Genomic DNA, 57,671 nt, shown 5'->3' on the forward strand with positions numbered 1-57,671 from the left:
AAATGATCACGCTCGGCATCGAGAAAGGAGGCCGCCGTCCATGAGCTACGAGCTGCTCGGCATTACCGTCCTGTGGACGTTTCTGTACGGCTATCTCATCGTTGCTTCCATCGATTTCGGCGCAGGATTTTTCAGCTACTACAGCGTCATCACCGGGCAACAAAATAAAATTCATAAGATTATTCAACGCTACCTGTCCCCGGTGTGGGAAGTCACGAACGTTTTCCTGATCTTCTTCGTCGTCGGAATTGTCGGCTTCTTCCCGCACACGGCGTATTACTACGGCACGGCGCTGCTGATCCCGGGCAGCGTGGCGGTCATTCTGCTCGCCCTGCGCGGCTCGTACTATGCGTTCAGCACCTACGGCAGCAAAGAAAACCGCGGTTACATGCTGCTGTACGGAGCGACGGGGCTGCTGATCCCCGCTTCGCTCTCGACGGTGCTGACCATCTCGGAAGGCGGCTTCATTGAAGAGCGCGGCGGCGAAGTGCTGTTTCTATGGCCTAAGCTGCTCGCAAGTCCCTATTCGTGGAGCGTCGTGCTGCTGGCCATCGTCAGCGTGCTGTACATCTCCGCGATGTTCCTGACATACTACGCGGCGAAAGCAAGAGACGGGAATGCGCTGGAAGTCGTGCGCGGCTACGCCCTGCTCTGGAGTAGTCCGACCATCCTGTCGAGCTTTCTGGTGTTCCTAGGCATCCGAACCCAGAATCCGCGGCATTTTGAGAACATGCTCGACCTGTACTGGATGTTTGTCGCCTCATTCCTATGTTTCCTGATCGCCGTCTATTTCATCTGGAAGCGCCGAAATTACGGATGGGCGTTCGTCCTGGTCATGCTGCAATTTGCTTTCGCTTTCTACGGGTATGGAGCGGCGCATCTGCCTTATGTGTTATACCCGTACATTAACATCTACGGCGGCTTCACGAACGAAACGATGGCTCTTACGCTCGTCATCGCTTTTATCGCCGGCTTGCTCGTGCTGATCCCGTCCATGTGGCTGCTGCTGCGGCTGTTCCTGTTCGATGTCGGCTACGTTCAAGGTCAGAAGAAAGGATGAAGATTTCATGGAGCATTTCATGATCATGTACCTCCCGCCCCTTATTGTGGCGGCCTCGCTTGCGTTCATGTTCATCTGGAGCGGCAAAGCTCAAGACAAAGGGTTTAAATAACTCCCGGAAGCAAAAAATCCCGTCCTGCAGCGGATAACCGCACAGAACGGGATTTTTCACATGGACCGGCATCTTCTGCGTACGTCTTAAAAGAAACCTCCGCCAAACCCAAACGGGCTGAAGCCGCCAAACCCGAACGGGCTAAATCCGCCGAAGGCGAATGGAGACGTTCCGATGGCGAGAAGATCGAACAGAACGAGCGGAAGAACCGCAGACGTTTTCACCTGCTTGCCATTGCGGGTGGAAACCATCAATTGATTACCTTTAATACGCACCAGCTTACCTTCTACGACCGTTCCGTCTTTCTTAAACGCATAAATCTGTTTGCCTACCAGTTTGGCGACATCCTGCTTGCTGACTGCATTTGGCATATGCGCACACCTCCGAATAATAGCGTCGGGCCGTGGCCCTAATGGATTGAGTAGAACGCTATATACTACGGGATGGAAACCGGGGCTGCTTGTATAAATGCCCCGCCGTCCAAGCAAGATGTGCCATCGTCCTGTCCCGACATTTGCAGATGCCAGATGCCGCCGCTCCGGTCAGCCTCGGCGCAGACGGCCAAGTTCCGTTGTAATCGCTTCGATTTCGCTGATGCTGAATTGATTCTTCCCAGCGACCATCTCATAAATGTCGCGCAGCTCTTCGTACTGCTCGTCATTGAGCTGGGAAGCCTTCAGCGCGGCGCCGGAAGCCATCCGCAGCTTTTTCTTAATTTCTTCAATCATAAATTCCGTGTTTTCAAACGTGTTCGTCGTTAAATTCACCGGGGTCACCCTTTCGTGCGCCTTTCGTTCTCCCTTCCATTGTACCATGTTTTGTAGGGGCATGCCCGGTGTAATATAATGGTGACGGACCTGCATGCCGAACAACAACCGAAGGAGGTTTTGTCATGATTCACACGCTCCATCTGCATACGAAGCAGCGCGACGAAATGATCGAAATTACCCGTCTGATACACGATCTGCTGAAGCAGGAACAACTGGAAGAGGGACTTGCCGTCATTTATTGTCCCCATACGACGGCCGGCATCACCATTCAAGAAAATGCGGACCCCGATGTCCGTCACGACGTGCTGATGCGACTCGATGAAGTATACCCTTGGACGCATCCGAAGTACCGTCATGCCGAGGGGAACACCGCCTCGCATTTGAAGGCGATAACGACGGGCTCCTCCCAAACCGTGCTTGTAGCCGGCTCACGATTGGTGCTGGGCCGCTGGCAGGGCATTTATTTCTGCGAATTTGACGGGCCCCGCGAGCGCTCTTGCCTTGTAAAATTCATACGGGGGTAAAGAATAAAGCGAGGAAGCGATAACGCATTAGTGTAATGAAGCATAAGGGTGAAAAAAATTTACCTATTCGGTAACGTGTTACCCCTGCAGTCCTTCGCACAAATATTTGACGTGCTGCTCTGCCAGCTTTCGAACATCCTGATACGCTTGGTTGTAATGAATGTTATACGAGATGAAGCCGTGCATAGACATAAACAAGCTCCAGGGCAAGCTGTACATTTTCTTCTCGTTCCCCGGCAGACGGGAGACAACAGACCGGACGACCGCGGCAAACAGATCGAGGCATTGCGATTGCTCTTCCCGGGAGTACCGCAGCAGTTCCGGATCTTTGATCATGAACATAATCTCGTAATGATGCGGATTGTCCAGCCCGAAGCGGATGAACTCATGCATCAGCTTCTCCAGCTGTCCGATATCCCCTAGACGGGACCGGTTCAGCATGTCTTTTTGGCGCTCCAGCAGCATTTTGAAATCCTCGTTGACCAGCGCATAGAACAGCTCTGCTTTTTCGCTGAAGTGGTAATACAATGCTCCGTGGCTGTAACCCATCGACTTTGCGATGCTTCGCATGGTTAAAGCATGATAACCGTGTTCGATAAAAAGCTGCCGCGCTTCTTCCAAAATGCGCATCCGGCTTAGTTCTTGTGCAACTGCTTTTCTTGCCAAGTGCCTCCCTCATTTCTATGCGTGATTTATACTAAAAGCCGCCGGCTTCCGCTTCACGGAAGCTCGGCATGCTCTACGTAACGTTCTTCTCCGTGGATGATCGTTCCTTGACCCTGGGTCAAATCCGTCATCCATGCGGCAAATGTATCCGCTTCCTCAACTAAAGGCAAGCAGCTCAGCGTCACCTTATCGGTGAAAACGGTCTCGCCCATCATCATACCGCGGTTCCGCAGCTCGTTCTCTACCTTGCCGAGCCACGTATAATCGACCTCCACCAACACTTCCCGGTGGAGCACCTTATACACCTGCTCCGCTGCGGCAAGCCCGGTGACCGCCCCGTCGGTATAGGCGCGAATCAAGCCGCCCGCCCCTAGCATAATGCCGCCGAAATAACGGGTCACGACGACGACGACGTTTTTCAGACCTTGATTTTTAATCACTTCGAGGATCGGCTTCCCCGCCGTCCCGCTCGGCTCCCCGTCGTCGGACGCTTTCTGAATCTCATCGCGTTCTCCGATCATGTAAGCCGAGCAGTTGTGCGTGGCGGACCAATGCTCCTTCTTGATGCTCTCAATGAATGCAACGGCTTCTTCCTCGGTCTCGACCGGCTTCGCAAACCCGATAAACCGGGATTTCTTAATAACGATTTCCGCCGAGCCGAATCGCTTAACCGTTCTGTACCGCGTTAACATGGACGTTTCCTGACGCCTCCTTATCAGGCCGTAGCCTCTGGAACATCCGGCGTCCGGGATGCCTGCAAAAAAAGCAGCCATCCCGGGGGATGAACCGCTTTTTCCGCGCGCTGCGAGTTACTTCGACAATCTGGCCTCGAGCGCAGCCTTTTCTTTCTCGTAGCCCGGTTTGCCGAGCAGTGCGAACATGTTTTTCTTATATGCCTCCACGCCCGGTTGGTCGAACGGGTTGACGCCCAGCAGGTAACCGCTGATGCCGCAGGCTTTTTCAAAGAAATAAACCATGTAACCGAATGTATATGGCGACAGATCGGGCAGCGTGACGATCAGGTTCGGCACTCCGCCGTCCGTATGAGCAAGCATGGTGCCCTCGAACGCCTTTTTATTGACGAAATCCATCGTTTGTCCGCTCAGGAAGTTCAAGCCGTCCAGATCTTGCGGATCGGTGCCGATGGTGATTTGCTCCGACACCTGCTCGACTTGAATGACGGTCTCAAACAAGTTGCGCGAGCCTTCCTGAATGAATTGACCCATGGAATGTAAATCCGTGGAAAAATCGACCGAAGACGGGTAAATGCCTTTGTTATCCTTGCCTTCGCTCTCGCCGTACAGTTGCTTCCACCATTCGGAGACGTAGTGCAGCGACGGCTCGTAGTTCACGAGAATTTCCGTCGTTTTGCCCTTACGGTACAGCGCATTGCGAACCGCAGCGTATTGGTACGCTTCGTTCTCCTTCAGGTTCGGATTGGAGTATATCTCACGCGCGTCCGCGGCGCCTTGCATCATCGCTTCGATATCCACGCCGGCGGTGGCGATCGGCAGCAGGCCGACGGCGGTTAGCACGGAATAGCGGCCGCCCACATCGTCCGGGATGACGAACGTTTCGTAGCCTTCCTCGGTCGCCAGCTTTTTCAGCGCGCCTTTCGCTTGGTCCGTCGTCGCATAGATGCGCTCGCGCGCCCCTTCTTTGCCGTATTTGCGCTCAAGCAGCTCGCGGAAAATCCGGAAAGCGATGGCAGGCTCCGTCGTCGTGCCGGATTTGGAGATGACGTTGACGGAAATGTCCTTGCCTTCGAGCAGTTGCAGCAAATGCGTCACGTAGGTGGAGCTGATGTTCTGGCCGACGAAGTAAATTTCCGGCGTCTTGCGCTTATCCTTCGGCAGCAGATTGTAGAAGCTGTGGGACAGCATCTCGATCGCCGCTCTGGCTCCCAGATAGGAACCCCCGATGCCGATGACGACTAGCGCGTCGGAATTCGATTGAATGCGCTTGGCCGCCTGCTGGATGCGGGCGAACTCTTCTTTATCGTAATTGACCGGGAGATCGATCCAACCGAGATAATCGTTCCCGGCGCCGGTTTTGTCGTGCAATTGGTTATGCGCGGCGGCTACGGCACCCGCCAAGTAATCCACCTCGTGCTGCTGAATGAAACCAACGGCCTTGCTGTAATCAAAACGAAGTTTAGCTCCCATTCCAAATACATCCTCCCGTCCGATTCGTTTTTTTCTCTGTGACATGCGGGTAAGACTTGTCCTTGCTTCGAATCGAAGCCTTGGTCGTACGGTAACACATTAAATCCCTATAGTGTATAGAATACTTTACTTTCTAGCCGAAACGCAAGAGAACAATTCACAGCCTACTGGCAAAATGTTAAAATACAATCAAGAGGTGATGGAAAAACATGAAAACTGTCGGGTTTATCGGACTTGGCACCATGGGCAAACCTATGGCTGCCAATTTGATCCAAAAAGGTTTTCGCGTGAACGTTTACAACCGGACGGCGGACAAAGCGCAGGAGCTTGTCGCCCTCGGTGCCGCACAGGCAGCAAGCCCCGCTGAAGCCGCTAAAGAAGCGGACGTCATCGTCACGATGCTGAGCAACGATCAAGTCGTTCTGGACAGCTTGTTCGGCGAGAACGGACTGGCTCACAGCCTGCGTCCCGGACAAACCGTGATCGATTGCAGCACGGTCTCCCCCGCGACGAGCCGCAAAATTTACGACGAGCTGGCATCGCATCTGGTCGATTTCCTGGATGCGCCGGTCACCGGCAGCAAGCCTGCGGCCGAGAACGGCACGCTCGTCTTCATGGTCGGCGGGCAGGAAGAGACGCTGGACGCGCAGCGCGACGTCTTCGAAGCGATGGGCAGCAAAATCGTCTACATGGGGCCAAGCGGCTCCGGCTCCTATGCGAAGCTTGCGCATAATACGATGGTCGGCATCAATGCGCTCGGGCTGATGGAAGGCTTGTCCATGGTAACCAAAGCCGGCCTCGACCCGGAAAGCTTCTTGAGCATCGTCCTTGCCGGCGGCGCGAACAGCAGACAAGCCGAGCTGAAAGGCTCCAAGATCGTAAGCCGCGATTTCAGCAACCAGTTCTCGACCAAGCTGATGCTGAAAGACTTGCAACTCGCCGGAGACGTGGCCGACGGGTTCCAGATGCCTTCGCCGATGCTTCGCACGGCTACAGGGCTGTTCCAGATGGGCCTTGCCAAAGGCCTCGGAGAAGACGATCTGTGCTCGGTCATCCAATGCTATGAGGATTGGATGCACATGCAGGTCAGGAGCCGGGACAAGTCTGCCGAAGCTACGACCGAACGCCGCCGCAACGCGCGCATTCAGCTCGACATCAAGCTGCATTTATCCGTTTACCAATGGGAGCAGGAAGGCTCCTTCTCCGGGCAGCTGATCGAAGGTACGCTGATCGACCTGTCGGAGAGCGGCATCCGCCTCGTCTCGTCGTTCCCGCTCGCCCGCGATATGTTCATCGTGCTTCACTTTCCGAAGGAAGCGGACCTGCCGCCGATCACGGCGCGCATCATCCGCATCGATCCGGACAACGGGCTGTTCCGCTACGGCTGCATGCTGTCGGGACTGCCGCCGTACGTGCGGCTCAAGCTGGAGGAATACATCCGCGTCCGCTCGGAAGAGCAAGAACAAGCTTCGCAATCCTGATTCCGTTTTTGCAAAAACCCCGCATCGGCCTATCTGGTTCGTTATACCGGATCGGGTGTGCGGGGTTTTCTTTCCGTTATTCGCTAATGTAAGAGCAGCAGTAGTCTGTAACCGTGCGGACGTCCAGCTTGAACTTGGCGCCTGCGGGCACCGTAAATTCGCCTGTTCCGTTAATTTCCAGCCACTCGCTGGCGCCGGGCAGCAGTACCTTCAGCTCCCCCGCTTGAATCTCCATAATTTCCTTCGAATCCGTACCAAACTCATACTCACCGGGCAGCATGATGCCGAGCGTTTTTTTCGTTCCGTCCGCAAAAATCACCGTGCGGCTGGTCACTTTGCCGTCGAAATAGATGTTCGCTTTCTTCACCGCGGTTACGTTCTCAAATTGCGACATGGACCGGTTTCCCTCTTTCTTATCTGAACCAACCGCGGACGGTGCGTTCATCCGCCACCGCCCGCTGCCGTTCGTCAACTATTGTTCAACGCCCAATTCTTATTTCAGCAAAGCCTTTACGCGGGCAACCACATTGTCCACCGTGAAACCGTACTCGCGGATCACAATCGGACCCGGGGCGGATGCGCCGAACTTGTTGATGCCGAGCACGTCGCCCTGCTCGCCGACGTAGCGCTCCCAGCCGAACGAATGACCCATTTCGACCGCCAGACGCGCCTTCACTTCCGGCAAAATGACGGAATCCTTGTACTCCTGCGACTGCTTGTCGAACAGCTCCCAGCTCGGCATGCTGATCACGCGAACCGCGATGCCTTCCTCCGCCAGCTGCTTTTGCGCGGCCATCGCAAGCTGCACTTCCGTCCCCGTTGCGATAATTTGCGCCTGCGGCTTGCCACCTGCTGCGTCGGACAAGACGTACGCGCCGCGGTCGACCGCGCCGTTCGCCGTGCCATCCAGCGTCGGAGCCGCCTGCCGGGAGAAGATCAAGGCGACCGGGCCTTTCTTGTTCTCAACGGCATAGCGCCAAGCGGCTGCCGTTTCCGGACCGTCCGCCGGACGAAGAACCGTCACGCCCGGAATGACGCGCAGCGCGGCAAGCTGCTCGATCGGCTCGTGGGTCGGGCCGTCTTCGCCGACGCCGATGCTGTCGTGCGTGAATACGTAGATCGCCGGCACGTTCATGATCGACGCCAGACGGATCGCCGGACGCAAGTAGTCGGAGAAGACGAAGAACGTTCCGCAGAACACTCTCACGCCGCCGTGCAGCAGCATGCCGTTCGTAGCCGCGCCCATGCCGAACTCGCGCACGCCAAAATAGATGTTGCGGCCGCTGTAATCTTTAGTCGTCAGCACGCCAAGATCCTTCATGTGTGTCATGGTCGAAGACTCCAGGTCGGCAGAGCCGCCGACGAGCCACGGTACGTTTTTGGCAATCGCATTCAGCACCGTGCCGGAAGCCGTACGAGTACCCTTGTCCGCCGAAACGTCGGACGGGATGTCCTTGTCCCAGCCTGCCGGCAGTTCGTCGCTTGAGGCCGCCTCGAACTGCTTCGCCAGCTCCGGATGCGCCTTGGCGTAGTCGGCAACCAATTGCTTCCAAGCCTCGTACGCTTGAACTCCCTTGCTTTTCACGTCGGCGAAATGCTGGCTCACTTCGTCCGGCACGTGGAAGTGCTGCGCTTCATCCCAGCCATACGCTTTCTTGGTGAGCACGACTTCGTCCACGCCGAGCGGGGAACCGTGCGGGCCCGCATGGCCGCCTTTGCCCGCTTTGTTCGGGCTGCCGTAGCCGATAACCGTCTTCACTTCGATCAGCGTCGGACGATAATCCGCCTGCGCTTCCAGCACCGCTTTGTGGATCGCCTCCAGATCGTTGCCGTCCTCGACGCGCAGCACCTGCCAGCCGTAGCCTTCAAAGCGCTGGGCGACATTTTCGGAGAACGACAGATTCAGCTCGCCGTCCAGCGAAATATCGTTCGAATCGTACAGCACGATCAGCTTGCCGAGCTTCAAATGGCCCGCCAGCGAAGCGGACTCCGACGAGATGCCTTCCATCAGGTCGCCGTCGCCGCAAATGGCATATGTATAGTGATCGATGACACGGTATTGTTCACGATTGTAAACGGCTGCGAGATGCGCTTCCGCCATCGCCATCCCCACCGCCATGCCAAGACCTTGACCGAGCGGCCCCGTCGTCGCATCGACGCCCGGCGTGTGGCCCACTTCCGGATGTCCCGGCGTCAGGCTGCCCCATTGGCGGAACTGCTTCAATTCTTCCATCGGCAGGTCGTAGCCGGAGAGGTGGAGCAGGCTGTACAGCAGCATCGAACCGTGTCCCGCAGACAGCACGAAACGGTCGCGGTTGATCCACGTCGGCTGATCCGGGTTATGCTTCATCAGCTTCGCGAAGAGCTCATAGCCCATTGGCGCGGCTCCCATCGGCATCCCGGGGTGTCCGGACTTGGCTTTTTCAATCGCGTCGATGGAAAGCGTGCGGATCGTGTCCACGGAAAGTTGTTCGATCGTTTTGTTAGATACCGTCATTGTGATCCTCCTATTGTCGATCTTCTTTTGATCAGCAGTATGGTAAAGCACTGGTCCGCCTTCGCGCGAAAGCGCCGGGCTTCACGTGAACCCAGTAAACAAAAGGGTTGTTCACGTGTGCATCATTACCTGTTCGCTTGGAGTGCTTGCCTTATTGTACCACTCTCCGTTTCAGTTTGCCATATCCAACCGGTGAACATGCTTTGAAATCTCATTTCGCACAAAAAAATTAGTTCTGCCGAAGGATTTACAAAAGTTACGTCGAAACAGTATCGTATCACACATTTTTTGGAGCGTTTCACTCTTGTTGGATGAACTAAGGTAAGCGTGGATGTATTATGTGACACGGGAGCAGATGTATGAACCATCTTTTGCTGGAACTGGCCAATACCCGACAAACGTACAGAAAAATGCTCAATCTGTACTGGATCACCATCGTGCTGACAGGCATTCTCGAATACGCCATATCTCTTTTGGAAGCGGATACTTCGCCCTCCGCCTTCTTTCAAGCCCTGCTCATTCAGGCGATCTGTTTAACCGCCGTCACCGGAGCCGTAGAAATCCTCTACCGCTACCGCAAAATACAGAGCGATTGGCTGCTCATCTTAACCGGCATTTTCTACGCAACCTCCATTATTCTGATGAACCCGTCAATCGGCATCGTACCCGCCATTTACATTTTTCCGATCCTAACGTCCGTTCTGTCCTTTAACAAAAAACGCATTGTCGCCGCCTTCGCCCTCGTGCTGCTGTCCTTCGCCGCCCTGTACCTCATCAGCCCCGAGATTCGGCTCACCATGCAGCCCGTGCATACGATCGGCATCCTGTTCCTGTACACCGGTACGACCGTTATCGCGCTTTCCATCACCAGCAGCGGAATCGAACTGCTCAATAACCTGAAGCATGCAACCGAAGCCAAGCAAGAGCTGCTGGTCAAAAACATTATTATGGACAAGCTGTCCAAGCTGGATGCGCTTACGAGCCTGTACAACCATAAGACGTTCCACGAATATCTTGAAAAGCTGATCGACCAACACGAGCGCAACGAGCTGCCGCTGCAGTTGGCGATCGTCGATATCGATAACTTCAAGAAGATCAACGATACGTTCGGCCACTGGGTCGGCGATATTATTTTGATGCGCGTGGCAAGTACGATTAAAGAAACGGTATCTCCCAACGATTTTGTGGCCCGCTACGGCGGCGAAGAGTTTGCCGTCATCTTTACCGACAAAACGCCGGAGGAAGCCTACGATTTGGCCGAGCAGATCCGCCACAAGCTGTCGGTCACCCTTCATCCCGAATTGGATTCGACGGCAGCGACCATCAGCATCGGACTGCAGACCTATACGAAAGGCCACGGCAAGGAAGGGCTGTTCAAAGGCGCAGACGCTTCCCTCTATGCCGCCAAGCGGACGGGCAAAAACAAAACAGTCGTGCAGTCAGCGGTCGCCGACCCGGTGGTCGTGTGATAGCTATCATAGACGGAACCGAGTTTAACCATAACCGGCACCCGTCTTTTTTTATTTCCCAAATACAAAAATGTAAAAAGTATTTGACATATTCATCGAGGACTGGTACATTGGTTTTGTAAAACATGTTTTACATTTTGGCGCTAAAGGGTGTGGCCATGGAAAACCGTATCCGAGAAATGAGGAAAGCCAGAGGGCTGTCTCAGGAAGACCTGGCCTCCGGCTGCGACGTCTCCAGACAGACGGTCAACGCGATTGAAAACAATAAGTACGATCCGAGCTTGCTCTTGGCTTTCCGTCTGGCGGAGCAGCTTCATTGCAGAGTGGATGAACTGTTTATATACCGGGACAACTCAGAAGAACAACAAGACTAACTATCGGAGGAATATCACAATGAAAGTACGTTTAGGAATGTCTATCTTTTTAGCGGCGCTGCTTGTATTACTTGCAGCAATGGCCATTAAGGATTATAAGAACGGAACGATCGGCACGTCGAGCGTAACGTCGGTTGTCATAGTTCTGGCCGTCTGCCTTCAATTTTTGACCTGGGGTACGGACCGTAAGGCGCAGCAGGACGAGATGGGGAAAATTGTCGCAGCGAAAAGCGCCAAAATCAGCTATCATATTTTAACGCTGGCTTTGTTTGTGTTTTGGATCGCCGACAGGATCGTATTTGTCCGCAAGGACGATTTCGGAAACCTTTCGCTGTTCCTCGCTCTATGCTTTTGCCTGGTGCTGTATCCGGTCGTTCAGCTGTTTTACGTGCGCCGGTTCAAATAACTTGGGTAAACCCGCCGCGGGCGGATCTACACACAAAAAACCGGAAATGCGCTATCGGCATTCCGGTTTTTTCTTTGCTTTCACAGACACCGTCGAACGTCTTGCCGCCTCAATGCAGTACGGCCCGTTTCATTGGAGACTTCGATCAAATTGCCGTCAGGGTCCCGAAAATAGACCGACAGGATCGGTCCTTCGGCGCCGGTTCGAGCGACCGGTCCCTCCGTGACCACAACACCGCACGCTTCCAGATGGCTCAGCACCTCGGTCATCGGCACCTTCGTCAGAAAACAAAGATCCGCAGAGCCCGGCACCGGCTTGTCCGCCTTCGGCTCCCACTCCTGGCCGTGGGGGTGAAGATTGATCTTCTGACCGCCGAACCGCAGCGCCTTCCGCCCCTCGCCAAAAGTTACGATCTCCATCCCCAGCACGCGAGAATAGAAAGCGCACGTCGCCTCCACATCCGCTACCGTCAATACCAAATGATCCAATCGTTCGACGTTCATCCTCATCGCTCCTCTGTACCGTACTATGCTCCCAGTTCCAATCCTACTCCTTTTCGGCGTGGAAATCGACTTTTCGCACAATCCCGCCATCGGGCCATATAAAAAAGCGAAGGCCTTCGCCCTCCCCTATTCCGGAAGGCATGGCACTTCGCTCCGTATACATGATGAAATTAACTGAACACAACCGTTTTGTTCTGATGCACGATGACCCGGTCCTCGACGTGCCAGTTCACGGCGCGCGCCAGTACCGTGCGTTCGATATGGCGGCCGATCCGCTTCAAATCCTCTACATTGTCGCGGTGGCTTACCCGCTGGACGTCCTGCTCGATAATCGGTCCGCCGTCCAGCTCCTCCGTGACGTAATGCGCGGTGGCGCCGATAATTTTCACGCCGCGGTTGTACGCCTGCGCATACGGCTTGCCGCCCACGAAGGCCGGAAGGAACGAATGATGAATATTGATGATTTTGTTCGGAAAGTGCTCGATAAATTTCGGCGAAATAATCTGCATATAGCGGGCCAAAATAACGACGTCCACTTGACCGCTGACCAGTTCAAGCTGCCGCTTCTCCGCCTCTGCCTTCGTATCGGGCGTGACCGGAATATGATGGTATGGAATGCCTAGCGGCTCTACCAGCCCGCGCATGTCGTCGTGGTTGCTGATGACCATCGCGATATCGGCGTCCAGGTCGCCCGACTGCCAGTGCCACAACAGCTCCAGCAGACAATGGTCTTCCTTCGAGACGAAGATCGCGAGCCTCTTTTTGCGGCTTGCCCGGGTAATGCTCCACTTCATGTTGAATTCCGAGGCAACTACGGCAAAATCGGCCTTCAACTGCTCGCGGCGCGCATCCAGATTGTCCAAATCGAACTCGATTCGAATGAAGAATAACCCGCCCTCCGGGTCCATCGTATATTGATCGGACTGCACGATGTTGGCACCGTGCTCGTACAGGAAGCGTGATACCGCAGCCACGATACCAGGGCGGTCCGGGCACGACACAAGCATCCGCGCGCGATTCGTCAAATTCGTGCTTTTCGATTTGGAAGTAACGTTCGAAACCATGCGTTGTTGATCTCCTTCGTAGTCAAAACATAGTATGTCTTTTCTTATACCGTAGCGAACAAATGCTCGCCCGCAAACCACGCGGTCAGACGGTGGTTGATTTGTTCCTCGTTCAGCTCAGGGAACAGGTTATCTGCGACGATCAGGTCATACAAGCGCTCCATCGGCTCGCGGCCGTCCGCCTTTTTCGCCTTGGCGTCCGTCTTGAGCACTTCCCAGGTTTGCAGCACGAACGCTCTTGGATCGATATCCTGCTTCGTGAAAAAATGGGCCAGACGCTCGACATCCGACAGGAAGCCGTCACCGAAACGCGTTTTGACCGTACCGCCGAGCAGCGCGATTTCCGCTTCGTACATCGGCCGCTGCGAGCTGTCTTCTTTGCCGATCCACGGCGTCTCCAGAATGAACGGCAGATGCTTCAGCTTCTCATGGTGAACGACGTTATGCATCGTTTGGAAGCCGATCCAACCGGCGCCGACAGGGGCATGGCGGTCTTTGGACGCGCCTCTCGGGTTTTTGCTGTCGTTCAGATGCACGACGGCAAGACGGTCCAACCCGACCGTGCGGTCAAACTGCTCCAGCACGCCGTCCAGATCGTTCACGATATCGTAGCCCGCATCGCTCACGTGGCACGTATCGAGGCAGACGGTCAGCTTGCCGTTGTCTTCCACTTTTTCGATGATGGTGGCCAGCTCCTCGAAGCTGCGGCCCATCTCCGTGCCTTTGCCTGCCATCGTCTCCAGCGCGATGTTGACGTTCGTGTCCTTCACGCCGCTCAGCACTTCGTTCAATCCCTGCGAGATGCGCGCCAGCCCATACTCGGCATCCTTATCCGTATAAGCCCCGGGATGAAGCACGATCTGCTTCACGCCAAGATAATCCGTACGGCGGATTTCTTCCTGCAGGAAGCGGACCGCCAGCTCGTATGTGTCATCCTTATACGAACCCAGATTGATAATATACGGAGCATGGACGATAATCTCTCCGATGCCATGCTGCTCCATCACGGCTTTGCCTTCTTCGATATATTGATTTTCGATCGGTTTGCGGCGCGTATTCTGCGGCGCCCCTGTATAAATCATAAACGTTCCGGAGCCGTAAGTGACGGCTTCGTTAGCCGCATTCAGCAGCCCTTTATCCGAAAACGAAACGTGCGATCCGATTCTGACCATGACCGGGAATCACTCCTTTGTTCATCTCACTTTCATCTATTTTACTAGGATCGGGACAAGAAATCTAGAATAGGAAATATTCTCTTGTAGGTTCCGTTTTCCTCCAGCGGAAAGTGAGGTATAATGGAAGGGAGGTGAACGTTTTCATGTGGTATGCGATGAACGATGCCCCGCACGAGGGGTTTATGTGGTTTATCATTTTTTGGGTATTCGTGCTGCTGTTCATGATGTCGGTGGGCGGCTACTTTATGTTCCGCAAGTTTTTCAAGGTACTCCCCCGGGAGGACGGCAAATCGAAGCTGGACTGGCAAAATCATTACGTCGAATCGTCCCGCCACCTGTGGACAGAAGACTCCAAATCGTTCCTCGACATGCTTGTCGAGCCCGTGCCTACTCCGTTCCGCGACATCGCGAAGCATTCCATCGCCGCCCGGATTGGTCAAGTGGCGCTGGAAGCGAAGGCCGACGCGGTCACGCGGGAGCATTGCGTCGAGGGGTATATCTTGGCAACGCCCAAGCGCGATTACCGCAGTCTGACCTCGTATTTGGACAAAAAGCAGATCGACTACAGCCCGTTCAAGCATCTGCTTCAATAAATTGCTTTTTCAAGCAAACAAAGCAAAGCCCGGACCTGTTCGTCCGGGCTTCGTTGTCGTACATCAGGATCAGGGCTCGTCGAGAACCTTTTCCTCCTCGTTCTGATCTTGGCGCGCAGCTTCGAGTACGTCTAGATCCGTCTCGCTCTGCCCTTGGATGGCGGCCGCCGCGTCCGCCTGGTTGGCGAGCTGCTCCTCCGCTTGTCCTATGCCGTGCGCGCCTTGATGTCCTCTGCTGGATGCCATGGAAAACCTCCGGTTGTCCGTTTTGTCGGGAAGACACCGTTTAGTATGATCCTTGCGGTGATGCTTTATCCCAGCTAAGGAAGCATCCGGCTTACCCTAAGGCTTCGTAGAAGTCGATTTGGTCTTCTCCTTCTTCTTGCTCGGCTCCACGTCCGACAATTGCACGGACAGCGTCGTCAGATCGTCGGTCCGCTTGTTTTTGTCCGGATTGCGCAGCTGTGAGCGGAGGCCGACCGTCGTCACGCCGCTGACTTGCAGCGTTAGCGGAAACTCCTCCTGCTTGACGAAGCCGACGCGGCCGTCAACGATCACGTACATATCGACCTTCTCGTCGGATTTCAACGTAATGGTCAAATATTTGGCTCCTTTTGGCTGCACGGCAGCTTCGATTTCGCCCTTCTGCTGCAAATTTTTCACGATAACGCCCTTGTCATCAAAATAGTCGGTGACTCTGACGATCGATTTATCCGACCAATTGATCGAGCCGTCCTGCGAGTAGCCGCCGTTCGGAGGCGTGATCGTATTGCTGTTCGGGTTGTTATTGAAGCTGCTGCTGCCGGAAGATCCGTTCGAACCGCTGCTACCGCCCGAATCCGTCCCTGTCCCGGCTGGATTAAAAGGAAGCGCTAAATCCACCGTCGTATAATCCCAGAGCCAGCCGTTCTTTTTCAGATATGTGTACGCGCGGTCCAGAATCGTTACCGCTTCGGCGCGGGTCACAAAGTCTTTCGGACGGAAATACCCCATATCGTTCGGCGTCATAATGCCGCTTGCTTTGAGGCTGGCCAGCGCTCTGGCCTGTACGTTGGACAGCTCGTCCCCTCCCAGCCTGCAATCCCCGGTGTTTTTGCCGAGAATGAGCGTGACAAACACATCGTTGCTTTCCACGTCCATCAAGCCGTCCTCGACATACCGTCCGTCCGCCTGAGCAACTTGGTACTCCGCTTCCGTTTTGAACATTTTGACCGGAACGTCTTTCAATTCCGAAACGACCGAGCATACGTCATTGTCGCTAAAACGCTTTTCCATCAAGCGATTGTCGAAATACGCATACAACAGCTGGGCAAGCTGCAGACGAGTCAGCTGCATATCGGGGCGAAAGGCCAAATTTCCATCCCGGCTCAGCCCGTACCCTCCGCTCTTGAACGAGGCGTCGTAAATCTCCGATATGGGCTTATGCGCCCAATGCAGTTCAGGTACGTCGGTAAAATAAGTAATTTTTTGCATCCCGGTAGCCAGTGCGTTCGGACGATACTTATCGAACAGCCGATACACCATAGCCGTCCATTCCGCCTTGCTGATCGTCTTGTTCGGACGGAAGTTGCCGTCGGGATACCCAGTCAGCACCTGCTTATTCGCCATGAGTCGAATCGACTCGACAGCCCAAGCATACTGCTTCGCATCGACATCCGGAAACACATTAACTTCCGCCGATGCGGGTCTGGGCCACAACGACAATAGCACGGACAACGACAGCAGAATTGCAAGCTTGCGGTACCATGAAGAATACATCTTGTTCATTGCGAAACCTCCCATCTCTTTCCTTATTATCGGACGAACGGGCGCAGAATGTTACCTTTTGACAAAATCGCCCACGAAAAAAAAGCGCACAAGCCACTACCGAACTCTTATCGTCCGTCGTGTGCCTATGCGCTCCTTATTCAAATCTTCTTATGCCTTTCCTTCGTTCAACAGGTTTCTGAGTCGCCCCGGAAAGTCCGTAATGATCCCCGAAACGCCGGCATCGATAATCCGCCGAAGGTCTTGCGGTTCGTTGACCGTCCAAGGATAGACCCGCAGGCCGTATCCTGTCGCTTCGGCCGCGTCCCCGGCATCGATCGTATGATGCTGCGGATGAATCGAATAGACGTTCAGTCCCTCGGCAGCCGCAGCCATCTGACGGTGCGATACGAAATTGGCCACGTAGAGCAGCCCCGCCCGCAGATTCGGGATCGCCTCTTGCAGTTGCTTCAACACCTTATGGTTAAAAGACGAGACAACTACGCTGTCCAGCCGATTGTACTGTGCAAGCAGCTCCGCCAGTCGTTCCACCAGCCGCGGAGTATAGGAGCATTTGACCTCGACGTTGATCATGATTTCCAAAGGAACGAGCTGGAATACTTCTTCCAGCAAAGGCAGCCGCTCCCCGGCGAAACGTTCGTCGAACCAGCGTCCGGCATCCAGCCGCTTCAGCTCCGCCACCGTCAGCTCCGCGATAGCGCCGGTGCCGTCCGTCGTGCGTCCGACCGTATGGTCGTGGCAGACGATTACTTCCCCGTCAGCCGACAGGTGCACGTCCAGCTCAATCGCGTCCGCACCTTGCCGAAGGGCAAGCTCGAACGAGGCTAACGTATTTTCCGGCGCCTCACCGGCAGCGCCGCGGTGGCCGATTACTATAGGTTGTTGTATGGTCATTTCCGTTTCCTCCCCTGGTTCAACCGCTTGGGTCTATTATCCGACGGAAGGAACGGAGAGGCAAGCCCTATTAGGTAAATCCGATGTAAAGAAACTGTAAAATCCGGTAAATGGAACCGCGTCCTAGTTAGGATCGCACGGATTCCTTCTGCAGCTGGTGAATGATTGTTTTCCGCTTGACGAGGTAGAGCACGACAAGCGCACCGACGCCGTATGCCGCCAATATCAGCGCATCGTTCGCGATCGTTGCGGCGTCGCCGATCGAAATGAGGTGCCTGAACCCTTCTACCGCGTAAGTCATCGGCAGCGCCGGATGGATGAAATTGAAAAACCTCGCTTCCAGCTCGACCGGATACGAGCCGCTGCTGGACGTCAGTTGGAGCATGAGAATGACGATGGCGACGAAACGTCCCACATCGCTGCCAAGAATCGAGATCAGCATGAACAGAATCGCCGCGAACGTCAATCCAAGCAGCAGCGCGAACCCGTATAAGTTAATGGCCGGCAGCACCGTCGGAATCCCAAGCCCCGTATGAAGAATGAAGACCGACAGCACCGATTGAAACACGCTGACGGAAGCCAGAGCAAGATATTTGTTGATGAGGTACGAGATCGGCCGCTTCGGCATCGAGACGACCTTGTTCAGATCGATAACGAAAAAGAGCACCAGCGACCCTACCCACAAGGACAGCGCAATAAAATAAGGCGCAAATCCCGTGCCGTTGTTCGGCACCGGATGCAGGTTGTTCTCCGTCACCTTCACCGGGGAGACGATCGTATTGATCCGCTGCTCCGCCTGCCCGTCCATCGCCGCCATGCCCGCCGCCTCGCCAAGCTTCGCGGCAAGCTCCTGCTGGCCGGCGTTAATGTCCTTCAGGCCGGCGGAGAGCTGCGCACTGCCGTCGTACAGCCTGGTCACGCCGTCCTGCAGTTGATGGAATCCACTGCCGAAGGCATTGAGGCCTTCAACCAACGCCGTGCTGCCCTTCTGCATCTGATTGACGCCATTAGCAAGTTGGCCAAGCCGTCCGGACAAATCGTCCACCAGTTGCTTATTCCTGTTCAGTTGGTCCAAGCTGTTGCGCACGGTGGTCTGCATCGCCTGCAGTCCGGCCTGCAGCTCGTTCATATGCGCCGAGAGCTGGTCACGGGCAACATTGATCTGTTCGATCGATTTGGAGGTAGAGCTGCTCATCTGATCAAGCGCTGCCTTCATATCACGCAAGGCCTGATCTAATTCAAGCCGCTGCGCATTTGCCGTCTTCAGTTTGTCGACCGCCCCTTTGAAGCGCTCGCTGCCTGTGATTTCACTGAACTGCTCTCCAAGCGCCAGCAGATCTGTGATGGCGCCGTCAAGCTGATCCTTTTGCTTCTGCAATCGGCCGCCTATACCTGAGTCCCAAACGCGCTGCAGCTCGTCGATCCGGCGATTCGTATCTTGCAACGAGGCTCCGATCACATCCAGTGCGTTAAGCCCGAACTTCAGTGATTGATTGGAAGCGTCGATCACCTTGCTGAGCCGCTCCGCCTCAGCCGTCAGCTGATTGATCGGCTCCAGTATTTTCGATAGCTGCGCATTCAGCTTGTCGATGCCTCCTGCGCCTAATCCGACGGCCGTATCCAGCCGGATGATGCCGTTCTCCAGCTGGTTCGCGCCGTCCAGCAGCTTCGTCAGCCCTTCCGACAGCGGCTTCATGCCGTCCTGGGCTTGCTTCAGACCATCCTGCAAGGAAGTCGCGCCGTCCTGCGCCTTCTTCGTTCCTTCCGCCAGCTTGGTCGCCCCGTCGGCTGCCTTCTTGAGCCCCTCCCCGCCGTTGAGAATTTGGTCGAAGATGATGCGCACATATTTCTCCGTCATTTGCTTTTCCAGCTCGCGCCCAACCTTATCCATCACGCTGCGCACCACTTTAACACCGAGCATGTTGGCCCCTTCGTTGACGGCGTACGAAAGCTGACTCGCTCTGGGCTTCGGCGTGCCCGGGCTATAGGCCGTTTCGGTGAAATCCGGCGGGATCGTCAGCACCATAAAATAGCGCAGCTTCTCGATTCCCTCCGCACCTTGCTCCGGGCAGACTTCCGTCCAGGAAGTCTGCTTGTCGGCAAGCAGCTTGTCCGTAAGCTCCCGGCCCAGATTAACCGGGTTGCCGTTCTGCGACATCCCGTGATCCAGATTAACAACCGCCAGCGGTAAATGGGGCAAAAAGTCGGTCGGATTCCAAAACGCCCATAAATAAATGAAACTATACATAAGCGGCAGGACCATCAAGCCGAGCACCGAGCGGCGCGCCATATTGGAGCTCCACATTTGCCGGATATCGTGCCATGCCATTTGAAAACCGTTCATTGATCGATCCACTCGCTTTTGTCCATAGATTCTCCAACTTGCATACGATTTCCTTATGCTGCGCTTTTAGTATTCTTCGATCCGCAAAACCTATCCTAATCGGAAACGTAAAAAACCTGCCCAGGCTTCGGATTTACCGAAAGCGAAGGCAGGTTCATGCGTATTTCATTTTTTTGAATTATGTAAGGCTGGGGGAGATCAGATGCGAATATCCAAATTTTTGCCCAAGTTCGGATGCTGTGCCGCCGCAAAATCTTGAAGCAGCGTTGCCGCTTGGGAAGCCTGAGAGTCCTTCATTTGACTTAGCAGAGCAATGCCGACCGCCTGCTTCAATGCGTCTCCGCCGCTAACGGCGTTCAATGCTGCGTTAATTTGCACAAGCTCGCCTCATTTCTTCGATAGATAGAGCAAACGCACTGAAGTTCGTTCGCTAAGGCCAGTATAATCGAAATATTTTAGCCCTTCAATACAAATAAAGGAAATTGTCGTTTTGTGCCGAACCCTATTCGTATTGACATATTTCTTAGTAACGCGAGGTGTTTCCCCTGCCTATTCAGCCCTACGTCATCGTAATCGCCGGTATCCTGCTTGTGATCTGTCTGGCTGTCTTCCTTCCGAAGTTTTTCAGACGAAACCGATTCGGCCGGCCCGGCTCCAAGTCCCGACCTACCGGTAAAACCCAGACCAAGCAAAGCTGCTCCTTGTGCCGACGAAAGGTTCCTTCGAAGGAGCTGGCCTTTTACGCCACAGCCGGCAAAGTCGTCGGTGTCTGCCGAGTCTGCCGGCCGAAAGCGGAGCGAGCGAACTTCATGCGCTTGTGACTGACCGTTCGCCACCCTCGGACTTCTGCCGGAAAAAGTAAAAAGCCCTGAAGACTCAGGGCTTTGCACGATCAAATAGCTATTTAGTATGCGGTTGAGAGGACTCGAACCTCCACGGGCGTACGCCCACTACCCCCTCAAGATAGCGTGTCTGCCATTCCACCACAACCGCGGATGTATTATTTATTGTATAGGTTTCACAGGAAAAAGTAAAGTGGCATCCTTTAGCAGAGCATTTCCCACGGAAACGCTGGTAATGGACACAAGAAGCGATCTGTTCCGAGGAAAATGAAAACAATTGAAGGGCGAAGCGCAAAAGCAATGGGGCAAATTAACCGATGACGACCTCGATGTCATTAATGGGGAAAAGGAAAAGCTCCTCGGGAAGCTTCAGGAGAAGTACGGGCATAGGAAAGAAGCCGCTCAGGAGGAATACGACCGCTGGGAAAGCGGCTGGCGTGACCACCATTAACTCTTGCCGCATAATTAACCGCATGAAAAGTTAGCATCGCAGATGGTTTATGGCACAAAGAGAAAGAGCCTGCATCCGTTTGGATGCAAGCTCTTTCTCTTTGTGATGCGGTTGAGAGGACTCGAACCTCCACGAGCGTACGCCCACTACCCCCTCAAGATAGCGTGTCTGCCATTCCACCACAACCGCAGGTTACCGTAGGGGGAACCCGAAGGGTTCTCTCCCCACTATCTATGACCCGTAGGGGATTCGAACCCCTGTTACCTCCGTGAAAGGGAGGTGTCTTAACCCCTTGACCAACGGGCCATGCTGTGTATTAACGCCGCCTTTTTGAGCGACAAGTGTTATTATAGCGGAATGCGTTGAGGTTGACAAGCCCCTTTTGCAAAAAAAGTTTTCGTCTTTTTTGGAGGTAATCCTTCCCTATGTTACAATCAACTGCAAAAGGACCCCATTCCCCTACAGAGGTGTATTCGATGCTGGTATATAACCATGCTACCGGTCAAGTTACGGAACAGGAAACTCGTTTTCCTGACGACAACGAGAATGTTTGGCTTCATATGACAGCTCCCGAAGCAAGGCAGGTTGAACATGTGCTTAAACAACAATTTCACTGCCATCCGCTTGTGGTCGAGGATTGCATCAAGCTGAATCAGCGTCCCAAAGTGGACCGATACAAAGACCATGTCTTTATGACGTTCTTTGCCGTTGTGGACAAGCAGCTTACTACGGTCGAAATCGCTATTGTGATCGGTAAAAATTTTGTCATTACCATTTGTAAAGAGCCCCTTCCTTTTTTCGAAGAGTTGAAAACGCATTTGTTGCAGGTCGAAGGCAGCATGGAGCACAGCGGACGCATCTTATACTTAATACTGGACCGCTGCGTGGACGACTATACCGACATCATCAATCAGATCGAGGACCGCGTCGACCGTTTGGAGCAAATGATTTACCGTAATCCTTACGTTCGTGTATCGCGTGAGATTTTTAAATCGAAACGAAAAATGCACCATCTCCGCCGTATCATTGCCGAAGAGAAAACGATGCTCGGCACGTTAACGCATCAGAACTTCCCTTACATCCGTCAGGAAGCGGATGTCTATTTCATCGACATCTATGATCATATTTCCCGTGTTGTCGATTCCTTGGACGTATTTCGTGAATCGCTAACCGGTCTGCTTGAGCTGCAGATGAGTATTAAATCCGACCGCATGAACGAGATCATGAAGACGCTGACCATTATCAGCTCGATTTTTCTTCCGCTGACCTTTATCGTTGGTTTGTACGGTATGAATTTCAAAGATATTCCCGAGCTCAACTGGAACTTCGGGTACGTATACGTTTGGATCGTTATGATCGTTGTTACGATCTTCATGTGGGCTATTTTTAAGTGGAAAAAATGGATTTAACCCGGCGAGACTTCGTGGCGTATAGCTGCCGCTCCGACGCCCCCTCTACTCGGGTTCGAACCCCTCTTCGTCTCTCCGTAGACAATAAAAAAACCGCCTTTCGGCGGTTTCGTTTATTGTCTACGGAGAGAGAGGGATTCGAACCCTCGCACCACTTACGCAGTCTAACCCCTTAGCAGAGGGTCCCCTTGAGCCACTTGGGTATCTCTCCAAAAAAAGAATGGCTCCCCGAACAGGACTCGAACCTGTGACAACTCGATTAACAGTCGAGTGCTCTACCAACTGAGCTATCAGGGAAAGACAATTTTTAATTTATCATGAATGCGGCTGTAAGTCAAGGGCAAGCAGTTTTAGTTTGCCTTTGCAAAAACCGCAGACGTACTTCTTCGGGTCTGTCTTCCGTTTACGCATATACTCCGCGCTACAGCTTATACAAACGAGCTTGTACCGGAAAGGCTCGGTACGCTTCAGCTCCTGCGGGAGCGACCGGCAATAGCGCGTCCCTCCGACTTTGTCCAGCAGCCGTTTAAAATCGTCATCCCGGTGCCGGTACCCTCCCCCAAGTAAATGCAGGTGGTAATGGCACAATTCATGCTTAATAATTTTCTCCACGTCGGCGGCTCCGAACTGTTCATACTGCAGCCAGCTGATTTCGATATCGTGCGTTCGGGTGAAATAACGCCCTCCCGTCGACCTTAATCTCCGGTTGAACCTCGCCCGATGCAAAAAAGGACACCCAAACGACGACAGCGATATTTGCTCTACCCACAGCTGCAGCTGTCGGTCATCCATCGTTTTCCCACCCTTACTCTCTGGTTTCTCTTCGTTTCTCTCTTGAATTGTAACCGCAGGTTAGGCTAAACTGTCAAGTAGGAATCTGGAATTGATTCGGACGAATTGTCGATTTGACCCATAGAGAGGAGTTTAACCCGATGTTCAAAAAGAAATGCGCTCTGCTTAAGCTGGAGGACCAGATCGAATTCGTGGAAATGCCCGCTACCCATATGTACCAACTGGCTGCGCTTAATCAGCGGCTGCATAAGGAGCTGGATAAGCTGACGGCACCCAATGCTCCCAAACTGCCGGTGTTCATCGCGGAATTTGACGGACTTGAGCTTGTTCATCCGAGCTATACGCTCCAGCACGGTCTGGACTACATCAATCGCCTGGAACAGACATTCAGCGCAATCCAAGAGCAGGAAAAAGAGTATCCGCTCATCTCCCTCTTGACCGAGATTCGCGCGCTTCAGGCACAGCTCGAGCAGTGGTACGAAGAGGAAGAAGATTTCGCCTAAAGAAGGACCTGCACCCGAAACGGCTCCCGCCCATATGCTGTATTGTGTACGGCAGCTAGACGGGAAGGGACTGATGGTGTTGCCACAATGGCTTTGCAACCAGCTGATGCGGGCATTTTACAACAAAAACCGCCGGCAAATCCGTTTGCTGAACGATTGCTGGTTTTTTTACCGCACCCGCAAAAGCGAGACGGACCCCACAACATCCCAGCTTCAATAAAGATGAGCTCACGCTCAAAAACAAATAGAGCATACGCCAGAGCGAAGGACGCGGCTTCCGCTACATCCCTTTTCTCCGGCTTATGCTCTATTTTATGCTTAAGAAGGCTTTTTCATCGTCAGCCCGACGCGGCCCTTCTTCAGGTCGACGTTGAGCACCCATACCGTTACGACATCCCCTACGGACACAACGTCCATCGGATGCTTCACGTAGGAATTGCTTAACTGCGAAATATGAACGAGCCCGTCGTTTTTGATGCCGATATCGACAAAAGCGCCGAAGTCGATCACGTTGCGCACAGTTCCCTGCAGCTCCATGCCCGGCTTCAAATCTTCGATCTGCAGCACGTCTGTGCGGAAAATCGGCGCCGGCAGTTCCTCCCGCGGGTCGCGTCCCGGCCGCTGCAGCGAATCGAGAATATCGCGCAGCGTCGGCACCCCGACACCAAGCTTCGGAGCGAGCTCTCCCGGCTCCAAGCTTTGCAGCATCGCTTTCAGCTCGGCACTGCCAAGCTGTGACAGCTCCAGCTTCAGCTCGCGGAACAGCTTGTCCACCACGTCATACGACTCCGGATGGATCGGCGTGTTATCCAGCGGATTGCTGCCTTCAGCGATCCGCAAAAAGCCGACGCACTGCTCGAACGCCTTCGCTCCGAGCCGCGGAACCTTTTGCAGCTGCGCCCGGCTCGTGAATTTCCCGTTATCGTCGCGGTATTTTACGATATTTTTAGCAAGCGTGCTGTTGACGCCCGACACATAGGATAGCAGCGACGGAGAGGCTGTGTTCACGTCCACGCCCACGTGGTTCACCGCCGATTCAACGACGAACTTCAGGCTCTCTTCTAGCCTTTTTTGCGTGACGTCATGCTGGTATTGGCCGACGCCGATCGCTTTCGGCTCGATTTTGACCAGCTCCGCGAGCGGGTCCTGCAGCCGCCGCGCGATGGAGATCGCGCTCCGCTCCGCCACGTCCAAGTCCGGGAATTCCGTCTGCGCCAGCTTGGAAGCCGAATAGACGCTCGCCCCCGCTTCGTTGACGATCAAATACTGAAGCTTCCGTGCCTTTATCTCACCGATCAGCTCGGCTACGAACTGCTCCGTCTCGCGGGACGCCGTCCCGTTGCCGATGACGATCAATTCGACGCGGTAAGCGTCGATCAGACGCTTGAACGTCGCTTTCGCTTCCGCTACTTTATTGTTCGGCGGCGTCGGGTAGGTGACGGCGATCTCCAGCATTTTGCCCGTATCGTCGACGACGGCCAGCTTGCAGCCTGTCCGGTACGCGGGATCGACGCCAAGCACCACATTGCCCTTGACCGGCGGCTGAAGCAGCAGATTGCGCAAATTTTCGGCGAATACCTCGATCGCTTTTTCCTCGGCCTTCTCCGTCATTTCATTGCGCACTTCGCGCTCAATGGACGAGGCGATCAGTCGCTTGTACGCATCTTCAATCACAGCCGTCAACGTGTCGTGAACGATAGAAGGCCCCTTGATCACTTGCTTCGCGATATACTCGTGAATCCGCTCGACCGGAACGTCCAGCGCCACCTTCAATACTTCTTCCCGTTCTCCGCGGTTGATCGCCAGAATCCGGTGCGGCGGCAGCTTGCGGACCGGCTCCTGGTAGCTGTAATACATCTCGTAAACGGATTCCTGCTCGGCATCCTTGGCTTCGGTCCGCAGGATCCCCTGCTCGAACGTGTGACGACGCACCCACGCCCGGATTTTCGCATCGTCGGCGATTTGCTCCGCAATGATATCCATCGCGCCTTGTACGGCTTCCTCGGCCGTCTGGACGCCTTTCTCCTCGCTTATATACTTACCCGCTTCGGCAAGCAGATCGCCCTGCTTGGGCTGCGTCTGGATCCAGAGCGCCAAAGGCTCAAGACCCTTCTCCTTCGCCACGCTAGCGCGCGTCTTGCGCTTTTGCCGGTACGGGCGGTACAAGTCCTCGACTTCCTGCAGCTTAACCGACTGCTCGATTGCCGTACGCAGCTCGGCCGTCAGCTTGCCCTGCTCGTCGATCAGGCGGATGACCTCACGCTTCCGGTCCTCCAGATTGCGCAGATACGCCAGCCGCTCTTCAATGTCCCGCAGCTGATTTTCGTCAAGCTCCCCGGTCATTTCTTTCCGGTACCGGGCTATAAAAGGAATCGTATTCCCCTCATCCAGCAGGCCGACCGTCGTCTTTACCCGCCCCGCCGCAATCTGCAGCTCGGACGCGATCTGCTTCAGAATGCGTTCCTGAATCGCCGCTTTCATCTCTTCCGTCAGTTCCACAACCGCCCGAACTTCTTCAGTCAGTCCCGTTTGCTCTTTTGCCATCCGACTTTTCTCCTCCCAGACATAAAAAAGCGAGGGTACCTGCACCCCCGCCTCGTCAGCATGTTAAAACTCAATCAGACCTACGCTTATTTGCAAAGCTTCATCGACCTTGCGCATGGTTTCCTCATCCAAGTGCGTGATTTTGTCCGTCAGGCGCTGCTTATCGATGGTCCGAATCTGCTCCAGCAGGATGACCGAATCCCTGTCAAAACCGTGCGCTTCCGCGTCAATCTCCACATGCGTCGGCAGCTTGGCTTTTTGAATCTGTGCCGTAATCGCCGCTACGATCACCGTAGGACTGAAGCGATTGCCGATATCATTCTGAATAATCAGTACGGGCCGAATGCCGCCCTGCTCCGAACCGACGACCGGTGAAAGATCCGCGAAAAAAACATCGCCACGTTTGACAATCAAGCGTCACACCCCGCTTACCAGGCGGTCCAGCGTGTTGTCCGCTTCTTCCTCCGCCTGAAACGCTTCCGAGGCCATGTTCAGGTTGATCTTAGCCATTTCCATATAGCCGCGCTGCATCGATTCGCGCAAATGCCGTTTCTTACGCTCCAACAAGTAAAGCTTCATCGCCTGACGGATAAACTCGCTGCGGTTGGAATTTTCCTTCTCCACCAGATGATCGACCTCCTGCAGCAAATAATCCGGCAAGCTGATCATGATTCGCTTCGTGTTATGCGCACCCGCCACCTATACATGCACCCCCAAAAACATACAAGAACCTATTTCCATTATGGCAAACATCCAGATAAAATATACAAAATCAATATATGCCGAAGGTATAGCATATATGTTATACCTTGACGCGCTCCGCAGCATTTTGCCTCTATACTTATTCGCGGCAAACCAAGAAAATCCTCTCATGTTAGGAGAAAAAATTCAATGGAAAATACGCCCAGTTCTTTTTTTGGACAAAAAGTATGGCTTCCTGCAATGTGCTTGTAGAGGCAGCATTTAACCCTTGTTACGCCTCCGGCTCCCATACGTGCCGCAGAAGAGGATTCACTGACCGGGCCGCGCAGCCTTCCTTCATATACACACGAGGCACCCGATGCGAAATCATGCAGACGACCTCGTAGTTGATTGTTCCGAGCCATGCCGCGTACTCTTCCGCCGTAATCCGGTCTTCGCCCTGACTGCCTAGAATTACCACTTCTTCGCCCATTTGAATATCAGGCATTTCGGATACATTCAGCATGCATTGATCCATACAAATTCTTCCGACTACTGGGACGCGCCGCCCCCGAATCAATACTTCCGCCTTACCAGTCAGCATCCGGGAAAAGCCGTCCGCGTACCCGATCGGCAGCGTCGCAATCGTCTCCTCGCTCTGCGTTCGGTATACGATGCCGTAACTAATGCCTGAACCCTCGGGCACCTGCTTCGCCATAACGACGCTGGATTTGATGCTCAAGACCGGCTGCAAATCAACCTGCTGCTTATTCACCTCTTCGGACGGATACAGTCCGTACATCGCGATCCCGAGCCGTACCATATTAAAGGTTAAATTCGGCGTATCGATCCCCGCAGCGCTGTTCCCGGCGTGAACGTACGGAAATTGAATTCCTTTTTGCGTAAAATAATCGACAACCCGTTGGAATCGATCGTACTGCTCCAGCGTATAGCTCTTGTCGGTTTCATCCGCGCAAGCAAAATGGGTAAACAACCCTTCCACTCGTATCCCCGGCGTCCGCATCGCCCGTTCAATCAGCGCGATCGCCTCTTCCGCATCCGTTAACCCGAGCCGGTTCATTCCGGAGTCGATCTTAATATGAATATTCAACGGGCGCTCTTTAGCCCCTAATCGCTCCCATGCGTCCAGCAGCTCATGGGTATATATATTGAGCGTAATCCCATTAGCCCATGCGGTTTCCAACCCTTCCGGAGGCGTGTAGCCCAATACGAGGATCGGGGCTGTAATGCCTGCTTGCCGAAGCTCCAAACCCTCATCCAAAAAAGCGACCGCAATATATTCCACGCCGCATTGAAGCGCCTCCCGGCATACCTCCACCGCTCCGAGTCCATAGGCGTCCGCCTTGACGACTGCCATCATACGTACATGCTCCGGAAGCACCCGCCGAAACTCGCCCAAATTATGGCGCAGCGCATCCAATGAAATCTCCACCCGGGTCGGCCGATAAAACGAATCCACCTGATCCACCTTCTTTGGTCTCATAAAATCAAGGGAAGCCGCTTACGAGGCCACAGCTTGCACCTGTAAAGAAGCTTCCCGCTTAAAAATTCATATGATCATGGTAATGCGTACCGCAGGGCCCTGTCAACGAACAAAATAGTAACATCGCGTCCGTCAGTTTTTGATTATTAGCGGTTCGGTGCGTGTATTACGGAGCCGAATCGCAATTATAAGATGGCCGCTTCAACTATTTACCGATTTCCCCTTGCACCGCTTGCGCCACCTTAATCATCTCCGTCGCCGGCAAGTCCCCTGTAGATAGGCGGAATTCGATGCCGTCGTAGGTCCAGGTCAATGTTTTCTTCGCATCCCCGGTTACAACGCCGAGCGTAAAGCCCAGATCCAAAATATCCCCCGGCAAGACCGACACCGTCTGTACCTGCGGACGCGACTCCATCAACGTATAGTTGTATTTTCCGGAGTAGCGGAGCATGACCGCTTGTTCCTCACCCAGCTTAAGCTCCGTCACGTCTTGCTTCTTCACGCCGCTAGGCATGTAACGCGGTTCAATGATACCAAACGATTGCTGCTTGGAGGTGTCTTTTTTGGCGCCTGCAGCTGCCGCTTGCGCCCCGTTGGTCGCAGTGCCTTGGCTACTGTTAGTGCTTCCGGTTTTCGTGCCATCGGCTGCACTGGAATTAGAAGCACCGTTACCAACTGCCGCCCCCGCCGAAGTCTCCTTACTCGTTCCGGCCGCGCTGCCTTTTGCATCGGTCCCCGATCCTTGTCCTGCTGTCGTTCCTTTATCGCCTTTTTCCTGAGTGGTTCCCTTCGCACCTTGATTACCACTAACTGCCCCTGTACCGGCCTTGGAATCGGTCGCTCCCGATTTCTCGCCGGCTTTCGAATCCCCTTGCATCATCGTCGGAAGTGTCTTCAGGTTCCAGCCCGTCATATTGCGCTGCATGTCAAACTGATCCTTCTCAAACTTCGTACCAAACTCAAATTGATCGAATTTTACAATGACCATGACATTAGAGTTGGCATCCGACACTTCCACATGCTGTGGAGCGTAGTTTCTCTTGTCCAGCCACACCTTCTGCCGCGCCAAAGAGCCGTTCTGGTAATTCGCCACTACATCGAATACATACGCCTTCTCGTCCGACGTAAAATGCCGTTCATTGTCCATCAGAATGCTTTGGACGAGCGACTGGTATAAGTAAACTTGGCCTTGATTCTCCGGCCAATCGCTTTGGAAGCGGAAGCTTTTGTTCAAATGCGGCGTCAACACGAATACTCCGTCATCGTTGCGCAGCACAATTTGCGTAATATCCTTCTTCGCATTCGTCAGCGAGATCCGGTAAAACGAAGGGGCCTGGAAGCTAACCTCCACGTCGTATTCCTGAGGATCCTGCCCTGTGCGCAGCGTCATCTGCCCTTTCCCGTGATAGCTCTGCAGCTTGCTCATCACACCGTCCAATTCCTTAACTACCGATCCTGCATCCTTTTTGCCGCACCCGGACACTACCAGGCTTAAACAAACCATCACAAGGGCCACCACCCACGTGAACCGCCGCATCGTCTCATCCCCTCCACTACATAATCAATCCAGATTGATATCATGTCTATGTGGGGACTTGGCCAATTATGCAGACAAGGTTTGGCGAGGAAATAAAAACTCCTATTACCGGTTGGTTATAGGAGTTCTAACAATAATTTATAATAAACACTTTTGTTTCAAATAACTAACAATTAGATCGACACATTCATGTACAGAGTACTTATCTGTTTCAATCACCAATTCAGGATTCAAAGGCACCTCATAAGGGGCTGATATCCCCGTAAAATCACGAATTTCACCTGCCCTGGCCCTTTTATATAATCCTTTCGGATCACGCTCCTCGCATTGCTCTAAAGAACAGCTCACAAATATTTCTATGAACTCGTTGGCTGCGAACATGTTTCGTACCATGCCTCGATCTTCATGATATGGGGAGATAAAGGCTGCTATAGATATGAGTCCCGCTTCAACAAACAGCTTGGCCACTTCACCGACTCTTCTTAAGTTTTCTTTACGGTCCTCTGGACTAAATCCTAAATTATTATTAAGACCGTGCCTTATATTGTCACCATCCAAAATATAAGTCCGAATTCCTTCATGATATAGTCTGTTTTCTAACTCCACAGCAATTGAGGATTTTCCCGAGCCTGATAATCCCGTTAACCACAAAGCAAAGCTTCCGTGTCCGTTTATTCTCTGCCTCTCGCGACGATCAATAGCACCATGATGCCATACAATGTTTTTAGAACTAGTACCCATATAATCCACCTTTGAAATTTATTATTTCTTAATAATATCGTCTTTTTATTAAAAAATTTACAAACAAAAAAACCCAACTCAGTTGGGTTTTTCAATTAGTATGCATTCTTATTTACGAAACCGTTTATTATTGTTTTCCAAATGATCTTTATGTCGAATAAAAAGCTCCAGTTTTCAATATAAAAAATATCATATTTGATACGGTCTTCTATGGAAGTATCTCCGCGTAAACCGTTGGATTGAGCCCACCCGGTAATCCCAGGCCGAATATGATGCTTTACCATATACTTAGGAATTTCCTCTTTAAATTGTTCTACGAAATAAGGTCGTTCCGGCCTAGGTCCTACCACACTCATGTGACCGAATAATACATTAAAAAACTGAGGCAACTCATCCAAACTTGTTTTTCGCAGGAACGTACCGAACTTTGTTTTACGCGGATCGTTCTCCGTTGTCCATTGGGTGTCGGAAGATTTTTCAGTTTGGACTTTCATCGATCGGAATTTGTACATCATAAAATTTCGTCTGTTTAAGCCGACACGCTCTTGTTTGAAAATGATGGGACCCGGAGAGGTAATTTTTATGCCGATCGCAATGATGATCAACAATGGTAATGTCATAATAATGGCAGCTAAAGAAAACACGATATCAAAAGCACGTTTGAAAAAGCGATTCCTGAATTCATCCAGTGGAATATCCCTAACATTAATTAGTGGAATGCCCGCAAAATTATCGAAATACGGTTTGGAAGGAAGATAGTCAAAATAGTCCGGTATAATTAACGTTTTGACTCCAGCTTTTTCACATGTATTGATAATTTTTCCGAATTTATGGTGAGCGTCCAATGGTAAAGCAATGATCACTTCGTCAACCAAAGTCTTTTCCAGAATGGTCTCTAGCTCGTCAACCCTCCCAATAATGGGCTTATAAGCTTCGAATCCCGCCTCATGACAGTCTTGAAAATCATCCAGAAAGCCAACCACTTCGTAGCCTAATTCCGGATACTGTAATAAATTGCGGTAGAACCTTTTCCCAATCGAACCTGCACCGAGAATTAATACAAATTGTTTATTGTAACCCTTCTGTCTCAATCGCTTCAAAGATGTCTTAAGAATATACCGATAGAAGCTGATAGCCAGTATATTATTAACCAAAAATAACAGCAGGAAAGAACGTGAAATATCGAGCGCTTTAAAAATAAATAGGAAGCTTAATAAAATTAACAAGCTTATTGTATAAACCTGAATGATCGTAAACAGCTCGTAAGAGAACTTTTTCCTGCGCTTTGGCGTGTAAAAGTTGAAAGAATAGCTTAAAAAAATGGCTATCCCACCGTAAATCAAACTCCACAAGACATAATTATGAAAAGGAAGAGGAGAATCAAACGGGATCCACCCGCTTTTAAACTTAAGCCACCATGAAAACAAGAAAATGATCTGGACGCAAATAAAGTCAGTCAACGAATATATTTGGGATAAAAACCCTTGACTCTGGCGTACCATTTTCTCACCTCACTGATCCAAAACGATTTAATAATAATGAAGCCAGAAATTTCACTGTGATCCCTGAATATACTAGAAAATTCACAAAAAAAGAATAATTCATCCGGTAGTGTTTCTGATGAAACAAGTACATGGCACGATGAAATTCGTAAATAATCTTAAAGGGCTTGCGACGGCTGCTAGCACCTTTATAATGAATGATTTGAGTATATGGGTAATAATAAATATTCCATCCACCTTGTTTTATTCTATAACACCAGTCTATATCTTCGCCATACATAAAAAATTGCTCATCCAGCATCCCAACTTGATCAATGGCTTCTTTACGTACCATCATAAAAGCTCCGACCAAGCAATCGACCGGATAATCTTTATCTTGGTCCAGATGGGTTAACTGGTATTGATTAAACTTGGGGTTATCAGGAAATATCTTCGATAATCCGAAGGCATAATAGAAAGAGGCTGAAGGTGTAGGGAACCCCCGTCGACATGCTTTGTCTAAAGTTCCGTCAGGTAATACCACTTTACAGCCAGCAGCCCCGATGTTCTCATGCTGATCCATGAATTGAATCATGGTATGCAAGGTATCCGGTTGGATTACCGTATCGGAATTTAGCAAAAGAACGTATCGCCCTCTAGCCACTCTCATACCTTGATTGTTGGCTTTCGAATACCCCACATTTACATCGTTGCAAATTAAATGAACGCTCGGAAAGGCCTCTTGGATCGCCTCTACGGAGTTATCCCTAGAGTTATTGTCGATCAGGATAACCTCATACGTATAGGTGGTTTCCGAAAAATAAATTGACTTTAAACAATTCAAGGTTAGTTCTCGCGTATTATAATTTAGAATAATTATACTTAAGTCCATAAATAGCTCCATAAAGAAAGACATGTAACCTTATTATAGCATGAAAAACTTTTCAAAAATATGTCCTCCACAAAGTAAATTCATGAAAAATTTGGTACCAAACCGAAATCTTGTTTTATGATAATAATTTAAAACCACTAATTAAAATAATTAAGGTTATAACGATCTTTAAAGCTTTTGTTGGGATTAAAGTTGAAACTTTACTTCCAACTATTACTCCGGGTACGGAACCTATTATTAAATTTAAAACAAGAAGAAAGTCAACTTTTCCAATGCCGGCATGAAGCAAAGCGGAAATCGTTACAAGAAAAAATGCGTGCATAATATCGGTACCTACCAATTGTGATGGAAGCATTCGATACATAAAAAGCATTGCTATGGCAAATAATGATCCGGAACCTACTGATGTCAATCCCACAATAAGTCCAAGAACGAATCCAAGTATTATGGTAACACTCACTTTTGTTTTAACATCAATCTTATCTTCCAAAACTCTAACTTTCCGGTGAAAAAGTGCTTGATACAAGGTTAAGCATGCAGTAAATATCAAAACATAACCCAAGGAAACCTTCATAAATTTTTCTTGGTCATAAAATATAGGCTGGCAAAACCGTAGAATAATCACAGCAGTAATAGCCCCTGGAATACTTCCCAGAGCAAGCTGTCTTACAATGTCCCATCTGACCGTTTTTTGTCGGCTATGTTGAACAGCTCCAAAAAATTTTGTAATAGAATTATACATTAAATCTGAACCAACTGCTAATGAGGGGGAAATTCCTAAAAACATTAGTATTGGCGTTAGAAGAGCCGCACCACCTACACCCGTAATTCCAACAAGGCCTCCAACAAGCAGCCCCATTATGGCAATTCCAATACTCATATGAATCCCTCGTATATTATTTGATTATTAATCTAAGTAAAACAAAAAGGACATCTTCGCTTTGTATGAAGGAATTGGTTAGTTTCTCACCGACCAATATCACCCAAAAGAAGATATCCTCGTTCTTTATTTAGAACAAAAATATTTGAGACACCCTCAAAATAACTATTTATGATAATGCTAATGAATTTCAACTACAAGAATATTTGATGTTCGTCCAGTTTTTTGATCTAGCAAATTAAGCTTTAAAATTCCTTTGTTTTTTGTTATCTCATTTGGAACCTTTACAGTTATCAAATGTTGATCATGAAAACTACTTAGCAGCGGTATATCATTTATACATACAACGCAACTTGAGGTAATATTATTTCCTTCCACCCAAATCGCATTCATACCGTCAGGCTGAATGTTATAGGATTCACCTGCTTGAATATTTTCGGGACCATATTTTTTAATAATAACAGGTAGTTCCCTTAATAATAATTTTGATTCTAATTCAGCAATTTTACTATCCTTTTGTTCGATAATTTTATCGATTTCCGAAGGTCTTTGACTTCGGCAATAATTTTCAAATTTATCCTTCAATAACTCTAAAATGTGCAAGTCTGGTTCCCGTTCAATTTGGTACTGCTCTAAAATCTCTTTGTAGAACTTGAAGCAATCCCGCTCAAAACTTTTCGCGCTGTTGATATTAAATTCTATCGATGAATCAAAGTTTTTTTGATACGTTGAACTATTAATTTTGGCGTTTAGTGGCAGAAGACAATCTTCATGAAATTCTTCCCCTAGAAAATGCATACACTGTTCTATGGTCCCCCTGGGGTCTACCTCTAAATCCTCCTGATAAACTCTAAGCACCTTTTGACTGCCAAAAGCTTTTTCTGCCAATACGCAATCGCTAACAAGTCTTTTCCATGTAAAATAAGCCTGTTCCTCAAGATAATCATGCTGCCCCATCGTAGAAAAGTTCATCAATGATCTTGCTACTTTTTTCGGGTTTCTTAAAATATGAATGAACTTTGCATTCGGGAAAAGTAACGATAATCCGTATACGTAGTGTGAATTTTCGGGTGTTCCGTCTACCCAACGACGTTTGAGATCGTCTGCTCTTCGCATGATGGAAAAATTCGAAGGAGCCAACGTATGATAAAGATTTAATTTATCTTGATGTTGGCCCAATAGTTGCTTTTCATTCTCAGACAACTTTTTTAGAGCCAATTCAATACTTTGATCAATGATATTTTCCTTAGAAGACAGCATCATGTCATGAATGGATACTCCAAAAAATTGCATAAACCGGTCCCTCGACCATCCAGTGGAGCCCAGATGACTAAATTCTCCATTATTCGATCCCAAGTCATATAAATTATAAAAATCAACACTGCTCCTATATATCCAATTCGTTTCCTCTAAAGGCAAGATATTTGGATGCTGGCCTAGAGCCCAAGTTAAAACGCTGGTCCCCGAACGGTATGATCCAATAACAAATACAGGACTTATGATTTCCATCTTGTACCTCTTCTGGTTGTATTTAAATCTTATTTTTGCCCAATAAATTTCACCATCATACTGAGTTCTCGTGAATCGGAACCTAATCCCGCTTGGGAAGGTATAAATTCATTGTTAACATGAATTTCTAATAAACATTGATTATCTTTCACCAAGTTTTGAAATGTTTGAAATGGAATTTCTTCTTCAAATGACTGATCTTCATGTATTTCCAGTCGTTTTATATGCTGCCCATTTATTAGAAATTCAATTACAACTTCTCTTACTCCACTGGCTTTCTGATGTGAACTAAAAGGAACGTATCCGTTTACAATAATGGATTTATCTCTAATGTTTTTAAGTTCAATTTTGGAATCCTTCTTTACCCAAGCATAACGATTACCAGTCTCGCCTTCTACTGGATGGGAACCTTGAAGTACATCCGTACTACGATACGTTACATTACTCCAATTAATGTTTGGATCAAATGAATCAACTGAGATTAGTTTATCCGCAGGCTTGCTAAGCTCAATCGCTTGTTTTTCAGAATTGGTATTATTTTTTTCATACGAGTACCATGACGAATAAAAATAACCTAGCACTACGATAGCCAGAATTGCAGTGGTAAAGGCAACTATTCTTTTCATTACTTACCTCCTTGCCTTATAAGAGAGAAAAGCTCCTTAAGGAGCTTTTCATCTTTTACCTATCTCCATTAAGAACCCCGAAAGTGCTTCCTTCCAATGACGCAAATCTTTAAGACCATTTATTCGGATGGCCATATGATCCATAACAGAATAAGCCGGCCGAGGAGCTGGCCGCGGGAACTCTAATGTTGTTACAGGATTAACCTCCATATGCTGCAATCCAGCTTGTTTAAAGATCTCTTTGCTAAATTCATACCATGAACATATGCCCGTATTCGATACATGGTAAGTCCCATATACTTCTTTGTCTAACAGCTGTAGAATGAATTCAGCCAGATCTACCGTATACGTAGGTGATCCGAACTGGTCGTGCACCACATTAAGTTGAGTACGATCTTCCGCTAGCTTTAACATTGTACTTACAAAATTGGATCCATGCTTTCCAAATACCCAAGATGTTCTTAAAATATAATGTTGTGGAACCCACTCGCGAACAAATTGTTCTCCAGCAAATTTAGACTTTCCATACACACTTTGTGGCGAAACGGATGCAAATTCGTTATAAGGTACTTTTGAGGTTCCGTCAAATACGTAGTCCGTACTAATGTAAATCAATTTTGCACCACATGCACGTGCGGCCATAGCGACATTTCTAGTCCCATAAGCATTGACAGCATACGCTTCGTCCGAATCCTGCTCAGCTTGATCAACTTTCGTATAAGCAGCTGAATGAATAATTATATTCGGTTGTTTATCTTCAGAAATCAGAGATTTTACAGCGTGAGTATCTGTAATGTCCAACTCTTTACTGGAAGCCCCGAAAACCTCATACCCTTTTGTTTTTAAGAGGCTAACGAGATCTGTCCCCAACTGCCCTGAAGCACCTGTAACAAAAATTTTCATTTTGTTCTCCCGCTTATCTCTTGGAGTACTGTTTCTCATAGTATTTTTGATACTCGCCATTAATAATGCGTTCCCACCAAGCCTGATTTTGCAAATACCATTGAACCGTTTCTTTGATACCTGTTTCAAAATTATATTTAGGAGTCCATCCTAAGTCAGTTGTTATTTTGGTAGCATCAATGGCATAACGACGGTCATGCCCAGGACGATCCTTAACATATTGAATCAAATCGTCGCTTTTACCCAATTCAGACAAAATTGTTTTGATAATTTGAATATTTGTTCTCTCATTATTTCCGCCTACATTGTAAACTTCCCCGTTGATTCCTCGATGAAGCACAAGGTCTATAGCCCGGCAGTGATCTTCTACATGCAGCCAATCTCTTACATTCAAACCGTCCCCGTATACCGGGAGAGACTTATTATTGAGTGCGTTGATAATCATCAATGGAATAAGTTTTTCAGGAAATTGGTATGGACCGTAGTTATTGGAACAGCGAGTAATATTAACCGGTAATCCAAACGTTTCATGATAAGCCCTGACAAGTAAATCAGCACCTGCCTTGCTAGAAGAATAAGGGCTATTCGGAGCTAAAGGGGTTGTTTCTGTAAACAAACCTGTCTCTCCGAGTGTTCCGTATACTTCGTCAGTGGATACCTGAAGGAATTTTTTAATATTATATTTCTTTGCTGCATCTAGTAAAACTTGTGTTCCAAGAACATTTGTTTTCACAAAAATATCAGGTTCCGTGATGCTTCGGTCCACATGAGATTCCGCGGCGAAATTGATAATTACTTCAACTCCGTCAGATACAATAGACTCTACCAGATCACGATCCGTTATATCGCCTTTTATAAAACGATAGTTCGGAAAAGAATGTACTGATTTCAGATTTTCCAAATTACCTGCATAAGTGAGAGCATCCAAATTAATAAATTCATAATTGGGATATTGGTTCAACATATAAATAACAAAATTGCTGCCTATAAATCCGGCTCCACCGGTAATCAGTATTTTCATAATGCCTCCATCTTAATTAAAGTTAATCTCCGCATCCTGGAGTAGCGGATGCTTTTCATCTTTGACAGAAAGTTGTGGATTGCTCACAGGCCATTCAATTCCTATTTTAGGATCATTCCACATAATGCCACGGTCATATTCAGGCGAATAATATTCATCTACTTTATAGATGACTTGAGTATTGGAAATCAGTGTACAAAAACCATGCGCAAAACCTTTAGGAACTAACAGCTGCCTCTTATTAGACTCGCTTAAAACAACACCGTACCATTCTCCAAAGGTAGGAGAAGATTTTCTGATATCAACCACAACATCAAAAATAGCTCCGGAAATAACCCTTACTAATTTCGTTTGGGCCTTCGGTTCCAATTGATAATGAAGTCCTCTCAATACACCGGCATCACAAGATAAAGAGTGATTATCTTGTATAAAACCGTACTTGATACCACATTTTTCAAAAATCTGTTCATTGAAGCTTTCCATAAAAAAGCCACGCGAATCCTCAAATACACGAGGTTCAATCAACTTGACTTCTTCAAATTTTGTAGGATATATCTTCAAAGAGAACAACTCCATTGTTAGTGAGATTTTAATTTTTTCGACCAAAATGATCTCCAAAATCGAGGTTCTTTGCTAGTTCACTTGCTCTCGCTAAGGAAGAATGAGTACCTGCATCGGTCCACCAACCTTGAAGGACATCATATGTTAACTGATTTTTTTGAATATAAGTATTATTTACGTCAGTAATCTCAAGTTCTCCGCGGCCAGAAGGCTTTAGTGTTTCAACAACTTCAAACACCGTATTATCATACATATATATCCCGGTAACTGCCAATGTGCTTTTCGGAGCTTTTGGTTTTTCCTCAATAGAAACTATATTGTCACCTGATAACTCCGCAACCCCATAACGTTCAGGGTCATGAACTTCTTTCAAAAGAATTTTTGCCCCTTGACCTTGCTGATTGAAATTTTGCACATAAGGACCTATATTATCTTCAAACACATTATCCCCTAAAATGACCACCATGGAATCAAGTCCCACGAAACTTTTTGCCAATCCTAGAGCTTGTGCAATTCCTCCTGCTTGGTCCTGTACTTTATAAGTAAAGGTTACGCCAAATTCATGCCCACTGCCTAAAAGATTAACAACATCGCCCATATGATCGCGGCCAGTTACGATTAGGATTTCATGAATACCTGCTTGAATTAACTTATAAATGGAGTGATAAATCATAGGATATTTACCTACAGGCAAAAGATGCTTATTGGTTACTTTCGTTAATGGGTAAAGTCTGGACCCCGTACCGCCTGCCAATATAATTCCTTTCATAACGCTTTAGCTCCCTACCTTTTGTTTTTTAGCCTTTCAAGTGCCGCAGAAAACGACTTGTTTTTTTTCTCAACTTCGACAGGTTCAAACTTTACAGCCTTCTCGTAGTACAACAATGCTTCTTGAAATTTATTTTCCGACTCCTTAATATTGCCCATATAATAATATGAATATGAGTTATAAACATTATTAGCTTCGTTTATTTCAATAGCTTTCATTAGAAATTGCTCGGCTTTTTCCTTCATATTATAACTTAAAAAAGTACTTCCTGTACTAATTAATAAATTAGTATCCTTGAAATTTTTATCTCGGACCATTTTCTGCATATTATCCCTCAAATTCGGAAACAATATAATATCTATCTCACTGATTTCTAGCTTATCACTCACTGTATTTAAAATATTTTTTAAACTTTCGCCTTCTATCAAATTAAGCAATTGACCTTCGTTATTAAAAACAATTACTTTATTATATTCTTTTATATTTATATTTTTTATTGGTATTTTTTTTATATTCTTTTCTACCTGAATGTCACTGCTATCAATAATTGCTATATCCCAACTTACACTTATATTTTGACCAAAATAATCTTCAATATATTTATTTATTTTGAATGGGTTAAACGGAGTGTATAATCCAGAAACTAGAATTTTGTCCCCTGGTTCAATCTTGTTTTTAATAACTTTTAAATTCTTCAGAATATTTCTGTTACTTGATTCTTGTGATAATGTCCATTTTGTGCCTTCACTTCGATAATCAATTTTATTATAACTGTACCAACTTAGCATCATAAAAATAACAAATAAAGTAATAGCAAAGTATACTATTTTACTTTTTAGTAACTCAACTCTAAAGAATAAAACAATACTAAAGCATAACGGAATCGCAACCCATGAATAAAATGAGTATAAATGATTTGGCAACACAGAATATGGAATATACGCTGAAATTCCCAATAAATAAACAGCCATTATATGAAACAGTTTGTTTCTATTATATAATGCTGTTACTATTACAGCTAATATAAAAATTAAATACGTATATATGCTTCCTGAATTTTTAAGATAAAACCAGAAAGTTTTTAGTAATGATGTAATATTATAGTCAATATAATAAGTTGACGCATGGTCAGCACTTACATCCACAAAAGGACTTTTGCTAATATATCTGCTATGGTAAACAGAAAAAGCTATGACAATTATTGAATATAAAGATAGTAATATTTTTTCTTTACGATTATCTTTGCTAAAGTATAATTGAATTATAAAAAATAAAATTATTGTGATATAATATGTTTCTTTTGAAAAACAACATAAAAATATCGTCAAGAAACAACTTATAAAATAGATTGTTTTTTTAGATTCACTATATTTATGCCATAAGGCAATGCTTAACATTAAGAAAAAAAATGATATTGTATTATAAATATCATAAGAGTAGTTAAAATAAAATGAAGGATGGGAAAATAACAACAAAAGATATAATATTATAGAAAGCCATCCAATATCCATCTTTGTGAATTTTATGAAATTATAGATTAACAGAAATATACTGATAAGAAAAATAGTTATTATGCCTGCTGTAAATCCTTCTAATCCAAACTCGCTCAAAAATGCACTTATAAATAAAACTATAAAACGAGGTCTTCCAAAAAAATCTGACCAATAAATTGATCCACTCACTGTTGAAACATTTGTAAAAATATCAGCATGAAAAGGCACAAGTGGGCTAAAATAGCCTGGGAAAACGAATCTAAGCACTACATAATATATTGAAATAATAAGCACTGCCAAATAAACCATATTTTTCTTTTTCCAAGCTATTGCCATTCAATCAATTCCTTCATTTAAATTTAATAGTATCTCTCAATTGAGAGATACTATTTTTAAAATTGATTCAAGTTAAAATTCTATTTTTCAAAACTTTGGAAAATTTATTCTTTCTTTTTCTATAACTAATGGTCTTTTTAAGATCTGAGTGTGAATAGATCCAATATATTCTCCTAGAATGCCAACAAAAAATAATTGTACTGAGGAGAAGAAAAATAAACCAATGATAACCGGAGCCATACCGATTGAGAAGCTATACCAAAATAATAATTTTGCTAATAAGTAAAACAAAGCTATCAATAGGCTAATCGCAGACATTGCAAAACCAAGCATTGCCGCTATTCTAAGCGGGACTTTAGAATGATTTGTTATTCCCAACATAGCAATATCATAGAGTGTATAAAAATTGTTACTTGTTATCCCCCTTTTTCTTGTAGGTTGATAATATTCAATTTTGTATGATTCAAAACCAATATCCGAAATAAGCCCTCTAAAGTATGGATAAGGATCATCAATTTTTTTAAGAATTTCAATTATTTTTTTATCATAAAGTCCAAAACCTGTATTATTTTTAGTTAATTCGATTTCCGAAACCTTGTTAATAAAATTATAAAATGCTTTCCGTATAGTAAACATCAACGGAGATTCTTCACTTTTTGTTTTAACACCTAATACGACTTTATATCCTTCTTCCCATTTTACTAGAAATTCTTTAATCATATAAGCAGGATCCTGAAGATCCCCAGCAAAAAGTATCACTGCTTCTCCTGTTGATTGTAATAAGGCATAATAAGGTGATCTTATATGTCCAAAATTTCGAGCATTAACAATAATTTTTACATTCTTATCTTCCTTAGCAATTCCTTTTAATATACTTAATGTATTATCTTTAGAAGCATTGTCAATAAAAATATGTTCATATTGATAAATTTTTAATTCCTCAAATATTTGCCTTACTTGCCGATATACTTCTTCAACATTGCCTTCTTCATTATAGCATGGGGTTACAATTGAGATAAGTTTCATAATTTCACCTTAAAAAACAAATTTTTTATTCAATACATAAGATAATATTGCAAGAGGCAGTAAAATAATAGCACCTGAAATGTATACATTTGCAATATATAAAGACAACAATTTTAAAAGAGAAACGTTAACTAAATAAATAACTCCATAAACAATAATAAATTTAACAAATAAAGAATTCTTCTTATTATTGAAAACAAGAGTTCCAGTAGTTTTAAAATTAAATAATATGCCTAGTATTGTTGAAAATAAAGAAGCAAATGTATAATGAACTCCTGCAAATATAAAAAGTGCGAATAGAGAATATCCAAATAAAGTATTCAAACCGCCTACAAATAAAAACTTAACAAATTTGTTATGGAAAATTTTAGTAATCATAAGATCATATTCTAAAATAATTTTCAAATGTCATACCTAATTTTTCTCTTATAAACTGTTGACTTCCAACATAATGCGAATACTTATCAGGGAGTGCTATTCGTTTGAATTTAACTCCTTTCCCACTTTCCGCGATAATTTCAGAGACTGCACTGCCTAGACCACCAATAACACTATGTTCTTCTAATGTAAATATTGGAATGTTTAAGTCTATAACACTATTTAGCATCTCAAGATCTAGAGGTTTTACAGTCGGAAAACTAATAAGCATACAATGCCTTCCTTGCTGACGAAGCAATTCAACCCACTTTACAGCTAGTTCAAGTGTATTGCTTGTTGTTAAAATAACTAAATCTTTCCCTTCAGTTACTTTAACTGCTTGGCCAATGGCTATTTTTCGATCTTCTGAATGGATAACAGGTTCTCCATTCCTTGCCAACCTTATATACATAGGACCTTGATGCTTGAAACTTTCTTCCACAATATTTTTAACCTCTACCGGATCTCCAGGACAGCATACTGTCATATTAGGCAATGATCTCATGATAGCAATATCTTCAATCGAATGATGCGTTGCCCATTGTGGGCCATATGACAAACCAGCACCTACACCGACTAAACGAACATTTGTATTAATATAAGCCGTATCAACCCGAACTTGTTCAAAACAACGCATCGTGACAAATGGAATAATACTGTACACGTATACTATTTTTCCAGATAAGGCTAATCCCGCGGCAACCCCCACTGCATTTTGTTCAGCAATGCCAACATTCAAAAACTGATTTGGACACTCTTCTTTAAATTTTTCTAATACGGAAAAACCTAAATCAGGTGTTATAACAAAAATACGCTTATCTTCTTTGGCCCTTTTCATTAAGGTATTAATAAAAGTTTGTCTCATAATTTACCTTCCAATTCTTTTATAGCTGCTACTAGCTGATCTTCATTAGGTGAACGATAATGCCAATCTAATTGATCTGCCATAAATGAGATTCCGTTTCCTTTTATCGTATGTGCAATTATTGCCTTCGGTCTTTCAGCTTTAGAGTTAAATGCCTTCTCTAATTGCTGTAAATTATGCCCATCAATTTCTATGACATCCCATCCAAATGCTTTCCATCTCTCCGCCATATTTTCTTGATTTATTATTTCATTAGTTCTACCGAATCCTTGTAACTTGTTGTAGTCAATGATTACTGTAATATTTTGAAGCCTCAATGTTGCAGCTAGCATTACAGCTTCCCAAACAGAACCTTCGTTACATTCTCCATCACCTAATACTACATAAACTTTTCCATCATTATTATCTAATTTATTTGCAATAGCCATTCCTACACCAACAGATAATCCATGGCCAAGAGAGCCAGTCGACAACTCAATCCCTTGTACGGCTTCCATATCTAAATGTCCAGGCAATACCCCATAATCAATATAATATCTATCCAAAAGTTCTTTATTAAAAAAGCCTCTTTCCGCTAAGGTTGCATATAACGCCGCGCTTCCATGTCCTTTACTTAAAATAAACTTATCTCTATTCGGCATTTTGGGGTTTGCAGGGTCGATATTCATAATTCTATAGTATAATACATAAAGAATATCTACAATTGATAATGATGTTCCTACATGAGAAGACTTAGAATAGTGCGTCATATGCAATATTGACTTTTTAATATTTACAATAGTTTCATTACTCATGCTTTCACCTATTTTTCTCGTTTTTAATATATTCAATTGTTCTTCCTAAGCCTGTCTCTAAATTAAACTCTGGTTGCCAACCAGTATCTCTTATGAGCTTTGATACATCTGCTTCTAAATGCATAACTTGGTCAGGTCTATAAGGAATATCACCAAAACCTAACGGCAACGATGGATCAATCAAATCTCTTGTAATTTCAATAATATTTTTCAGTTTTTTAGCATTTCCCGAGCCTAAATTATAAACTCCCTGTGAATTAGGTGTAATTCCTAATTTGTATAGAGCATTTGCAGCATCGTCTACATATAAATAGTCCCATAATTGTTCGCCAAGAGTTAGTTTAGGTTTTTGTTTGTCAAGTAAAGTATTTATTAGGTCAATTAACATCCAACCGCTATTGTCACCTGGACCATAAGTGCTAAAAACCCTCGCCCAGACGGTGTTTATATTTAACTGATTACCGAGAACCTGTGTCAAAATACTTGCAGAGAGTTTTGATGCTCCATAGAAAGTCGTAGGTTTAGTAGAATATTCTTCTGAAATTTTGCTATTTACAGGACCATATTCGGCTTGCGATCCTGTACCAACCCATTTACTGCATCCTAACGAATGCGCCAAGAGAAGACTTTGTACGGTCGATTCTATATTTTGACTTTGGATTGAATCATTTCTATCCTTATTACCTACGCCTTTCCAGCCTAAATGATAGAAAATATTTATATCTATTTCTAATTGACTTAATTGTTCTTTAATATGACCGAAATCATCTAGATCCCCATAGATCACCTTAAGATTTTTATCTACGGGTAATCGATCTATATTTTTTGAATTTTCTCTGACAAGAGCGTATACAATTCCATTTTCAGCTATAATTTTTCTACACAAGGCAGAACCGATAAATCCTGTGGCACCTGTAATAAAAGCAGCTATTGTTGAAATAAAAATCACGCTCCTATTTGGATTTTTCTTGTTCAAACAAACCAATCTGGTCTAAACAAATTTTTCCTGGATCTATTCCAGCTTTATACTCTTTATTCCATTCTATAATTGAATCTAATGCCTTATCTAAGTTCCAAATTGGCTTCCAGCCTATTAGCGCTTTTGCTTTAGAACAATCTAACTTTAAGTACGTTGCCTCATGAGGTTGAGGAGCGTCGTCTATTTTATAATTAATCTTACCATTCCATTTGAAACACATCTGTTCAACAATATATTTCACCGTATTAACATCATCATCTTCAGGACCGAAATTCCACGCCTGAGCAAATTCTGGGCCAAATTCAAACAACTTTTGAGCCAGCATCAAATATCCATTTAATGGTTCAAGCACATGCTGCCAAGGACGAATAGATTGCGGATTTCTGATTAAAATCGTCTCGTCTTTTAATAAAGAACTCATACAATCAGGGATTAATCGATCTAAAGCCCAATCCCCGCCACCAATTACGTTACCAGCTCTTGCCGTAGCTATCGCAACTCCGTGTGATGTATAATCATTAAGATGAAAATAAGAATTTCGATAGGCAGAAGTAACTAATTCTGAACATGCCTTGCTATTAGAGTAAGGATCAAACCCTCCTAATGCATCTTGCTCACGATAGCCCCAATGCCATTCATTATTTTCGTAGCATTTGTCTGTAGTAACATTTACTACTGCTTTTACTGAATTAGATTTTCTTATGGCTTCAAACAGATTAACAGTTCCCATTACATTTGTTGTATATGTTTCAATAGGATTGGAATAAGAGTATCTTACTAAAGGTTGTGCTGCCATATGAATTACAACTTCAGGTCTATAATCAATTATTGACTTTGTTAATTTTTCCAAATCCCTAATATCGCCAATTATAGAATGATATAATTGATCTAGCTTACATAAGCTATATAAAGAAGGATCTGTAGGTGGATTCAAAGAATAACCAACCACTTTCGCGCCGAGCTTCGTTAACCATAGACTAAGCCACGCACCTTTAAAACCCGTATGGCCAGTTAAAAAAACAGTTTTGTTCTTCCAAAAATTTCCTACCACTGTTTCCATGGAGCATTTCCCTTCTTCCATAAGTCTTCAAGATAATTTTTATCCCTTAAAGTATCCATCGGTTGCCAAAATCCGTTGTGTTTATAAGCCATTAATTCAGAATTTTTAGAAAGGTTCTCCAGAGGTGCTTGCTCTAATATAGTTGAATCATCATTAATATAATCTAAAACTTCCGGTTGAAAAACAAAAAAGCCAGCATTTATCCAATAACCATCACCTTTAGGTTTTTCTTGAAAACCAAGAACTTGATCATTATCATTTAAATCCAATGCTCCAAATCTTCCACCCGGTTGTACCGATGTAACAGTAGCCAACTTACCATGAAGTTTATGATACTCTACCAATTCTTTAATATTCACATTAGAAACGCCGTCACCATAAGTTAGCATAAAAGGTTGATTGTCAATGTAAGGCTTTATTCTTTTAACTCGCCCACCAGTCATTGTGTTGAGCCCTGTGTTTACTAAAGTAACTCTCCAAGGTTCAGCAGAGTGATTGTGGTGAATAATACTTTCATTATCATTTCGAAAATCAAAAGTTAGATCCGATTCATGAAGAAAATAATGGGCAAAATACTCCTTAATGTAGTATCCTTTATAACCTAAGCATATAACGAAATCGTTAAAACCAAAACTAGAATATATTTTCATAATGTGCCAAAGAATCGGTCTTTCACCAATTTCAATCATTGGTTTAGGTCTCAAATGTGATTCTTCACTTATTCTTGTGCCAAATCCGCCAGCCAATATAACTACTTTCATTTCGAACCCTCCATTGTAAGTATAATTAAAATTAAATTATTAATCCATATTATTAATGTACTTTCATAATAAGTGCTATTCATAATGATAGAATTCTGTTTCCCAATTTATTTTTTCCATTCCAGCAGGCACCGGGATCCAGATAATGTCATATTGTTCACTAATATTGTAATATGCAAACTTTCCACTCTCTAATAAAGAAATTGATTCATTATCAATTACATTATCTGAAAGCAAAAGTTCTTGATTAGTATCCATTCTCTTGAGCATTAGACCTTTTTTCTTATTTAATTTAGGAATAAGTTTATACACTAATTTATCCCCACTTAGAGTATTTTGTGGATATTTTTTTTCCGGTGAACTCCACTCTTGTGGTAGTATTTTGGCAGAAATTTTATTTTCGTTAGGTAATTCAATATAATTTTCTGTGACATTTATAAATTTTTTATTATCATCTAATTTAAATAAAAGTACAGCTTCTTCTTTATTAATATTTAATTTAGACAAATTATTAACATAATTAATCTTCATATCTTTATTTGTATACACTTTAAAAAAAGTAGAATCTAATAGAGTCCATGGTAATGAATCGTGTTTTTGTATAAATATTTCATATCGACTAATATTATTTCCATATTTTTCTATTGTTTCCTTATAAACTGAATCAGAAATCATTTCTGCATTTACAAAGAAGACATTCGGTAAAAAAGATTTATAATAAATATTAGAACTCAAGGTCAACAAGGCTACTAGTGATACCAATAAATATTTATAAAAAGAAGATTTTGATATTATATTGAAACCAACGGAAAGTACAATAAGAAATAAAATATAAGGTGCTAACAACCATCTATATTCTTGTCTAATTGTAATAGAAGCTGCTAAAAGAATTGAACTGAACAGTATTAAAGAAAGGAAGATTACTAGCTTACAATTTTTATTATCTTTTAATTTACAATATGCAATGATGAATATAGCAATAATTAACAAAGCAAGTATAATGGAAAGGCTAATTATTAGATTACTCGATTGTTGTATTGGAAGTCCATTTAAATATGCATCCCCTATATTCAATCCAAACATATTCCCTAATCCACTTATAAAAAATTTCGATATTCTTAAAAAATCAAAATCTAAGGGCCTACCACCCGTTCCTTCTAGAACAGTTGTTTTTAATAATAATTTTTTTAATATAAAATTAAAAATATTTTCTGAAATTAAAATTCCGCATATTAGCATTCTGTATTTGTTATTTTTATTGATAGCTAATACTAGGAATATTAAAAAAGGTAGAAGCACTATATATCTTTCATGTGTAAATATTATTAAACAATTTAAAATCAATAAATTAATTATATAAATTTTTTTATTATTGCTCTGATAATATTTTATAGAATTATAAATTATTAGCACAAAGAAAAACAAACCCAATGCTTCCATCAATCCAAAAACTTGTATAATATTGTAATAAGAAAACCGAGAAGTTATGAATAGCAAACATGCTATAAAAGATATAAAATTAGTTTTTGTTAAGGTATAGATTATTTTATATAAGATTAAAACGATTATAAAATTAAATAATATATTGGTGAAAAAAAACAATTTGTATTCTTTCCCAAAAATATCAAACAATATATATTGTATTATGTTATAAACTGGCCTGTATTTATTAGCAACTGCTTCTAAAAAAGAATATTGCAAAAAAGAGGAATGGTAATTTTGGAAATAATCCCAAGCACTTAAGTCATCACCCATAAGGGTATTGAATTTGAATGCATTAAACCAAATGAAATTTACTAAAAAAAGAAGTGCAAGGTTTAATTTTATTATTACACCTGAGCTAATAATGTAATTTTTGAACATAAAAAATGTCCCTTCTAAAATACTTAGAATTTAAATTGATTTAAGTCTACTACATATATCTTATCATACGATCTATATTTCAGATCTTGATCATAAGCACCTCCTCATTACTAATAATTATCTCATTGTTATTACGAAAATAATTCAATAACTTCTACATTGTAAATTGCTTATTTCTTACTATTTAATTTCTATTCTACTTATCAATGCACTCATTTCACGTTGATCTGGTTCCGAAGTTTTAGGCTTATGAGAATCATTAAATTGTAATCTAATTTGAACTTGTCTATCGCTCGTTGGTAACAAGCTATTCACTGTGATTGGATGTCCAGATTTTAATTCAACTTCAAGTATTTGTTGATCATTTGCAAAAACTTTCAATTGATTTATTTCGATAAAAGTTTCCGGTACAAAACCTTCCACAATTAAAGTTCTTGCTTGTTCAGGTCTACTAAGTATTATAGTAGCACTTTTGTTAATCCATCTGTATGGTTCAGTAGCATTTTGCAGTAACCAAGAACCTTTAAATATACCATTATTTTTTACATATGGAAAAGTTATAATGCTGGGTTTTTGATTATAATGTATTATAGAAGCAAAAAACATAACAAAAATAATCAAAAAAGTAATCCAATTTATTTTAATAATTTTATCTAGATACAGGTAGTAATTTTTCTTTATTTTTTTTAATATATTTTCTGAATCATTATTTTTTAAAAGTGAAAACTTTTTCAATTTTAAAGCATGTTTTTCAATTAAATGCCATGAAAACACTGCGAGAATTAACGTGATAAAAAATGAAATAATAAAGTTTAATTCTGCGGTCATCTTTCCGCCGAATAAGTAAGTTACCGATTGTTGAACAGGGAAAGCATAGATGTATAAGCCATATGAAAAATCACCATATTTTGAGAAAGAAGATAATTTAATTTGCGAATTAAAACCAAAATAAAAAATAAGGTAACTTCCAAAAAAAACAAATAATTCTTTGAATCCACCAAATAATAGTGAAACACTCAACATTATAATACAAATCATTGCAAGATATTTATTTAATGGTATAAAGTTACGATACAAATAAATAAGCATTCCAACAGAAAAATACCAAAACAGTTCTATCATTTTGTTGATTTCTAAACCAAATATATGAGTAATTTCTATTGAAATGGTAGCTTGAAACAAATAATAATAAAAACAACCTACAAACAGAAATAAAACTATTTTTTTATAGCGAAGAAAACCTATTATCCCCAAAAAAACAACTATTAGATAGCATATAACTTCAAAAGGTATTGTCCATAATGATCCATTTACTGCACCTTTATATATGTTCGCCTCAAAAACTCCAGGTAAGTTCCACCTTAATGGAAATAAAAATACAGATTTTAGATATACATACGTTTGTGAATGAAAAAAATACTCTTTAAGTGTTAAGCTTGTAAATGATGGTCCTATCACAAAAGCCGAGAATAACAACGCAACCGCTAGCCCAGGAAAAATCCTCAAAAACCTAGCTTTAAAATAATTACTTAAATTACGGGAACGTTCGTAACTTTGGGTAATAAGAAATCCACTAATAACAAAAAAAGTAGCTACAGCTAATGCACCAGCATCCCATTTTCCACCTGATAGTAAAAAAATAATTTCCCTTGAGTTATCACCAGATCCTAAAGGGAAAGAGTGGGAATATATAACCATGGTTGCAGCAATAAAACGTATTAGATCCAGGTTATTATTCCTTCCATTCGCAAGCTGTCCAATAGTTCTATCATTCATTTAAATGTACACTCTCCACATTTGCACGCCGTTTCAGTCAAAATTAAAATTTCATAACTTGTAATTCTCCAAAAATTTCACAATCTTATTATATCATCATCTTCAAGATAAGGTCCTACCTGTACTTCTATAAAAACCAAATTAATTTTCCCGGGATTTTCCACTAGGTGTTCTTCCCCCATAGGAATATAAGTCGATTCGTTAGTTCTTAAAATAAATTCTTTTTGACCTATAGTTACCTTCGCCGTGCCGCTTACAACAACCCAGTGTTCATTCCGATGATAATGTTTTTGTTTTGTTAATTTAGTACCAGGTTTAACTATAACTTTCTTTATCTTGTAATGCTCCGATTCATCAAGAAAAGTACTATTTCCCCACGGTCGATAGACTGTTAAGTGTTTTTTTGTTAAAGACGATTGATTGTCATTTAACATATTGACCACTTCTTTTACTTTTTGTGATGATCCCTTTTTAGCTATCAACAAGGCATCACCAGTTTCTATTATAACCAAATCATTCACATCAATTGTTGCAATAAATCTCTCTTTTGACATAACCAAGTTGTTATTCGAATTCAAATAAATATTATTGCTATTTTTGGTATTTCCATCTTTCGTCTTTGGAAGCTGATCATCTATAGCTTCGAAGGATCCTAAATCTGACCAATTAAATTTTGATAATACTACTTTCACATTTTTGCTTTTCTCAATTACAGCACAATCTATGCTGTCACTTGGAATATTTTGCATTGCATCGATTGGAATTCTTTTTACAGCTTGCCCTCGAGCTTCTTGGAAGGCTACTTTACATAGCTCATATATTTCAGGTGAATATTTGGAAAGTTCTTGAAGAAAAACCCCCGCTTTAAAAACGAACATCCCACTATTCCAGAAAAAATTACCTTGCTTAAAAAATTTCATTGCTGTATTGATATCAGGCTTTTCTTTAAAGGCAAGAACATCTTCTCCATTTGATTCTATATAACCAAAGTTTGTTTCCGGATAAGTAGGCTTTATTCCGAAAATAACAATCTTGTTTTTCTCAGCTATTTCGAGAGCTTTATAAATAGCTTTTTCATACTCATCTTCTTTTTCCTCAATAAAGTGGTCAGAGGGTGTTATTAAAACCATTTCATCTTCCGGTAAAGAAAAACAAGCCAAAGCTATAGCTGGAGCAGTATTACGGCCAACCGGCTCCAGCATAAATCTAACATTTTGTTCATTCATTTCTTCAAGCTGATCCAAAGCTAAAAAATATTGATTTTCATTCGATATTATTAAAGCTTTATCGCACAAAACTTTGTTTCTTTTTATAGTTTTTTGAAATAACGATTCATTATCAAATAATTTGTAAAACTGTTTAGGGTATAATTCCCTAGATAGAGGCCATAACCTAGTGCCATTACCTCCACATAAAATCACATTTATCATTAATCATCACCTATTTTGATTTGAAATCTAACAATATCTTACTTTTTGCAGCAGTATAAGAGAAGTACTTATTTATATAGTCTCTACCACTAAATGACATGTTCATCCATTTTACATCATCTTTATACAAAGAAATTACTGAATTAGCAAAACTCGACTCTTCATCATTGATTACTACACATTTCTCTATTTCTTCCAGACCTTCTGCACCAATTGTCGTGGTAACCACGGGAACCTGATAAGACAGCGCTTCTACTAATTTACCTTTTACACCGGCTCCAAATCTTAAAGGAATTACAACAGCTCTTACTTTATTATAATACTGATTTAATTCTTCGTCAGTAACATAACCTGTTACAACGATGTCAGTTGAAGCTAGCGATTTAATGTCTTCAGGAGGATTCGAACCTACAATGTAGAATTTTATTTCAGGTATTCCTTGTTTAATAATTGGGAAAATAGAATCTAGAAACCATTTAATAGCATCATAATTTGGTTTATGATTAAAACCGCCTACAAAAAGTATATCTTTTCTTTCCGCCAGATTAGAATGGATACTTTCAACTTTATCAAAAATATATAGAGGAATATTTCTAATTAGCTTATCGGAAAATTCCTTTAATAATACTGACTGTTCAAAAGTACCCACAACGTGAACAATATCGGCTTTATTAAAAAGCTCAAACTCAATTTTCTTCCAATCTTCTGAAGACTTTAATAGCTCGGGATTTTTATTAATTTCGTAGTTCCTTAATTCCCTTAAATAATGTAGGTCATGTCCAAAATATACAATTTTAGCCTTAGAATATTTTTCAAAGACATCGATATATTTGACGGAAATATGCGGTCTATTTAAATAAATATAATCAAAATATTGCGCATTATTCTTAATCCAATTTTCTATATTGTTGTAGTACCAATCACCATAGAGCACTTCAATACCTAATTGTTGTAACTCAGAAGTATATGGTTCATGTCTAAAAAAATTGTCACCTATGAATATTACATGAAACCCCAACTCTACAAATAGCTTTAAATAATGATACGTACATCTTCCACCTGCATCTTTATCATAGTGTGGAACATAATGATCGACCACAACAATAGTAGCTTTGTTTTTAGTCCTACCTCTAGCTAGGAAAACATGCTCGGCATTTTCAAAATGATTATTCAAAAGTTCATTTTTCCATTTATCTATAAACTTCTGTTTATTTGTTACCTGATAACTTTTAATACCCTTGGATTCATCTTTCCCATGTGATATTCCCTCAAAATGAACAATAACAGACTGAGGCTGAAAAACAACTTTGTACCCTTGTTTTCTTACTTCAAAAGCTAAATCCGTATCCTCGTAATATGCCGGAGCATATCTTTCATCAAAACCACCAATAACTTTCCATAGCTCATGACGAATCATAATGGCAGCACCTGAAATATAATCTACTTCTTTCACATAGTTATATTCAGATTTTGACGGATCGTCCAGTCGGCCATAATTCCAACCACTTGCGTCGTTCCATATTATTCCTCCGGCTTCCTGCTGCCTACCATCTGGATATACCAGCTTGGAACCAACCATACCTATTGCTTCATCTCGTTCAATCAATTCTACAAGCGAACTGAGCCATTCTGGCTGTACATTAGTATCATTATTAAGAAAGAATATATACTTTCCTTCAGCATACTTGGAGGCGTTATTACAATTTAACAAGAAACCTCTGTTTGTGCCATCACGAACGATTTTTACATTTTGAACGTACTGTTGTGCATTTACCGTTTCATCGGTAGACATGTCGTCGGCCATTATAATTTCGTACGAAACATCGTTCGTATGATCTAAAATGGACTTCAAACAAGCGTAGGTATAGTGCCATTGATTGTAGACCGGAATAATAATTGAAACGAGCGGGTTGTTTGTTATTGGAAAAACAAGTTTTTGTGAAGTATCAATCTCTTGATAAAGCTTCAGTGCAGCTGAATGTTCAACGTTAGCATGCCTGTCCAAAAAATTGTCAATACGACTTTCAACCAAACCCGGATCTTCCGTATTAAGATAATATTTTAATTTTTTAATATTATTTTTGTTTATTTTGCTAAGTATTTGTTTTGGATTTTTTAAAGCTTTATAAGTAAGTTTTGCAAGTAATTTTCTTTTGCTATTATCAGGAAGAATCGAATCCCTTAATCTATAATATTTCGCGAGTGCCTTCCACCCACCAGATTGAAGAATATTATTAAGTTTTCTTTCTTGCTCTAATAACAAATTGATGTGGGCAATTTGATTGTTAATTGTTTGATGAGTCGCGCTATGTTCTTCGAACTGACTATTCAGTTCATGATGTAGATGATCCATCGAGTCAATGATTTCTTCTTTAGCTTTTAATTCTTCCTGCAGCTTATGAAGTTGCTCTTCTTGAGAAGCTGCTTTCAATAAAGCCCCCAAAAGTTTCTCGCTATTTTCTTTCAATTGGTTTTCCATAGAATTCACGATATTCAATGCTTGACTTACCGTAGAGTTCTGATGAGTTAGCTGTTCATGAACAAATGATAATTTATTATTAGCTTGGTCGATATGTCGATCTTTATCAACAATCGCCTCGTCCAAATGCTTGATATGTTTATTTCTTTCTTCTACCTCGTCTTGAAGAGATAGAATGCGCTGAATCATCTGATAATGCTGATCTTGATGGTCTGGTACAAATGAATTAAGATCGCAATCAGCTAACGATTCGTTGCTACAAACCGCTATCAAATATTTTCCGTTAGTTACATGATCATTTTGCTCAATATGAATTCGTTTTGCTCTATCCGAACGATTATTAACGATCAAAGAAGAAACCTCATGTTTCTGGTAATACATATCAATATTATTAAAATACTCTTTCAAAAATGAATAGAACTCTTCCTTATAGAATTCTCTTATATGGAAAGAGTTGTGATAATTCGCTCGTTCGGAATATACATATTTATCCGGAGTCGACATAATGAGCATCCCACCCGGCTTTAAAACTCGCTTAACTTCTTTTAAGAATTGATGCTGAATAGATTCATCAACGTGCTCAATAGTTTCAAAAGATACAACAACATCTATGCTGTGATCTTCCACAGGCAATTGTTCAATAGAACCTTGTACAAACGATACGTTACTTTTTGCGTATGTCAATTGGGCATGAACAATCGCCTCTGCGCTAATGTCCACACCAATAATACTTTGAGCATAATCTGAAAGAATGAACGAACCATAGCCCTCACCGGAGGCGGCATCCAGGACAACTTTATCTTTCACAAGTTCAGTAAGAGCGTAGTATCTTTGTAAATGTTCTACTGCCATATCACGGTCCGTAGCATTTGGAATGAATCTTTCACCTGAAAATTTCATTTACTTATCACCCTATTCGAATTGGTAAAACTCCGCATCTTCAAGTATAAGAAATCCGTTTAATTGATGTTTACGGTAATCCAGTATTTGAATAACTAAAGCATCATGCACCCAGCTATGCTGCGTATGTTCCTCTTGGGTTCCCGAAGCAACCGCAGGAGAGATCATATATTCCCCTCGCGATAACGCAGGGAAAATATAATTAAATCCGAAGATATAATTTCTTCCAGGAAGAAGTGGTTGTACCTCTTGGTCCAAAACGTAGCTATTCGACTGAGTTACGATATTCCCCAACCGATCTTTAATCGAAAACCCGATGATTGGAGATTGAATCAGTTCATTTGCTTGAACACTTATCCGCAATTGGACGGACTGATTAGGTTTAATTAAGGTAGTTGGCTCTCCAGTTAGAGCATCGTGCAAGCTTATTCCGTTAATTTTTGCTTTGTTATCACCTAACACGTCCAAATTATCCGATAGTGGCTGAACAAACGTATTTGTGCTACGTTCTACAATAGTTTTCGTCCCAACTGTTTTCAAAGTTGAACCTAACATAAAGGCTTGATATTTTTTAGAAATGGTTTCTGGTGTACTATCATCCATTAATTTTCCTTCATTGATCCAAATCGCTCGTTGGCAATACTTGTTGATGACCGATAAATCGTGTGATACAAATAAAATCGTCTTGATTTCCTGAAATTCTTCTATTTTCCGAAAACATTTTTGTTGAAAGCGCATATCCCCTACGCTTAGCGCTTCATCTACGATTAGGATATCAGGGTCGACATTTATGGCTACCGCAAACGCCAATCTAACAAACATACCACTCGAATACATTTTAACGGGCTGATATATAAACTCTCCAATATCGGCAAAGGACAAAATGTCCTCTACTCGTTCGTCCATCTCTTCTTTGGAATAGCCCATGATGGTTCCGTTCAAATAAATGTTTTCCAAGCCTGTATATTCCGGATTAAATCCCGCTCCGAGCTCCAGTAAGGCAGATATTTTCCCATTCACATGGATACTCCCCGAACTTGGGGTCAGGACACCTGTAATCATTTTTAGAAGTGTAGATTTACCCGAACCGTTTTTCCCGACAATTCCAACTGTTTCCCCGCGGTTAATTCTAAACGTTATATCATCTACGGCATGAAAATCGGAATGATACTTCCGTCCAAAGGGATGAACGGCCTCTTTCAGTCGGTCAGTTGGGTTATTATACAGCTTATATACTTTGCTTACCTGATCAACTTGTATTGCTGCGTTGCTTATTTCATGATTCATCGTTCTGCTCCTTATAACACATCAGCAAAATGAGGTCTGAGCTTTTTAAACATGAAACTACCTAAAGCTAAGAAAAAGAAAGTAAATATCCAGAAGTTTATTAATACGTACGGACTTTCCCAAAACCATTTGTGATATATAAAAGTATCGCGATATCCTTCAATAATGTGGTACATTGGATTTATTTTTATAAAAAAATGATACTTCTCGGGAACAATTTTCAAAGAGTAAAAAATCGGTGTAAGCCAAAAACCAAATTGCAGCAGCATAGCAACGATTTGTCCAGTATCTTTAAGGAAGATAACTAAGGTTGAAGTAACCCACGATAAACCCAGTAATAACATCATCACGGCAAACAAATAATATATAATTTGCAAATAATAAATCGTGGGCATATAACCATAAAGTAAATACATCACTATCAAAAAAACAATAAAAAAGAGATGTACGAAAAGAGCCGAGTAAATTTTAACAATAGGTAAAATACTAATACGGAAGACCACTTTTTTTACTAAGTAACTATTCTCAGTAATGGAATGAGTGGCTCCTTGTAAACTCTCTGCGAAAAAATTCCACGGAATAATCGCCGCGGCTAGCCACAAAATAAAAGGAAAATTATCTACAGGTGTATTTTTAAAACCAACTTGAAAGACAAACCAAAAAATTAATATGCTGATGGTAGGCTGCACAAAAGC

General features: G+C 44.3%; 59 protein-coding genes and 5 tRNA genes (2 of these 64 only partly in view). 13 read left to right on the forward strand and 51 right to left on the reverse strand.

Annotation, left to right across the window (positions count from 1 at the left end):
* The 3 genes in view from ET33_RS00300 to cydS are tightly spaced (at most 7 nt apart) and all read left to right on the forward strand, a layout consistent with a single transcriptional unit that may run on beyond the window.
* Nucleotides 1–44: the 3' end of a cytochrome ubiquinol oxidase subunit I gene (locus tag ET33_RS00300; RefSeq protein ID WP_036675084.1), read on the forward strand. 1,303 nt of this gene lie to the left of the window's left edge; only the last 44 of its 1,347 coding nucleotides appear in the window; the start codon falls outside the window, past its left edge; it ends in the stop codon at nt 42–44.
* Nucleotides 41–1,060 carry a cytochrome d ubiquinol oxidase subunit II gene (locus tag ET33_RS00305; RefSeq protein ID WP_036675086.1) on the forward strand — a complete coding sequence of 340 codons (1,020 nt, stop codon included), beginning with the start codon at nt 41–43 and terminating at the stop codon, nt 1,058–1,060. Before ET33_RS00300 ends, ET33_RS00305 begins: the two co-directional genes overlap by 4 nt.
* Before the next feature lie 7 nt (nt 1,061–1,067).
* Nucleotides 1,068–1,172: a cytochrome bd oxidase small subunit CydS gene (gene cydS / locus ET33_RS40545; RefSeq protein ID WP_010494598.1), complete on the forward strand. Its 105-nt coding sequence runs from the start codon at nt 1,068–1,070 to the stop codon at nt 1,170–1,172.
* Between the two features lie 86 nt (nt 1,173–1,258).
* Here the strand turns inward: cydS and ET33_RS00310 are convergent, their stop codons facing one another.
* Both ET33_RS00310 and ET33_RS00315 read right to left on the reverse strand, forming a co-directional pair.
* On the reverse strand, nt 1,259–1,543 hold the full coding sequence (locus ET33_RS00310; protein ID WP_036675088.1) for a hypothetical protein: 285 nt from the start codon (nt 1,541–1,543) through the stop codon (nt 1,259–1,261).
* Nucleotides 1,544–1,714: 171 nt separating this feature from the next.
* Nucleotides 1,715–1,939: a DUF1128 domain-containing protein gene (locus tag ET33_RS00315; RefSeq protein WP_025849503.1), complete on the reverse strand. Its 225-nt coding sequence runs from the start codon at nt 1,937–1,939 to the stop codon at nt 1,715–1,717.
* A 125-nt stretch (nt 1,940–2,064) separates the two neighbouring features.
* Here ET33_RS00315 and ET33_RS00320 point away from each other — a divergent pair, with 125 nt between their 5' ends.
* The gene (locus ET33_RS00320; protein WP_010494594.1) at nt 2,065–2,466 is read left to right on the forward strand and encodes a secondary thiamine-phosphate synthase enzyme YjbQ; all 402 of its coding nucleotides are present in this window, start codon (nt 2,065–2,067) and stop codon (nt 2,464–2,466) included.
* A gap of 78 nt (nt 2,467–2,544) precedes the next feature.
* Here the strand turns inward: ET33_RS00320 and ET33_RS00325 are convergent, their stop codons facing one another.
* From ET33_RS00325 to ET33_RS00335, 3 genes are all read right to left on the reverse strand, one after another.
* Nucleotides 2,545–3,132: a TetR/AcrR family transcriptional regulator gene (locus ET33_RS00325; protein WP_036675092.1), complete on the reverse strand. Its 588-nt coding sequence runs from the start codon at nt 3,130–3,132 to the stop codon at nt 2,545–2,547.
* Nucleotides 3,133–3,185: 53 nt separating this feature from the next.
* Nucleotides 3,186–3,824, reverse strand: coding sequence for a YigZ family protein (locus tag ET33_RS00330; protein WP_036675094.1), 639 nt, complete (start codon nt 3,822–3,824; stop codon nt 3,186–3,188).
* Nucleotides 3,825–3,941: 117 nt separating this feature from the next.
* Nucleotides 3,942–5,297, reverse strand: a complete 1,356-nt coding sequence (locus ET33_RS00335) for a glucose-6-phosphate isomerase (RefSeq protein WP_036675096.1) — start codon at nt 5,295–5,297, stop codon at nt 3,942–3,944.
* A gap of 209 nt (nt 5,298–5,506) precedes the next feature.
* Here ET33_RS00335 and ET33_RS00340 point away from each other — a divergent pair, with 209 nt between their 5' ends.
* Nucleotides 5,507–6,778, forward strand: coding sequence for an NAD(P)-binding domain-containing protein (locus ET33_RS00340; RefSeq protein ID WP_036675097.1), 1,272 nt, complete (start codon nt 5,507–5,509; stop codon nt 6,776–6,778).
* A 76-nt stretch (nt 6,779–6,854) separates the two neighbouring features.
* On the opposite strand, the gene ppnP is transcribed toward ET33_RS00340, so the two are convergent.
* The gene (ppnP, locus tag ET33_RS00345) at nt 6,855–7,172 is read right to left on the reverse strand and encodes a pyrimidine/purine nucleoside phosphorylase (RefSeq protein WP_036675099.1); all 318 of its coding nucleotides are present in this window, start codon (nt 7,170–7,172) and stop codon (nt 6,855–6,857) included.
* Nucleotides 7,173–7,271: 99 nt separating this feature from the next.
* On the reverse strand, nt 7,272–9,275 hold the full coding sequence (gene tkt / locus ET33_RS00350) for a transketolase (protein WP_036675100.1): 2,004 nt from the start codon (nt 9,273–9,275) through the stop codon (nt 7,272–7,274).
* A 359-nt stretch (nt 9,276–9,634) separates the two neighbouring features.
* On the opposite strand from tkt, the gene ET33_RS00355 reads away from it, so the two are divergent.
* The 3 genes from ET33_RS00355 to ET33_RS00365 all read left to right on the forward strand — a co-directional run bounded on the left by ET33_RS00355 (nt 9,635) and on the right by ET33_RS00365 (nt 11,524).
* A complete protein-coding gene (locus ET33_RS00355) occupies nt 9,635–10,744 on the forward strand; it encodes a GGDEF domain-containing protein (protein ID WP_051774990.1) in 1,110 nt (369 codons plus the stop codon).
* A 158-nt stretch (nt 10,745–10,902) separates the two neighbouring features.
* Nucleotides 10,903–11,118 (forward strand): helix-turn-helix transcriptional regulator, encoded by a 216-nt coding sequence (locus ET33_RS00360; RefSeq protein ID WP_036675101.1) that lies wholly within the window; start codon nt 10,903–10,905, stop codon nt 11,116–11,118.
* A 19-nt stretch (nt 11,119–11,137) separates the two neighbouring features.
* Complete coding sequence (locus ET33_RS00365; protein ID WP_036675103.1) at nt 11,138–11,524, forward strand: hypothetical protein; 387 nt, start codon at nt 11,138–11,140, stop codon at nt 11,522–11,524.
* 80 nt (nt 11,525–11,604) lie between these two features.
* Here the strand turns inward: ET33_RS00365 and ET33_RS00370 are convergent, their stop codons facing one another.
* The 3 genes from ET33_RS00370 to ET33_RS00380 form a co-directional block, all read right to left on the reverse strand.
* On the reverse strand, nt 11,605–12,027 hold the full coding sequence (locus ET33_RS00370; RefSeq protein WP_051774991.1) for a VOC family protein: 423 nt from the start codon (nt 12,025–12,027) through the stop codon (nt 11,605–11,607).
* Between the two features lie 170 nt (nt 12,028–12,197).
* A complete protein-coding gene (purU, locus tag ET33_RS00375) occupies nt 12,198–13,091 on the reverse strand; it encodes a formyltetrahydrofolate deformylase (protein WP_036675105.1) in 894 nt (297 codons plus the stop codon).
* A 44-nt stretch (nt 13,092–13,135) separates the two neighbouring features.
* A complete protein-coding gene (locus ET33_RS00380; protein ID WP_036675107.1) occupies nt 13,136–14,263 on the reverse strand; it encodes a deoxyribonuclease IV in 1,128 nt (375 codons plus the stop codon).
* A 146-nt stretch (nt 14,264–14,409) separates the two neighbouring features.
* On the opposite strand from ET33_RS00380, the gene ET33_RS00385 reads away from it, so the two are divergent.
* Nucleotides 14,410–14,859, forward strand: coding sequence for a DUF2621 domain-containing protein (locus ET33_RS00385; protein WP_081890140.1), 450 nt, complete (start codon nt 14,410–14,412; stop codon nt 14,857–14,859).
* Between the two features lie 69 nt (nt 14,860–14,928).
* Here ET33_RS00385 and ET33_RS39135 read toward each other — a convergent pair whose 3' ends face one another.
* From ET33_RS39135 to ET33_RS00415, 7 genes are all read right to left on the reverse strand, one after another.
* Entirely contained in the window at nt 14,929–15,105 is a 177-nt protein-coding gene (locus tag ET33_RS39135; RefSeq protein ID WP_010494577.1) for a hypothetical protein, read from the reverse strand.
* Nucleotides 15,106–15,201: 96 nt separating this feature from the next.
* Nucleotides 15,202–16,626 (reverse strand): S-layer homology domain-containing protein, encoded by a 1,425-nt coding sequence (locus ET33_RS00390; RefSeq protein ID WP_036675109.1) that lies wholly within the window; start codon nt 16,624–16,626, stop codon nt 15,202–15,204.
* Nucleotides 16,627–16,776: 150 nt separating this feature from the next.
* Nucleotides 16,777–17,520 carry a glycerophosphodiester phosphodiesterase gene (locus ET33_RS00395; protein WP_036675112.1) on the reverse strand — a complete coding sequence of 248 codons (744 nt, stop codon included), beginning with the start codon at nt 17,518–17,520 and terminating at the stop codon, nt 16,777–16,779.
* 127 nt (nt 17,521–17,647) lie between these two features.
* A complete protein-coding gene (locus ET33_RS00400) occupies nt 17,648–19,864 on the reverse strand; it encodes a YhgE/Pip domain-containing protein (protein ID WP_036675113.1) in 2,217 nt (738 codons plus the stop codon).
* A gap of 198 nt (nt 19,865–20,062) precedes the next feature.
* Nucleotides 20,063–20,242 carry a putative motility protein gene (locus tag ET33_RS00405; RefSeq protein ID WP_010494568.1) on the reverse strand — a complete coding sequence of 60 codons (180 nt, stop codon included), beginning with the start codon at nt 20,240–20,242 and terminating at the stop codon, nt 20,063–20,065.
* A gap of 181 nt (nt 20,243–20,423) precedes the next feature.
* Nucleotides 20,424–20,552 (reverse strand): hypothetical protein, encoded by a 129-nt coding sequence (locus ET33_RS40195; RefSeq protein WP_268808303.1) that lies wholly within the window; start codon nt 20,550–20,552, stop codon nt 20,424–20,426.
* Between the two features lie 222 nt (nt 20,553–20,774).
* A tRNA-Leu gene (locus tag ET33_RS00415) sits at nt 20,775–20,857 on the reverse strand.
* 126 nt (nt 20,858–20,983) lie between these two features.
* On the opposite strand from ET33_RS00415, the gene ET33_RS00420 reads away from it, so the two are divergent.
* The gene (locus tag ET33_RS00420; protein WP_152570567.1) at nt 20,984–21,157 is read left to right on the forward strand and encodes a CsbD family protein; all 174 of its coding nucleotides are present in this window, start codon (nt 20,984–20,986) and stop codon (nt 21,155–21,157) included.
* Nucleotides 21,158–21,263: 106 nt separating this feature from the next.
* Here the strand turns inward: ET33_RS00420 and ET33_RS00425 are convergent.
* Nucleotides 21,264–21,346: transfer RNA gene (locus ET33_RS00425), tRNA-Leu, on the reverse strand.
* A 45-nt stretch (nt 21,347–21,391) separates the two neighbouring features.
* Nucleotides 21,392–21,463, reverse strand: a tRNA-Glu gene (locus ET33_RS00430).
* 170 nt (nt 21,464–21,633) lie between these two features.
* Between ET33_RS00430 and corA the strand changes: the two genes are divergently transcribed.
* Nucleotides 21,634–22,566 carry a magnesium/cobalt transporter CorA gene (gene corA / locus ET33_RS00435; RefSeq protein ID WP_036675115.1) on the forward strand — a complete coding sequence of 311 codons (933 nt, stop codon included), beginning with the start codon at nt 21,634–21,636 and terminating at the stop codon, nt 22,564–22,566.
* Between the two features lie 123 nt (nt 22,567–22,689).
* Here corA and ET33_RS00440 read toward each other — a convergent pair.
* The 3 genes from ET33_RS00440 to ET33_RS00450 all read right to left on the reverse strand — a co-directional run bounded on the left by ET33_RS00440 (nt 22,690) and on the right by ET33_RS00450 (nt 23,358).
* Nucleotides 22,690–22,777 (reverse strand) — tRNA-Ser (locus tag ET33_RS00440).
* 10 nt (nt 22,778–22,787) lie between these two features.
* Nucleotides 22,788–22,863: transfer RNA gene (locus tag ET33_RS00445), tRNA-Asn, on the reverse strand.
* A gap of 18 nt (nt 22,864–22,881) precedes the next feature.
* Nucleotides 22,882–23,358, reverse strand: coding sequence for a SprT family protein (locus ET33_RS00450; protein ID WP_036675117.1), 477 nt, complete (start codon nt 23,356–23,358; stop codon nt 22,882–22,884).
* A gap of 140 nt (nt 23,359–23,498) precedes the next feature.
* Here ET33_RS00450 and ET33_RS00455 point away from each other — a divergent pair, with 140 nt between their 5' ends.
* Nucleotides 23,499–23,861: a hypothetical protein gene (locus ET33_RS00455; protein ID WP_036675118.1), complete on the forward strand. Its 363-nt coding sequence runs from the start codon at nt 23,499–23,501 to the stop codon at nt 23,859–23,861.
* 73 nt (nt 23,862–23,934) lie between these two features.
* Entirely contained in the window at nt 23,935–24,081 is a 147-nt protein-coding gene (cmpA, locus tag ET33_RS38290; protein ID WP_010494556.1) for a cortex morphogenetic protein CmpA, read from the forward strand.
* A gap of 98 nt (nt 24,082–24,179) precedes the next feature.
* Here the strand turns inward: cmpA and ET33_RS00460 are convergent, their stop codons facing one another.
* The 29 genes from ET33_RS00460 to ET33_RS00600 all read right to left on the reverse strand — a co-directional run.
* Nucleotides 24,180–26,405 carry a Tex family protein gene (locus tag ET33_RS00460; RefSeq protein WP_036675120.1) on the reverse strand — a complete coding sequence of 742 codons (2,226 nt, stop codon included), beginning with the start codon at nt 26,403–26,405 and terminating at the stop codon, nt 24,180–24,182.
* Nucleotides 26,406–26,468: 63 nt separating this feature from the next.
* On the reverse strand, nt 26,469–26,819 hold the full coding sequence (locus ET33_RS00465) for a type II toxin-antitoxin system PemK/MazF family toxin (protein ID WP_010494553.1): 351 nt from the start codon (nt 26,817–26,819) through the stop codon (nt 26,469–26,471).
* Between the two features lie 3 nt (nt 26,820–26,822).
* On the reverse strand, nt 26,823–27,104 hold the full coding sequence (locus tag ET33_RS00470; RefSeq protein ID WP_010494551.1) for a CopG family ribbon-helix-helix protein: 282 nt from the start codon (nt 27,102–27,104) through the stop codon (nt 26,823–26,825).
* 274 nt (nt 27,105–27,378) lie between these two features.
* Nucleotides 27,379–28,566 carry an alanine racemase gene (gene alr / locus ET33_RS00480; RefSeq protein ID WP_036675127.1) on the reverse strand — a complete coding sequence of 396 codons (1,188 nt, stop codon included), beginning with the start codon at nt 28,564–28,566 and terminating at the stop codon, nt 27,379–27,381.
* Between the two features lie 229 nt (nt 28,567–28,795).
* Nucleotides 28,796–30,127: an outer membrane lipoprotein-sorting protein gene (locus ET33_RS00485; RefSeq protein ID WP_036675129.1), complete on the reverse strand. Its 1,332-nt coding sequence runs from the start codon at nt 30,125–30,127 to the stop codon at nt 28,796–28,798.
* 138 nt (nt 30,128–30,265) lie between these two features.
* Nucleotides 30,266–30,868 (reverse strand): adenylyl-sulfate kinase, encoded by a 603-nt coding sequence (gene cysC, locus ET33_RS00490; protein ID WP_036675131.1) that lies wholly within the window; start codon nt 30,866–30,868, stop codon nt 30,266–30,268.
* A 95-nt stretch (nt 30,869–30,963) separates the two neighbouring features.
* On the reverse strand, nt 30,964–32,370 hold the full coding sequence (locus tag ET33_RS00495) for an undecaprenyl-phosphate glucose phosphotransferase (protein ID WP_036675132.1): 1,407 nt from the start codon (nt 32,368–32,370) through the stop codon (nt 30,964–30,966).
* Between the two features lie 4 nt (nt 32,371–32,374).
* Nucleotides 32,375–33,241 carry a glycosyltransferase family 2 protein gene (locus ET33_RS00500; RefSeq protein ID WP_036675133.1) on the reverse strand — a complete coding sequence of 289 codons (867 nt, stop codon included), beginning with the start codon at nt 33,239–33,241 and terminating at the stop codon, nt 32,375–32,377.
* A 115-nt stretch (nt 33,242–33,356) separates the two neighbouring features.
* Complete coding sequence (locus tag ET33_RS00505) at nt 33,357–34,121, reverse strand: sulfite exporter TauE/SafE family protein (protein WP_036675134.1); 765 nt, start codon at nt 34,119–34,121, stop codon at nt 33,357–33,359.
* Nucleotides 34,122–34,301: 180 nt separating this feature from the next.
* Nucleotides 34,302–35,630 carry a sulfotransferase family protein gene (locus ET33_RS00510; protein WP_036675135.1) on the reverse strand — a complete coding sequence of 443 codons (1,329 nt, stop codon included), beginning with the start codon at nt 35,628–35,630 and terminating at the stop codon, nt 34,302–34,304.
* 29 nt (nt 35,631–35,659) lie between these two features.
* The gene (locus ET33_RS00515) at nt 35,660–36,256 is read right to left on the reverse strand and encodes a hypothetical protein (RefSeq protein WP_036675137.1); all 597 of its coding nucleotides are present in this window, start codon (nt 36,254–36,256) and stop codon (nt 35,660–35,662) included.
* A gap of 48 nt (nt 36,257–36,304) precedes the next feature.
* On the reverse strand, nt 36,305–37,159 hold the full coding sequence (rfbD, locus tag ET33_RS00520; RefSeq protein WP_036675138.1) for a dTDP-4-dehydrorhamnose reductase: 855 nt from the start codon (nt 37,157–37,159) through the stop codon (nt 36,305–36,307).
* Nucleotides 37,160–37,172: 13 nt separating this feature from the next.
* Complete coding sequence (gene rfbB / locus ET33_RS00525; RefSeq protein WP_036675141.1) at nt 37,173–38,180, reverse strand: dTDP-glucose 4,6-dehydratase; 1,008 nt, start codon at nt 38,178–38,180, stop codon at nt 37,173–37,175.
* 12 nt (nt 38,181–38,192) lie between these two features.
* Nucleotides 38,193–38,756, reverse strand: coding sequence for a dTDP-4-dehydrorhamnose 3,5-epimerase (rfbC, locus tag ET33_RS00530; protein WP_407668066.1), 564 nt, complete (start codon nt 38,754–38,756; stop codon nt 38,193–38,195).
* A gap of 13 nt (nt 38,757–38,769) precedes the next feature.
* Entirely contained in the window at nt 38,770–39,510 is a 741-nt protein-coding gene (locus ET33_RS00535) for a sugar phosphate nucleotidyltransferase (RefSeq protein WP_036675143.1), read from the reverse strand.
* A gap of 14 nt (nt 39,511–39,524) precedes the next feature.
* Nucleotides 39,525–41,339: a hypothetical protein gene (locus tag ET33_RS00540; protein WP_036675145.1), complete on the reverse strand. Its 1,815-nt coding sequence runs from the start codon at nt 41,337–41,339 to the stop codon at nt 39,525–39,527.
* A gap of 87 nt (nt 41,340–41,426) precedes the next feature.
* Nucleotides 41,427–42,365, reverse strand: a complete 939-nt coding sequence (locus ET33_RS00545) for a glycosyltransferase family 2 protein (protein WP_036675147.1) — start codon at nt 42,363–42,365, stop codon at nt 41,427–41,429.
* 9 nt (nt 42,366–42,374) lie between these two features.
* Entirely contained in the window at nt 42,375–42,743 is a 369-nt protein-coding gene (locus ET33_RS37140) for a GtrA family protein (protein ID WP_081890143.1), read from the reverse strand.
* Between the two features lie 4 nt (nt 42,744–42,747).
* A complete protein-coding gene (locus tag ET33_RS00550; RefSeq protein ID WP_036675149.1) occupies nt 42,748–43,647 on the reverse strand; it encodes a transketolase family protein in 900 nt (299 codons plus the stop codon).
* Nucleotides 43,644–44,477 carry a transketolase gene (locus ET33_RS00555; protein ID WP_235206605.1) on the reverse strand — a complete coding sequence of 278 codons (834 nt, stop codon included), beginning with the start codon at nt 44,475–44,477 and terminating at the stop codon, nt 43,644–43,646. The genes ET33_RS00550 and ET33_RS00555 overlap by 4 nt, the downstream gene beginning before the upstream one ends.
* A complete protein-coding gene (locus tag ET33_RS00560; protein ID WP_161783516.1) occupies nt 44,446–45,417 on the reverse strand; it encodes an NAD-dependent epimerase/dehydratase family protein in 972 nt (323 codons plus the stop codon). The genes ET33_RS00555 and ET33_RS00560 overlap by 32 nt, the downstream gene beginning before the upstream one ends.
* A complete protein-coding gene (gene rfbG / locus ET33_RS00565; protein ID WP_036675153.1) occupies nt 45,395–46,480 on the reverse strand; it encodes a CDP-glucose 4,6-dehydratase in 1,086 nt (361 codons plus the stop codon). The genes ET33_RS00560 and rfbG overlap by 23 nt, the downstream gene beginning before the upstream one ends.
* The gene (rfbF, locus tag ET33_RS00570) at nt 46,465–47,241 is read right to left on the reverse strand and encodes a glucose-1-phosphate cytidylyltransferase (RefSeq protein ID WP_036675154.1); all 777 of its coding nucleotides are present in this window, start codon (nt 47,239–47,241) and stop codon (nt 46,465–46,467) included. The genes rfbG and rfbF overlap by 16 nt, the downstream gene beginning before the upstream one ends.
* A 75-nt stretch (nt 47,242–47,316) precedes the next feature.
* Complete coding sequence (locus ET33_RS00575; RefSeq protein ID WP_036675155.1) at nt 47,317–49,104, reverse strand: glycosyltransferase family 39 protein; 1,788 nt, start codon at nt 49,102–49,104, stop codon at nt 47,317–47,319.
* 180 nt (nt 49,105–49,284) lie between these two features.
* Complete coding sequence (locus tag ET33_RS00580; protein WP_051774993.1) at nt 49,285–50,880, reverse strand: acyltransferase family protein; 1,596 nt, start codon at nt 50,878–50,880, stop codon at nt 49,285–49,287.
* Between the two features lie 77 nt (nt 50,881–50,957).
* The gene (locus ET33_RS00585; protein ID WP_036675156.1) at nt 50,958–52,310 is read right to left on the reverse strand and encodes a mannose-1-phosphate guanylyltransferase/mannose-6-phosphate isomerase; all 1,353 of its coding nucleotides are present in this window, start codon (nt 52,308–52,310) and stop codon (nt 50,958–50,960) included.
* Between the two features lie 10 nt (nt 52,311–52,320).
* Complete coding sequence (locus tag ET33_RS00590; RefSeq protein WP_036675157.1) at nt 52,321–55,689, reverse strand: glycosyltransferase; 3,369 nt, start codon at nt 55,687–55,689, stop codon at nt 52,321–52,323.
* Nucleotides 55,690–55,701: 12 nt separating this feature from the next.
* Nucleotides 55,702–56,976 (reverse strand): ABC transporter ATP-binding protein, encoded by a 1,275-nt coding sequence (locus tag ET33_RS00595; protein WP_036675158.1) that lies wholly within the window; start codon nt 56,974–56,976, stop codon nt 55,702–55,704.
* An 11-nt stretch (nt 56,977–56,987) separates the two neighbouring features.
* Nucleotides 56,988–57,671: the 3' portion of an ABC transporter permease gene (locus ET33_RS00600; RefSeq protein WP_036675159.1), read on the reverse strand. Its footprint extends 126 nt past the window's final position; only the last 684 of its 810 coding nucleotides appear in the window; its start codon lies beyond the right edge, outside the window — the gene reads right to left on this strand; its stop codon occupies nt 56,988–56,990.

Source organism: Paenibacillus tyrphae, assembly GCF_000722545.1.
Classification (GTDB): Bacteria; Bacillota; Bacilli; order Paenibacillales; family NBRC-103111; genus Paenibacillus_G; species Paenibacillus_G tyrfis.

Bases quoted from the DNA above. Each gene is read 5' to 3' on its own strand.
- ET33_RS00305 (WP_036675086.1), top strand. From the start codon at position 41: ATGAGCTACGAGCTGCTCGGCATTACCGTCCTGTGGACGTTTCTGTAC.
- cydS (WP_010494598.1), top strand. From the start codon at position 1,068: ATGGAGCATTTCATGATCATGTACCTCCCGCCCCTTATTGTGGCGGCC.
- ET33_RS00310 (WP_036675088.1), bottom strand. From the start codon at position 1,543: ATGCCAAATGCAGTCAGCAAGCAGGATGTCGCCAAACTGGTAGGCAAA.
- ET33_RS00320 (WP_010494594.1), top strand. From the start codon at position 2,065: ATGATTCACACGCTCCATCTGCATACGAAGCAGCGCGACGAAATGATC.
- ET33_RS00330 (WP_036675094.1), bottom strand. From the start codon at position 3,824: ATGTTAACGCGGTACAGAACGGTTAAGCGATTCGGCTCGGCGGAAATC.
- ET33_RS00335 (WP_036675096.1), bottom strand. From the start codon at position 5,297: ATGGGAGCTAAACTTCGTTTTGATTACAGCAAGGCCGTTGGTTTCATT.
- ET33_RS00340 (WP_036675097.1), top strand. From the start codon at position 5,507: ATGAAAACTGTCGGGTTTATCGGACTTGGCACCATGGGCAAACCTATG.
- ppnP (WP_036675099.1), bottom strand. From the start codon at position 7,172: ATGTCGCAATTTGAGAACGTAACCGCGGTGAAGAAAGCGAACATCTAT.
- tkt (WP_036675100.1), bottom strand. From the start codon at position 9,275: ATGACGGTATCTAACAAAACGATCGAACAACTTTCCGTGGACACGATC.
- ET33_RS00355 (WP_051774990.1), top strand. From the start codon at position 9,635: ATGAACCATCTTTTGCTGGAACTGGCCAATACCCGACAAACGTACAGA.
- ET33_RS00360 (WP_036675101.1), top strand. From the start codon at position 10,903: ATGGAAAACCGTATCCGAGAAATGAGGAAAGCCAGAGGGCTGTCTCAG.
- ET33_RS00365 (WP_036675103.1), top strand. From the start codon at position 11,138: ATGAAAGTACGTTTAGGAATGTCTATCTTTTTAGCGGCGCTGCTTGTA.
- ET33_RS00370 (WP_051774991.1), bottom strand. From the start codon at position 12,027: ATGAACGTCGAACGATTGGATCATTTGGTATTGACGGTAGCGGATGTG.
- purU (WP_036675105.1), bottom strand. From the start codon at position 13,091: ATGGTTTCGAACGTTACTTCCAAATCGAAAAGCACGAATTTGACGAAT.
- ET33_RS00380 (WP_036675107.1), bottom strand. From the start codon at position 14,263: ATGGTCAGAATCGGATCGCACGTTTCGTTTTCGGATAAAGGGCTGCTG.
- ET33_RS00385 (WP_081890140.1), top strand. From the start codon at position 14,410: ATGTGGTATGCGATGAACGATGCCCCGCACGAGGGGTTTATGTGGTTT.
- ET33_RS39135 (WP_010494577.1), bottom strand. From the start codon at position 15,105: ATGGCATCCAGCAGAGGACATCAAGGCGCGCACGGCATAGGACAAGCG.
- ET33_RS00390 (WP_036675109.1), bottom strand. From the start codon at position 16,626: ATGAACAAGATGTATTCTTCATGGTACCGCAAGCTTGCAATTCTGCTG.
- ET33_RS00395 (WP_036675112.1), bottom strand. From the start codon at position 17,520: ATGACCATACAACAACCTATAGTAATCGGCCACCGCGGCGCTGCCGGT.
- ET33_RS00400 (WP_036675113.1), bottom strand. From the start codon at position 19,864: ATGAACGGTTTTCAAATGGCATGGCACGATATCCGGCAAATGTGGAGC.
- corA (WP_036675115.1), top strand. From the start codon at position 21,634: ATGCTGGTATATAACCATGCTACCGGTCAAGTTACGGAACAGGAAACT.
- ET33_RS00450 (WP_036675117.1), bottom strand. From the start codon at position 23,358: ATGGATGACCGACAGCTGCAGCTGTGGGTAGAGCAAATATCGCTGTCG.
- ET33_RS00455 (WP_036675118.1), top strand. From the start codon at position 23,499: ATGTTCAAAAAGAAATGCGCTCTGCTTAAGCTGGAGGACCAGATCGAA.
- cmpA (WP_010494556.1), top strand. From the start codon at position 23,935: ATGGTGTTGCCACAATGGCTTTGCAACCAGCTGATGCGGGCATTTTAC.
- ET33_RS00460 (WP_036675120.1), bottom strand. From the start codon at position 26,405: ATGGCAAAAGAGCAAACGGGACTGACTGAAGAAGTTCGGGCGGTTGTG.
- ET33_RS00485 (WP_036675129.1), bottom strand. From the start codon at position 30,127: ATGCGGCGGTTCACGTGGGTGGTGGCCCTTGTGATGGTTTGTTTAAGC.
- cysC (WP_036675131.1), bottom strand. From the start codon at position 30,868: ATGGGTACTAGTTCTAAAAACATTGTATGGCATCATGGTGCTATTGAT.
- ET33_RS00495 (WP_036675132.1), bottom strand. From the start codon at position 32,370: ATGGTACGCCAGAGTCAAGGGTTTTTATCCCAAATATATTCGTTGACT.
- ET33_RS00500 (WP_036675133.1), bottom strand. From the start codon at position 33,241: ATGGACTTAAGTATAATTATTCTAAATTATAATACGCGAGAACTAACC.
- ET33_RS00505 (WP_036675134.1), bottom strand. From the start codon at position 34,121: ATGAGTATTGGAATTGCCATAATGGGGCTGCTTGTTGGAGGCCTTGTT.
- ET33_RS00510 (WP_036675135.1), bottom strand. From the start codon at position 35,630: ATGGAAATCATAAGTCCTGTATTTGTTATTGGATCATACCGTTCGGGG.
- ET33_RS00515 (WP_036675137.1), bottom strand. From the start codon at position 36,256: ATGAAAAGAATAGTTGCCTTTACCACTGCAATTCTGGCTATCGTAGTG.
- rfbD (WP_036675138.1), bottom strand. From the start codon at position 37,159: ATGAAAATTTTTGTTACAGGTGCTTCAGGGCAGTTGGGGACAGATCTC.
- rfbB (WP_036675141.1), bottom strand. From the start codon at position 38,180: ATGAAAATACTGATTACCGGTGGAGCCGGATTTATAGGCAGCAATTTT.
- rfbC (WP_407668066.1), bottom strand. From the start codon at position 38,756: ATGGAGTTGTTCTCTTTGAAGATATATCCTACAAAATTTGAAGAAGTC.
- ET33_RS00535 (WP_036675143.1), bottom strand. From the start codon at position 39,510: ATGAAAGGAATTATATTGGCAGGCGGTACGGGGTCCAGACTTTACCCA.
- ET33_RS00540 (WP_036675145.1), bottom strand. From the start codon at position 41,339: ATGGCAATAGCTTGGAAAAAGAAAAATATGGTTTATTTGGCAGTGCTT.
- ET33_RS00545 (WP_036675147.1), bottom strand. From the start codon at position 42,365: ATGAAACTTATCTCAATTGTAACCCCATGCTATAATGAAGAAGGCAAT.
- ET33_RS37140 (WP_081890143.1), bottom strand. From the start codon at position 42,743: ATGATTACTAAAATTTTCCATAACAAATTTGTTAAGTTTTTATTTGTA.
- ET33_RS00550 (WP_036675149.1), bottom strand. From the start codon at position 43,647: ATGAGACAAACTTTTATTAATACCTTAATGAAAAGGGCCAAAGAAGAT.
- rfbG (WP_036675153.1), bottom strand. From the start codon at position 46,480: ATGGAAACAGTGGTAGGAAATTTTTGGAAGAACAAAACTGTTTTTTTA.
- rfbF (WP_036675154.1), bottom strand. From the start codon at position 47,241: ATGAAAGTAGTTATATTGGCTGGCGGATTTGGCACAAGAATAAGTGAA.
- ET33_RS00575 (WP_036675155.1), bottom strand. From the start codon at position 49,104: ATGTTCAAAAATTACATTATTAGCTCAGGTGTAATAATAAAATTAAAC.
- ET33_RS00580 (WP_051774993.1), bottom strand. From the start codon at position 50,880: ATGAATGATAGAACTATTGGACAGCTTGCGAATGGAAGGAATAATAAC.
- ET33_RS00585 (WP_036675156.1), bottom strand. From the start codon at position 52,310: ATGATAAATGTGATTTTATGTGGAGGTAATGGCACTAGGTTATGGCCT.
- ET33_RS00590 (WP_036675157.1), bottom strand. From the start codon at position 55,689: ATGAAATTTTCAGGTGAAAGATTCATTCCAAATGCTACGGACCGTGAT.
- ET33_RS00595 (WP_036675158.1), bottom strand. From the start codon at position 56,976: ATGAATCATGAAATAAGCAACGCAGCAATACAAGTTGATCAGGTAAGC.